The 55,902-nt window shown below is 72.1% G+C and carries 55 protein-coding genes and 1 tRNA gene (1 of these 56 only partly in view); 27 read left to right on the top strand and 29 right to left on the bottom strand.

Annotated features, from left to right (window positions below; genetic code table 11):
- Positions 1-1,947 carry the 5' portion of a copper-translocating P-type ATPase gene (locus tag ACR9ZG_RS02715; protein ID WP_481283284.1) on the bottom strand. It extends 171 nt beyond the left edge of the window, so 1,947 of the gene's 2,118 nt are visible here — the first part of the coding sequence; it begins with the start codon at positions 1,945-1,947; its stop codon lies beyond the left edge, outside the window.
- Between the two features lie 87 nt (positions 1,948-2,034).
- Here ACR9ZG_RS02715 and ACR9ZG_RS02710 point away from each other — a divergent pair, with 87 nt between their 5' ends.
- Entirely contained in the window at positions 2,035-2,673 is a 639-nt protein-coding gene (locus ACR9ZG_RS02710) for an MBL fold metallo-hydrolase (RefSeq protein WP_481283283.1), read from the top strand.
- Positions 2,674-2,683: 10 nt separating this feature from the next.
- Positions 2,684-4,060 carry a cryptochrome/photolyase family protein gene (locus ACR9ZG_RS02705; RefSeq protein ID WP_481283282.1) on the top strand — a complete coding sequence of 459 codons (1,377 nt, stop codon included), beginning with the start codon at positions 2,684-2,686 and terminating at the stop codon, positions 4,058-4,060.
- A gap of 37 nt (positions 4,061-4,097) precedes the next feature.
- On the opposite strand, the gene ACR9ZG_RS02700 is transcribed toward ACR9ZG_RS02705, so the two are convergent.
- The gene (locus tag ACR9ZG_RS02700; RefSeq protein ID WP_481283281.1) at positions 4,098-4,361 is read right to left on the bottom strand and encodes a hypothetical protein; all 264 of its coding nucleotides are present in this window, start codon (positions 4,359-4,361) and stop codon (positions 4,098-4,100) included.
- Between the two features lie 61 nt (positions 4,362-4,422).
- On the opposite strand from ACR9ZG_RS02700, the gene ACR9ZG_RS02695 reads away from it, so the two are divergent.
- Both ACR9ZG_RS02695 and ACR9ZG_RS02690 read left to right on the top strand, forming a co-directional pair.
- Complete coding sequence (locus ACR9ZG_RS02695; RefSeq protein ID WP_481283280.1) at positions 4,423-4,662, top strand: hypothetical protein; 240 nt, start codon at positions 4,423-4,425, stop codon at positions 4,660-4,662.
- A 79-nt stretch (positions 4,663-4,741) separates the two neighbouring features.
- On the top strand, positions 4,742-5,530 hold the full coding sequence (locus ACR9ZG_RS02690; RefSeq protein WP_481283279.1) for a nuclease-related domain-containing protein: 789 nt from the start codon (positions 4,742-4,744) through the stop codon (positions 5,528-5,530).
- Between the two features lie 7 nt (positions 5,531-5,537).
- Here ACR9ZG_RS02690 and ACR9ZG_RS02685 read toward each other — a convergent pair whose 3' ends face one another.
- Genes ACR9ZG_RS02685 through ACR9ZG_RS02675 form a run of 3 tightly spaced genes read right to left on the bottom strand, consistent with a single transcriptional unit; the run spans position 5,538 to position 9,491 of the window.
- Positions 5,538-6,425, bottom strand: coding sequence for an alanyl-tRNA editing protein (locus ACR9ZG_RS02685; RefSeq protein ID WP_481283278.1), 888 nt, complete (start codon positions 6,423-6,425; stop codon positions 5,538-5,540).
- Between the two features lie 22 nt (positions 6,426-6,447).
- Positions 6,448-8,175, bottom strand: a complete 1,728-nt coding sequence (locus ACR9ZG_RS02680; protein WP_481283277.1) for an ABC transporter permease/substrate binding protein — start codon at positions 8,173-8,175, stop codon at positions 6,448-6,450.
- Positions 8,175-9,491, bottom strand: a complete 1,317-nt coding sequence (locus tag ACR9ZG_RS02675) for a quaternary amine ABC transporter ATP-binding protein (protein ID WP_481283276.1) — start codon at positions 9,489-9,491, stop codon at positions 8,175-8,177. The genes ACR9ZG_RS02680 and ACR9ZG_RS02675 overlap by 1 nt, the downstream gene beginning before the upstream one ends.
- Positions 9,492-9,901: 410 nt before the next feature.
- Between ACR9ZG_RS02675 and ACR9ZG_RS02670 the strand changes: the two genes are divergently transcribed.
- A complete protein-coding gene (locus tag ACR9ZG_RS02670; protein WP_481283275.1) occupies positions 9,902-10,870 on the top strand; it encodes a Dyp-type peroxidase in 969 nt (322 codons plus the stop codon).
- On the opposite strand, the gene ACR9ZG_RS02665 is transcribed toward ACR9ZG_RS02670, so the two are convergent.
- Positions 10,780-11,721: a DMT family transporter gene (locus ACR9ZG_RS02665; protein WP_481283274.1), complete on the bottom strand. Its 942-nt coding sequence runs from the start codon at positions 11,719-11,721 to the stop codon at positions 10,780-10,782. The genes ACR9ZG_RS02670 and ACR9ZG_RS02665 overlap by 91 nt on opposite strands.
- 57 nt (positions 11,722-11,778) lie before the next feature.
- On the opposite strand from ACR9ZG_RS02665, the gene ACR9ZG_RS02660 reads away from it, so the two are divergent.
- The gene (locus tag ACR9ZG_RS02660) at positions 11,779-12,282 is read left to right on the top strand and encodes a MarR family winged helix-turn-helix transcriptional regulator (RefSeq protein ID WP_481283273.1); all 504 of its coding nucleotides are present in this window, start codon (positions 11,779-11,781) and stop codon (positions 12,280-12,282) included.
- 150 nt (positions 12,283-12,432) lie between these two features.
- Positions 12,433-12,714, top strand: coding sequence for a hypothetical protein (locus ACR9ZG_RS02655; protein WP_481283272.1), 282 nt, complete (start codon positions 12,433-12,435; stop codon positions 12,712-12,714).
- Positions 12,715-12,747: 33 nt separating this feature from the next.
- On the opposite strand, the gene sufU is transcribed toward ACR9ZG_RS02655, so the two are convergent.
- Both sufU and ACR9ZG_RS02645 read right to left on the bottom strand, forming a co-directional pair.
- Positions 12,748-13,194 (bottom strand): Fe-S cluster assembly sulfur transfer protein SufU, encoded by a 447-nt coding sequence (sufU, locus tag ACR9ZG_RS02650; RefSeq protein ID WP_481283271.1) that lies wholly within the window; start codon positions 13,192-13,194, stop codon positions 12,748-12,750.
- The gene (locus ACR9ZG_RS02645; RefSeq protein ID WP_481283270.1) at positions 13,191-14,468 is read right to left on the bottom strand and encodes a SufS family cysteine desulfurase; all 1,278 of its coding nucleotides are present in this window, start codon (positions 14,466-14,468) and stop codon (positions 13,191-13,193) included. Before ACR9ZG_RS02645 ends, sufU begins: the two co-directional genes overlap by 4 nt.
- 93 nt (positions 14,469-14,561) lie before the next feature.
- Here ACR9ZG_RS02645 and ACR9ZG_RS02640 point away from each other — a divergent pair, with 93 nt between their 5' ends.
- Complete coding sequence (locus ACR9ZG_RS02640; protein WP_481283269.1) at positions 14,562-14,759, top strand: hypothetical protein; 198 nt, start codon at positions 14,562-14,564, stop codon at positions 14,757-14,759.
- A 30-nt stretch (positions 14,760-14,789) separates the two neighbouring features.
- Here ACR9ZG_RS02640 and ACR9ZG_RS02635 read toward each other — a convergent pair whose 3' ends face one another.
- Positions 14,790-15,668 (bottom strand): oxidoreductase, encoded by an 879-nt coding sequence (locus ACR9ZG_RS02635; RefSeq protein ID WP_481283268.1) that lies wholly within the window; start codon positions 15,666-15,668, stop codon positions 14,790-14,792.
- Positions 15,669-15,785: 117 nt separating this feature from the next.
- Between ACR9ZG_RS02635 and ACR9ZG_RS02630 the strand changes: the two genes are divergently transcribed.
- A complete protein-coding gene (locus tag ACR9ZG_RS02630) occupies positions 15,786-16,688 on the top strand; it encodes a helix-turn-helix domain-containing protein (RefSeq protein ID WP_481283267.1) in 903 nt (300 codons plus the stop codon).
- Here ACR9ZG_RS02630 and ACR9ZG_RS02625 read toward each other — a convergent pair.
- A complete protein-coding gene (locus ACR9ZG_RS02625) occupies positions 16,642-17,040 on the bottom strand; it encodes a DUF7144 family membrane protein (RefSeq protein WP_481283266.1) in 399 nt (132 codons plus the stop codon). The genes ACR9ZG_RS02630 and ACR9ZG_RS02625 overlap by 47 nt on opposite strands.
- 151 nt (positions 17,041-17,191) lie before the next feature.
- Between ACR9ZG_RS02625 and ppk2 the strand changes: the two genes are divergently transcribed.
- The 8 genes from ppk2 to ACR9ZG_RS02585 all read left to right on the top strand — a co-directional run bounded on the left by ppk2 (position 17,192) and on the right by ACR9ZG_RS02585 (position 25,947).
- Positions 17,192-18,097: a polyphosphate kinase 2 gene (gene ppk2, locus ACR9ZG_RS02620; protein ID WP_481283265.1), complete on the top strand. Its 906-nt coding sequence runs from the start codon at positions 17,192-17,194 to the stop codon at positions 18,095-18,097.
- A gap of 99 nt (positions 18,098-18,196) precedes the next feature.
- Positions 18,197-19,219, top strand: coding sequence for a LacI family DNA-binding transcriptional regulator (locus ACR9ZG_RS02615; protein WP_481283264.1), 1,023 nt, complete (start codon positions 18,197-18,199; stop codon positions 19,217-19,219).
- A gap of 160 nt (positions 19,220-19,379) precedes the next feature.
- The gene (gene chvE / locus ACR9ZG_RS02610; RefSeq protein WP_481283263.1) at positions 19,380-20,501 is read left to right on the top strand and encodes a multiple monosaccharide ABC transporter substrate-binding protein; all 1,122 of its coding nucleotides are present in this window, start codon (positions 19,380-19,382) and stop codon (positions 20,499-20,501) included.
- Positions 20,502-20,562: 61 nt separating this feature from the next.
- Positions 20,563-22,092: a multiple monosaccharide ABC transporter ATP-binding protein gene (gene mmsA, locus ACR9ZG_RS02605; RefSeq protein WP_481283262.1), complete on the top strand. Its 1,530-nt coding sequence runs from the start codon at positions 20,563-20,565 to the stop codon at positions 22,090-22,092.
- Positions 22,089-23,324, top strand: coding sequence for a multiple monosaccharide ABC transporter permease (gene mmsB, locus ACR9ZG_RS02600; protein WP_481283261.1), 1,236 nt, complete (start codon positions 22,089-22,091; stop codon positions 23,322-23,324). Before mmsA ends, mmsB begins: the two co-directional genes overlap by 4 nt.
- A gap of 329 nt (positions 23,325-23,653) precedes the next feature.
- The gene (locus ACR9ZG_RS02595) at positions 23,654-24,097 is read left to right on the top strand and encodes a hypothetical protein (protein ID WP_481283260.1); all 444 of its coding nucleotides are present in this window, start codon (positions 23,654-23,656) and stop codon (positions 24,095-24,097) included.
- Positions 24,098-24,216: 119 nt separating this feature from the next.
- Positions 24,217-24,975 (top strand): hypothetical protein, encoded by a 759-nt coding sequence (locus ACR9ZG_RS02590; RefSeq protein ID WP_481283259.1) that lies wholly within the window; start codon positions 24,217-24,219, stop codon positions 24,973-24,975.
- 63 nt (positions 24,976-25,038) lie between these two features.
- Positions 25,039-25,947, top strand: coding sequence for an arginase family protein (locus ACR9ZG_RS02585; protein ID WP_481283258.1), 909 nt, complete (start codon positions 25,039-25,041; stop codon positions 25,945-25,947).
- A 13-nt stretch (positions 25,948-25,960) separates the two neighbouring features.
- Here the strand turns inward: ACR9ZG_RS02585 and ACR9ZG_RS02580 are convergent, their stop codons facing one another.
- The gene (locus ACR9ZG_RS02580) at positions 25,961-26,434 is read right to left on the bottom strand and encodes a hypothetical protein (protein ID WP_481283257.1); all 474 of its coding nucleotides are present in this window, start codon (positions 26,432-26,434) and stop codon (positions 25,961-25,963) included.
- Positions 26,431-26,775, bottom strand: coding sequence for a hypothetical protein (locus ACR9ZG_RS02575; RefSeq protein ID WP_481283256.1), 345 nt, complete (start codon positions 26,773-26,775; stop codon positions 26,431-26,433). Before ACR9ZG_RS02575 ends, ACR9ZG_RS02580 begins: the two co-directional genes overlap by 4 nt.
- Positions 26,776-26,870: 95 nt before the next feature.
- Here ACR9ZG_RS02575 and ACR9ZG_RS02570 point away from each other — a divergent pair, with 95 nt between their 5' ends.
- The 8 genes from ACR9ZG_RS02570 to ACR9ZG_RS02535 all read left to right on the top strand — a co-directional run bounded on the left by ACR9ZG_RS02570 (position 26,871) and on the right by ACR9ZG_RS02535 (position 36,127).
- Positions 26,871-27,422, top strand: a complete 552-nt coding sequence (locus ACR9ZG_RS02570) for an isochorismatase family protein (RefSeq protein WP_481283255.1) — start codon at positions 26,871-26,873, stop codon at positions 27,420-27,422.
- Between the two features lie 60 nt (positions 27,423-27,482).
- Positions 27,483-28,115, top strand: coding sequence for a DedA family protein (locus tag ACR9ZG_RS02565; protein ID WP_481283254.1), 633 nt, complete (start codon positions 27,483-27,485; stop codon positions 28,113-28,115).
- 30 nt (positions 28,116-28,145) lie between these two features.
- Positions 28,146-29,336 (top strand): CaiB/BaiF CoA transferase family protein, encoded by a 1,191-nt coding sequence (locus tag ACR9ZG_RS02560; RefSeq protein WP_481283253.1) that lies wholly within the window; start codon positions 28,146-28,148, stop codon positions 29,334-29,336.
- Positions 29,317-30,480 (top strand): acyl-CoA dehydrogenase family protein, encoded by a 1,164-nt coding sequence (locus ACR9ZG_RS02555; RefSeq protein WP_481283252.1) that lies wholly within the window; start codon positions 29,317-29,319, stop codon positions 30,478-30,480. Before ACR9ZG_RS02560 ends, ACR9ZG_RS02555 begins: the two co-directional genes overlap by 20 nt.
- 100 nt (positions 30,481-30,580) lie before the next feature.
- The gene (locus ACR9ZG_RS02550) at positions 30,581-30,838 is read left to right on the top strand and encodes a hypothetical protein (RefSeq protein ID WP_481283251.1); all 258 of its coding nucleotides are present in this window, start codon (positions 30,581-30,583) and stop codon (positions 30,836-30,838) included.
- A 187-nt stretch (positions 30,839-31,025) separates the two neighbouring features.
- Positions 31,026-32,477 carry a basic amino acid/polyamine antiporter gene (locus tag ACR9ZG_RS02545; protein WP_481283250.1) on the top strand — a complete coding sequence of 484 codons (1,452 nt, stop codon included), beginning with the start codon at positions 31,026-31,028 and terminating at the stop codon, positions 32,475-32,477.
- 21 nt (positions 32,478-32,498) lie between these two features.
- Positions 32,499-33,755: an arginine deiminase gene (locus ACR9ZG_RS02540; RefSeq protein WP_481283249.1), complete on the top strand. Its 1,257-nt coding sequence runs from the start codon at positions 32,499-32,501 to the stop codon at positions 33,753-33,755.
- A 185-nt stretch (positions 33,756-33,940) separates the two neighbouring features.
- Positions 33,941-36,127 carry a cell wall-binding repeat-containing protein gene (locus tag ACR9ZG_RS02535; RefSeq protein ID WP_481283248.1) on the top strand — a complete coding sequence of 729 codons (2,187 nt, stop codon included), beginning with the start codon at positions 33,941-33,943 and terminating at the stop codon, positions 36,125-36,127.
- 50 nt (positions 36,128-36,177) lie between these two features.
- Here ACR9ZG_RS02535 and ACR9ZG_RS02530 read toward each other — a convergent pair.
- The 8 genes from ACR9ZG_RS02530 to ACR9ZG_RS02495 form a co-directional block, all read right to left on the bottom strand.
- Positions 36,178-36,249: transfer RNA gene (locus ACR9ZG_RS02530), tRNA-Gln, on the bottom strand.
- A 58-nt stretch (positions 36,250-36,307) separates the two neighbouring features.
- The gene (locus tag ACR9ZG_RS02525; RefSeq protein WP_481283247.1) at positions 36,308-37,261 is read right to left on the bottom strand and encodes an NAD(P)/FAD-dependent oxidoreductase; all 954 of its coding nucleotides are present in this window, start codon (positions 37,259-37,261) and stop codon (positions 36,308-36,310) included.
- A gap of 10 nt (positions 37,262-37,271) precedes the next feature.
- Positions 37,272-38,789 carry a glutamate--tRNA ligase gene (gltX, locus tag ACR9ZG_RS02520; protein WP_481283246.1) on the bottom strand — a complete coding sequence of 506 codons (1,518 nt, stop codon included), beginning with the start codon at positions 38,787-38,789 and terminating at the stop codon, positions 37,272-37,274.
- Positions 38,790-38,801: 12 nt separating this feature from the next.
- Positions 38,802-39,569 (bottom strand): fumarylacetoacetate hydrolase family protein, encoded by a 768-nt coding sequence (locus ACR9ZG_RS02515; protein WP_481283245.1) that lies wholly within the window; start codon positions 39,567-39,569, stop codon positions 38,802-38,804.
- Positions 39,570-39,631: 62 nt separating this feature from the next.
- The gene (locus tag ACR9ZG_RS02510) at positions 39,632-40,531 is read right to left on the bottom strand and encodes a ketopantoate reductase family protein (protein ID WP_481283244.1); all 900 of its coding nucleotides are present in this window, start codon (positions 40,529-40,531) and stop codon (positions 39,632-39,634) included.
- Between the two features lie 35 nt (positions 40,532-40,566).
- Entirely contained in the window at positions 40,567-41,700 is a 1,134-nt protein-coding gene (locus ACR9ZG_RS02505; RefSeq protein ID WP_481283243.1) for a branched-chain amino acid aminotransferase, read from the bottom strand.
- 25 nt (positions 41,701-41,725) lie between these two features.
- Positions 41,726-42,808: a 3-isopropylmalate dehydrogenase gene (locus ACR9ZG_RS02500; RefSeq protein ID WP_481283242.1), complete on the bottom strand. Its 1,083-nt coding sequence runs from the start codon at positions 42,806-42,808 to the stop codon at positions 41,726-41,728.
- 71 nt (positions 42,809-42,879) lie between these two features.
- Positions 42,880-44,406 (bottom strand): MFS transporter, encoded by a 1,527-nt coding sequence (locus tag ACR9ZG_RS02495; protein WP_481283241.1) that lies wholly within the window; start codon positions 44,404-44,406, stop codon positions 42,880-42,882.
- 71 nt (positions 44,407-44,477) lie between these two features.
- Here ACR9ZG_RS02495 and ACR9ZG_RS02490 point away from each other — a divergent pair, with 71 nt between their 5' ends.
- On the top strand, positions 44,478-45,053 hold the full coding sequence (locus tag ACR9ZG_RS02490; protein ID WP_481283240.1) for a TetR/AcrR family transcriptional regulator: 576 nt from the start codon (positions 44,478-44,480) through the stop codon (positions 45,051-45,053).
- 13 nt (positions 45,054-45,066) lie between these two features.
- Here the strand turns inward: ACR9ZG_RS02490 and ACR9ZG_RS02485 are convergent, their stop codons facing one another.
- The 3 genes from ACR9ZG_RS02485 to serA all read right to left on the bottom strand — a co-directional run bounded on the left by ACR9ZG_RS02485 (position 45,067) and on the right by serA (position 48,419).
- Positions 45,067-46,329, bottom strand: a complete 1,263-nt coding sequence (locus ACR9ZG_RS02485) for an RNA polymerase sigma factor (protein ID WP_481283239.1) — start codon at positions 46,327-46,329, stop codon at positions 45,067-45,069.
- Positions 46,330-46,357: 28 nt separating this feature from the next.
- Positions 46,358-46,723 carry a YciI family protein gene (locus ACR9ZG_RS02480; protein ID WP_481283238.1) on the bottom strand — a complete coding sequence of 122 codons (366 nt, stop codon included), beginning with the start codon at positions 46,721-46,723 and terminating at the stop codon, positions 46,358-46,360.
- Positions 46,724-46,826: 103 nt separating this feature from the next.
- Positions 46,827-48,419: a phosphoglycerate dehydrogenase gene (gene serA, locus ACR9ZG_RS02475; RefSeq protein ID WP_481283237.1), complete on the bottom strand. Its 1,593-nt coding sequence runs from the start codon at positions 48,417-48,419 to the stop codon at positions 46,827-46,829.
- Between the two features lie 149 nt (positions 48,420-48,568).
- Here serA and ACR9ZG_RS02470 point away from each other — a divergent pair, with 149 nt between their 5' ends.
- Positions 48,569-48,967 (top strand): DoxX family protein, encoded by a 399-nt coding sequence (locus ACR9ZG_RS02470; RefSeq protein WP_481283236.1) that lies wholly within the window; start codon positions 48,569-48,571, stop codon positions 48,965-48,967.
- 43 nt (positions 48,968-49,010) lie between these two features.
- Here the strand turns inward: ACR9ZG_RS02470 and ACR9ZG_RS02465 are convergent, their stop codons facing one another.
- The 6 genes from ACR9ZG_RS02465 to otsB form a co-directional block, all read right to left on the bottom strand.
- Positions 49,011-49,748: a copper homeostasis protein CutC gene (locus ACR9ZG_RS02465; RefSeq protein ID WP_481283235.1), complete on the bottom strand. Its 738-nt coding sequence runs from the start codon at positions 49,746-49,748 to the stop codon at positions 49,011-49,013.
- 128 nt (positions 49,749-49,876) lie between these two features.
- Positions 49,877-50,905 (bottom strand): ketol-acid reductoisomerase, encoded by a 1,029-nt coding sequence (ilvC, locus tag ACR9ZG_RS02460; RefSeq protein ID WP_481283234.1) that lies wholly within the window; start codon positions 50,903-50,905, stop codon positions 49,877-49,879.
- Between the two features lie 52 nt (positions 50,906-50,957).
- Positions 50,958-51,467, bottom strand: a complete 510-nt coding sequence (ilvN, locus tag ACR9ZG_RS02455; protein WP_481283233.1) for an acetolactate synthase small subunit — start codon at positions 51,465-51,467, stop codon at positions 50,958-50,960.
- Between the two features lie 4 nt (positions 51,468-51,471).
- Complete coding sequence (locus ACR9ZG_RS02450) at positions 51,472-53,277, bottom strand: acetolactate synthase large subunit (protein ID WP_481283232.1); 1,806 nt, start codon at positions 53,275-53,277, stop codon at positions 51,472-51,474.
- A 55-nt stretch (positions 53,278-53,332) separates the two neighbouring features.
- Positions 53,333-55,027, bottom strand: coding sequence for a dihydroxy-acid dehydratase (gene ilvD / locus ACR9ZG_RS02445; RefSeq protein WP_301209209.1), 1,695 nt, complete (start codon positions 55,025-55,027; stop codon positions 53,333-53,335).
- 73 nt (positions 55,028-55,100) lie between these two features.
- Positions 55,101-55,853: a trehalose-phosphatase gene (otsB, locus tag ACR9ZG_RS02440; protein WP_481283285.1), complete on the bottom strand. Its 753-nt coding sequence runs from the start codon at positions 55,851-55,853 to the stop codon at positions 55,101-55,103.
- Positions 55,854-55,902: the final 49 nt, after the last annotated feature.

The following is a 55,902-nucleotide window of genomic DNA, read 5'->3' as shown; positions in this document are numbered from 1 at the left end:
CAACATCTTCCGGTACGTCGCGCGCGACAGCTCCACCGCCTTCGCGACCCCGCGCGGATCGCTCGACGCGAGCACGATGCCGGCGGACTCGATGGCCACGTCCGTTCCGGCCCCGATCGCGATGCCGACGTCGGCCTGCGCGAGCGCCGGGGCGTCGTTGACGCCGTCGCCGACCATCGCGACCCGTGAGCCGTCCTGCTGCAGGCGCGCGACCGCGCCCGCCTTGTCGCCGGGCAGCACCTCCGCGATCACCTCGCGGATGCCGAGCTGCGCGGCCACCGCGTCGGCGACGGCCCGCGAGTCGCCGGTGAGCATGGCGACGCGGATGCCGCGATCGCGCAGCGTGCGCACGGCCTCCACCGACTCCGGCCGGACGACGTCCGCGAGAGCGAGGATGCCCTCCACCCGGCCGCCGCGCAGCACGTAGACCACGGTCTGCCCTGCGCGGGCTGCGGCGGAGGCGGCGGTGGACACGGCTTCCCCCGCTTCCAGTCCGCTCTCGGCGAGGAGGCGGGGAGCCCCGACGACGACGCGCTCGCCGTCGACGACGGCCGCCGCCCCGCGCCCGCCGAGCGCCTCGAAGCCGGTCACCGGCGCGATCGTCAGCCCGCGCTCCCTGGCCGCTGCGACGATCGCGCGGCCGATCGGATGCTCCGCCGGCGCCTCCACAGCTGCGGCGAGCGCGAGGAGGGCGTCCGCGCCGGCGTCCGCCGGTCCGGCGCCGGCCGGGACGACCGCGGCGACGCCCTGGCGCCCCTCGGTGAGCGTGCCTGTCTTGTCGAAGAGGACCACGTCGACGGCGCGCGCATCCTCCATCGCGTGCCGGTCGCGGATGAGGAGGCCGTTGCGGGCGCCGAGCGCCGTCGAGATCTGGGCGACGAGCGGGATGGCGAGGCCGAGGGCGTGCGGGCAGGCGATCACGAGGACGGTGACGACGCGTTCGAGCACGAACCCGGGGTCGTCGGGGCGGAGCGCCAGCCACACCACCAGGGTCACGACGGCGACGGCGAGCGCGACGTAGAACAGCCAGGCGGCCGCGCGGTCGGCGAGGATCTGCGCTCCGGAACGGCTGGCATGCGCGTCGGCGACGAGCCGCATGATCCCCGCGAGGGCGGTGTCGCCGCCGGTCCGGCCGACGCGGACGACGAGGGACCCGCTGCCCGAGATGCTCCCGGCGACGACCTGCTCGCCCGGCCCGCGGGTGACGGGAGTGGACTCGCCGGTGAGCAGGGACTCGTCGAGGTCGCTGCGGCCGTCGACGATCTCCCCGTCGGCGGGCACGCTCGCGCCGGGGCGCACCCGCACCAGATCGCCGACGCGGAGGTCGGCGACGGGCAGCTGCTCTGGCGCGGCGTGCGGGTCGGCGACGCGCTCGGCCGTGTCGGGCAGGAGGGTGGCGAGCTGCCCGAGGGCGTCCTGCGCCCCCATCACGGCCGACATCTCGATCCAGTGGCCGAGCAGCATGATCAGGATGAGCGTGGCGAGCTCCCACCAGAAGTCCATGCCGGGCAGGCCCAGCGTGACGGCGAGGCTGTAGCCGAAGGCGACGGTGATGGCGAGGGAGATGAGCGTCATCATCCCCGGGCGCCTGCCCCGCAGCTCGTCGACGGCGCCGCGGAGGAAGACGAGTCCGCCGTAGAGGAAGATCGCGATGCCGAACACCGCGGGGATGTATTGGCTGCCGGGGAACCGCGGGCCGGAGAGGCCGAGGATCTCCTGCAGCCCGGGCGAGAACACCAGGGTCGGGATGGTGAGGACCAGCGTCAGCCAGAACTTGCGGCGGAAGACGGCGGGGTCGTGGCCGGCATGGCCGCCGTGGGCGTGCGCGCCGTGCGCGTCGTGACCGGCGTGCGCGTCGTGCGCGTCGTGCGCGTCGTGACCGGCGTGCGCAGCCTGCGTCTGCTGCGTCTCGTGCGTGTGGTGGAGGTGCTCGTGCGTCTCGTCCATGACCATCCGAACCATACCCCCACCGGGTATATTCCGCAACGGCCCGGCGCGGTTGCGCGCGGCTGCGGTTCGGTATTTCCTGGAGCCATGAGACTCACGAAGTTCGAACACGCCGCCCTGCTCCTCGAGGAGTCGGGAAGGAAGCTGTTCGTCGACCCGGGCAGCTTCACCTCGCCGCTCACCGACACCGCGAACACCGCCGCGGTCGTCATCACCCACGAGCACGCCGACCACTGGACGCCCGAGCAGCTGAACCGCATCCTCGACCGCAACCCCGAGGTGCCCATCTACGCTCCGGAGGGCGTGGCGAAGGCGGCGGCGGACTTCGACGTGACCGTCGTGCACGCGGGCGACACCGTGCAGGCGGAGCCGTTCACCCTCCGCTTCTTCGGGGGCCGGCACGCGGTCATCCACGAGAGCATCCCGGTGGTCGACAACCTGGGCGTGCTGATCAACGACGAGCTGTACTACGCGGGCGACTCCTTCGTCATTCCGGAGGGCGTGGAGGTCGACGTGCTCGCCGCACCCGCCGGCGCCCCGTGGATGAAGGTCGCCGAGACCATCGACTACGTGCTCGCGGTGAAGCCCCGCCGGAGCTTCCCCGTGCACGAGATGGTGCTCTCGCGGGCCGGCAAGGACCTCTCCAACAGCCGTCTCGCCTGGGCGACCGAGCAGGGCGGCGGCGAGTTCTTCCCGCTGGAGCCCGGCGACACGCTGGACCTGTGAGCAGCGCCCGGTGAGCACGAGCGCGGGCGACGGGCCCGTCGTCGTCTGGTTCCGCGACGACCTGCGCGTCGCGGACAACCCGGCGCTGCGCGCCGCCGCCGACTCCGGCCGCGCGGTGCTGTGCGTCTACGTCTGGGACGACGAGTCGCCGGAGGTGCGCGCGCCGGGCGGCGCCGCGCGCTGGTGGCTGCACCACAGCCTCCACGCGCTCGCGGAGCGGCTGGACGACATGGGCGGCGCCCTCACGATCCGCCGTGGCCCCGCCGAGCAGGTGATCGCCGGGCTGCTGGAGGAGACCGGCGCGGCGGCCATCCACTGGAACCGGCGCTACGGCTCGGAGCGGCGCCTCGACGAGCGCATCAAGTCGGCCGCCCGCGAGCGCGGGGTGGAGGCGTCGAGCTTCGGCGCGAACCTCCTGTTCGAGCCGTGGACGATCCGCACCGGGCAGGGCGGGCCGTTCTCGGTCTACACCCCGTTCTGGCGGGCGTGCCTGGCCGCACCGGCGCCGCGCAAGCCGGTGGCCGCGCCCGCCCGGCTGACCGCGGCCTCCCCCGTCGACGGCGACGAGCTGGAGACGCTGGGCCTGCTGCCGACGCATCCCGACTGGGCGGGCGGCCTGCGCGAGACCTGGCAGCCGGGCGAGCGGGCGGCGCACGAGCAGCTGCGGCGCTTCCTCGCGGATGACGTCGCGAGCTACGCCGACGAGCGCGACGTCCCCGGCGTCGACGCGACCTCCCGGCTGTCACCGCGGCTGCGCTGGGGCGAGCTCAGCCCGCACCAGGTGTGGCACGCGGCGGCGACGGCCCGCGACCGCTCGACGGCGAAGGGCGTCAGCACGTTCCAGAGCGAGCTGGGCTGGCGGGAGTTCGCGTACCACACGCTCTACGAGCACCCCGACCTGGCGACCGTGAACATCCACCGCCAGTACGACGCGTTCCCGTGGCCGCGCCTCCACCCCGCCGCGCTGCACGCCTGGCAGCGCGGGCGCACGGGCATCCCCCTGGTGGATGCCGGGATGCGCGAGCTGTGGCATTCCGGTGTCATGCACAACCGGGTGCGGATGGTGACGGCGTCGTTCCTGATCAAGAACCTTCTGATCGACTGGCGGCACGGCGAGCAGTGGTTCTGGGACACGCTGGTGGATGCGGACCCGGCGAACAACCCGTTCAACTGGCAGTGGGTCGCGGGCAGCGGCGCGGACGCGGCGCCGTACTTCCGCGTCTTCAACCCGGAGCTGCAGCGGGAGAAGTTCGACAAGCACGGCGACTACGTGCGCCGGTGGGTGCCCGAGTGGGACACCCCGGACTACCCGGAGCCCATCGTCGACCTGGCCGAGACGCGCCGGGCCGCGCTGGCGGCCTTCGACGTGGTGAAGAACGCGCGCTGAGCGCCGGCCCGTCCCCTCGTGGCGGCGGGGCGGGCGGTCAGCGGGCGTGGTCGGCGAGGATCTGGTCGACGTCGATGCTGCCGAGGATGGCGTCCCAGTCGAGGTCGCGCGCCTCCTGCGCCTTGTCCTCGTCGGCGAACACGCGGCCGCTCCGCTCGACGACGATGCCGTCGGGGAGGCGCCGGTTCACCTCGGCGAGGATGGCGTCGTCCACCGCCTCGGTGTCGAAGTCGGCGCCGACGCGCGCGAAGTAGTCGCCGGAGACGGTGTACGAGACGATTCCTGCTTCGATACGGGCCATGCGTCGCACCATACCCGCCGTAGGTGACGACACCACTCCCGCCGCGCGTACAGTGCGCGGCATGACCGATCGACACGACGAGTCCAGCGCCCCGGCGACCCACCACGGCGACGATCGCGACACCGATGCGCGCCCCGGCGGCCCCCGCGACGCGGACGAGCTGACCCGCCAGGTCGCCGAGCTGGGCGACACCGACGAGGACCGCCTGGACGCGGTGACCGAGCACAACGAGTCGCTGGAGGAGCGCCTCCCCGGCGACGACGAGCTCCCGCGCACGAAGGGGGCGCCCGAGCAGGGGTAGTCCGTTCCGGCGCGGCCCGTTGTGGGGACTGGGAGCCTCGGCCGCGCCCGGTTACGGTCGTGCGGTGGGAACCGAGCGGATGAGCGATCGCGCACCGGGCGCCGCGGTGATGGAGCAGGTGGTCCGGCTGCGGGCGGCGGCTCCGCCGCGCGGTCCGCTCGCCCGCCTGGTCGGCGCGCACCCGCTTCCGCCCGATGCTCGCCCGTGGTTCGACGGCGCACAGGGCGAGCGCGAGGTCGGCGCGCTGCTGCGGCGGCTGCCGGAGGGGTGGCGCACCCTGCACGCCCTGCCGGTCGGCTCCGGCGACGCCGACCTGGACCACCTGGTGGTCGGGCCGGGCGGCGTCTTCGTGCTCAACACCAAGCACCATCCAGGCGCGCGGGTCTGGGTCCGTGACCGGGCGGTCATGGTGGCCGGCCAGCGCCGGCCGTACGTCCGCAACTCCGATCTGGAGACGTCGCGCGTCCGCGGGATCCTCACCCGGGCGGGCATCGACGCGCCGGTGCGGGCCGTCGTCGTCATCGTCGGAGCGAAGGAGGTCGACGTCCGTCGGCAGCCGCGGCTGGTCGATGTGCTTCCCGCCGGCCGGCTGCTGCGCTGGCTGACCCGTCGCCCCGCCGTGATCGACGCCGACGTGGTGGAGCGGATCGTGCGGCTCGTGGACGACCCGGCGACCTGGGCCCGCGCCCCGCGACCGGAGACCGCGACAGCCGACGACACCGCCGCCCGCTTCCGGGCGATCGAGCGCGAGATCCGGAGCGCCCAACGGGTGCGGGTCGGCTGGATGCTCGCCGCGGCGCTCGGCCTGGTCGCCGTCATGCTGCCGGCGCTCTCGACCCTCTCGGCCCTGCCGATCCTGCCGCGCTGACGAGCGGCTACCGCACCTGCGCGGTCGTCTCCATCCGCAGCTCCAGCGCCCCGTCACCCTCGGTGAGCCGCAGCTCCACCGTGACCGCCGCCAGCTCGCCGAGCGCCGTGAGGTGCGTCCCTCCGCACGCGATCTCGACCGTGCCCTCCGGCAGCTCGCAGTGCCAGAAGCGGCGGTGCGAGAGGCCGTCGCCGTCGCGCGTGATCGAGACAGGGGCGCCGCTCGCGAGCCACTCCGCGAGGTCGGCGTTCACCGCGTCCTGCACCTCGGCGATCCGGCCGGGGAGCTCGGGGGCGGCGAAGCCCTTCTTGCGGAGGCTCTTGCCGATGCGGTACTCGTCCACCGATCCGCCCTCCACGATCCGGGAGGACGTGATGGCCAGCCGGTCGAAGTCGGGGCGGCCGCGGCCGTCGCCGGGCACGTCCTTCGTCCACAGCCCGGCGAGCGCGTCGTTCAGCGCGAGCGATGCGAGGTGGCACGCGGTGTGGCCCGCCGAGAGCGCCCGGCGGTACTCCGCGTCGACCGACACGGTCGCGGGCGCGCCCGGCTCCAGGCCGGCCGCGTCCTCCACCAGGTGGCAGACGACGAAGGTCCAGCCCTCGGTGCCCGTGCGCACGGGAGCGTCGCCCACGTGCAGCACGGAGCCGTCGGTCGCGCCCACCACGGCGTCCACGATCGGGCGCTCGACGCCGCCTGCGGTCAGCGTGCCGCGGTCGGCCGGCTGGTCGGGCCACACCGGGTCCAGCGCGTGGAACGCGGTGCGGTCGAGCAGCACGGCCGACCGGCCGTCGGCGAGCGCCGTCACGCCGACCACCGTCCCCTCCGAGACGAGGTCGCCGTCGGGGTAGGTGACGACGGTGTCGGCGGACGGGAGCGGCGTGGTCGGGAGGCTCATCCCTCCAGGCTAAGCGACGGCGTCAGTCCGCCGCGGTCAGCGACGCCACGTACTCCTCGTGCTTCGCCATCCACGTGGACACGGCCTTGTCGTAGTCCTTCGTCCCGCTGTTGAACATCGCGTTCTCGAGCGAGTAGAGGAGGTCGGAGTCCATCCGGAAGCCCTTCGCCCAGCCGGCCACCTCCGGCAGCTTCGTGGCGAGCTGCTTCGAGCCGATCGAGTGGAGGGACTCGGCCGCGCCGAGGGTGCCCTTCGGGTCCTTCAGGTCCTTCAGGTCGAACTCGTCGTAGGCCCAGTGCGGCCGCCAGAGCGTCACGGCGATGTCGTCGCCGCTCTTCATCGCGCTGGTCAGCTCGGCGAGCATGGCCGGGGTGGAGGAGGTGACGAAGTCCATCCCGTCGAGCCCGTACTCCGGGATGACCTTGTTCTGCGTCGCGTCGGTGAGCCCGGCGCCCGGCTCGATGCCGACCAGGCGGTCGCCGAAGTCGTCGGCGTGGGCGGCGAGCTGGTCGAGCGAGTCGATGGGCGCGTCCTTGTTGACCGCGATGGTCAGCTTCGCCTCCTCGTTCCATGCGCCGAGGTCGGTGAGCGCGTCGCCGTACTTCTTCAGGTACGCGGCGTGCGTGGTCGGCAGCCAGCCGTCGTAGGCGATGTCGTAGTCGCCCGTGCTGAGGCCGGCGAAGGCCGGCCCGGCGTCGGCGTACTCGAACTCGACGTCGTAGCCCTTCTGCTCCAGGACGTGCTTCCACAGGTACGAGACGGCCTCGCCCTCCGGCCAGCCGTTGAAGACGGCGATCTTCACCTCGCCCTTGTCGCCGCCGGCGCTGGAGGCCGCGGTGACGGCGGTGCCGCCGACCACGACGAGCACGGCAGCGCCGAGCGCGGCGAGCGCCCGCTTCGGCATCCGGAACCGGGCCCGGCCGACCGCGGCGGTCATCCGGTCGAGCACGATGGCGAGGATGACGACGGCGACGCCCGCCTCGAAGCCGAGCCCGACATCCACCCGGCTGAGCGCCTGCACGATGTCGCGGCCGAGCCCTCCTGCGCCGACCATGCCCGCGATGACGACCATCGAGAGCGACAGCATGATGACCTGGTTCACCCCGGCGAGGATCGACGGCATCGCCAGCGGCAGCTGGATCTGGCGCAGGATGCGGCGCGGCGCGGAGCCGAACGCGCGGCCCGCCTCCACCAGCTCCTGGTCGACGCCGCGGATGCCGAGCTCGGTCAGCCGCACGCCGGGCGCCATCGCGAAGACGATGGTCGCGACCATGCCGGGCACGACGCCCACGCGGAACAGGATGAGCGCCGGGATCAGGTAGACGAACGCCGGCATGGTCTGCATCAGGTCGAGCACCGGCCGGATGATCGCCGACGCCGCCCGCGATCGCGCCGCCAGGATGCCGAGCGGCACGCTGAGCGCGATGGCGATGGCGGCGGAGACCAGCACGAGCGCCAGCGTGTCCATGGCGTTGCTCCACTGGTCGATGGAGGCGATCAGCAGGAATCCGATCACGGTCCCCGCGCCGAACACCCAGCCGCGCAGCCAGACGGCGAGCACGGCGACGATGAGGATCACGCCCCAGAACGGCGGCGTCTGGAGCAGCCAGTCCATCCCCGTGTAGAGGGCGGTGAAGACGGCGCGGATCACGTCGAAGACCGGGCCGAGGGTCGTCGTCACCCAATCGACGACGTGGTCGGCCCACTCGCCGAGGGGCAGCCGGAAGGCGTCGGAGAGCGAGAAGGCCATCAGCGCGTCACCTCCAGCTCGGCGGCCGGCGCATCGGGCGCATCGTGGGCGGTCTCCCGCAGCACCGTCGTCATGGTGTCGACGGGCACGGTCGCCGGAGGCTCCACCACGACCGGGATCTCCATCGTGTCGCTCGACACGTTGCCGAGCGCGGCCAGCAGCGTCACGCGCGGGATCACCCCGAGCAGCCGCTGCTGCGCGTCGACCACCGCGAGCGGCAGGGCGCTGCCGACCGACGGCTCCACGAGCTCGCTCAGCACATCGTCGCGCGACACCACGGCCACGTCGTCGCGGATCACCTCGGAGAGGTCGCCGCGGCCCTCCCGCACCTGGCGCATCACGTCGCGGTCGCGCACGGCGCCGAGCAGCCGCCTGCCCTGCCCGACGACGAGGGCGGCGGAGGTCTGGAGGTCGCGCATCGTCCGCATGGCGGCGCGCGGTCCGCCCGCCACGGTCACGAGCGCCCTGGCCGGCTCCATCACGCTCGCGGCGGTGAGCACGCGGGCGCGGTCGACGTCTTGCACGAAGCTCGCGACGTAGTCGGTCGCCGGGTCGGTGAGGATCTCCTCCGGCGTGCCGGTCTGCACGATCCTGCCGTCGCGCATGACGGCGATCCTGTCGCCGAGGAACATGGCCTCGTTGAGGTCGTGCGTGATGAACACGATGGTCTTGCCGAGGGTCGCCTGCAGCTCGATCAGCTGCTCCTGCATCTCGCGCCGGATCAGCGGGTCGAGGGCCGAGAACGCCTCGTCCATCAGCAGCACGTCGGTGTCGGCGGCCAGCGCGCGGGCGATGCCGACGCGCTGCTGCATCCCGCCGGAGAGCTCGGACGGCAGCTTGTCGCCCCAGCCGGAGAGGCCGACCAGCTCCAGCACCTCGGCGGCGCGGGCGCGACGCTCGGCGGCCGGCGTGCCCTGCACCTCCAGGCCGTACGCGATGTTGTCGAGCACCGTGCGGTGCGGCAACAGGGCGAAGTGCTGGAACACCATCGAGATGTGGCGGCGCCGCACCTCCCGCAGCCGCTTGGGCGGCACGCCGGTGATCGGCTCGCCCATCACGCGCACCTCGCCCGCAGTGGGCTCGAGCAGCCCGTTCAGGAGGCGGATGAGCGTCGACTTGCCCGAGCCGGACAGGCCCATGACGACGAAGATCTCGCCGCGCCGGACGCTCAGGCTCGCGTCGATGACGGCGGCCGTCCCGAGCCCGGTCAGCTCGGTGCGGGCGGCGCCGTCGCGGAGCCGGCGGACGGCCTCCTGCGGCTTGCGCCCGAAGACCTTGAAGATGTTCCTCGCTTCGACAGCCAAGGGTTCTGACACGTGTTTCTCACTCCACAGTGCGCGCCTGCTCGGCGCGGGCGCGCTCGATGGTCGCGCCCGGGTCGTCGGCGTGCTGCGGCACAGGCGACTCCAGCGCGGACTCTCCGCACGAATCGCACCGCCGGCGCGACCATCGGGGTGCGCCCACGCCAGCCGACCGTACGGTCGGAAGCGGGCCGCTCAGCGGCCACGCGCCCCCTTCCGCGGGCTGGGTTCACGGCCCGCGCAGCGCTGTCGGAGCGCCGCGGGGGCGTCTTCGACCGTATCAGCCCCGCCACGGCCGATGCCAAATCGGGCCGGGTCGTGAGCACATGTCACGTCTCGCCGCCGCAACCCGCAACGCCTCACGACTCGGCGCCGTGACGCGGGTCTCGCGCGGGTCTCGGCGCGGGATGCGGCAGACTCGTCCCATGGCGAACCCGACCGGCGATCACTCCTGGCAGCGCGTCCCGATCGAGCCGCAGAGCATCGATGCCCCGCTCTCGCGCGCGGCGGTCTTCCTCGTCGTCACCGTCGGGAAGACCCCGGAGGCGCTGGCGACGGTGAAGGACGTGCTCGGCGACCTCTCCGGACTGGTGAAGACCGTCGGCTTCCGCGACCTCAACGCCCACCTGTCGTGCAACGTCGCGATCGGTGCGGAGTTCTGGCCGCGGCTCACGATCGCGCTGCCGCCGAAGGAGCTGCACCCGTTCCGGGAGGTGCGCGGGCCTGTCCACACCGCGCCATCGACCCCGGGCGACCTGCTGTTCCACATCCGGGCCGAGCGTGACGATTTCACGTTCGAGTTCGAGCGGCTGCTGCTGGCCGCGCTCGGCGACGCGGTGACCGTGGTGGACGAGGTGGTCGGATTCCGGTACTTCGACTCCCGCGACCTCCTCGGCTTCGTCGACGGCACCGCCAACCCGATGGGCCTCGACCTCGGCGCCTCCGCCATCGTCGGCGACGAGGACCAGGAGCATGCGGGCGGCAGCTACGTCGTGGTGCAGAAGTACCTGCACGACCTCGACCGCTGGAACAGCCTCCCCGTGCCCGCCCAGGAGGGCATCATCGGCCGCACGAAGCTCGAGAACATCGAGCTGGACGACGTCGAGCACGGCCAGAAGGCGCACAAGACCCTCGCGACGATCACCGACGAGGACGGCGTCGAGCACGACATCCTGCGCGACAACATGCCGTTCGGCCGGCCGGGCCAGGGCGAGTACGGCACCTACTTCATCGGCTACTCGAAGGCGCTGTGGGTCATCGAGCGGATGCTGGAGCGCATGTTCGTCGGGGAGCCGGCCGGCAGCTACGACCGGATGCTCGACTTCTCGACCGCGGTCACCGGCACCACGTTCTTCGCCCCGACCCGCGGCTTCCTCGACACCCTCGCGGACTGACCGCCGGCGCTGAGCCGACCCAGCGAGATGGCCGCCAGCACGATCGCGAGGCCGAGGAGCTGGCGCACGGTCAGCGCCTCCCCCGCCACCAGCACCCCGAGCAGCACGCCCGTCACCGGGTTGAGCAGGCCGACCAGTCCCGCGGTCGCCGGACCCAGCCTCCGCAGCCCGGCGAACCAGGCGAGGAACGCGAGCGCCGTCGCGACGACGGTCACGTACGCGAAGCCGAGCGCCGCCGGGATGTCGAGAGCGGGAGGCGCGCCCTCGACCGCGAGCGCGACGGGGAGCATGAGCAGGCCGCCGGCGACGAGCTGCCACGCGGTCGACGCCACCACGTCGATCCCGCCGGCCCAGCGGGTGGCGAGCACGTAGCCGAGCGACGACAGCAGCATCGCCAGCACGGCCGCCGCCACGCCGAGCGGGTCGACGACGAGCCTTCCGCCGAGGAGCATCAGCGCCACTCCCCCGACGCCGGCCACCCCGCCGACGAGGGCGAGCAGCCGCGGCCGCTGGCCCAGCAGCACCCACGCGAACACCGTCATCGCGAGCGGCGCCGCGGCCATGAGCGTCGCCGCGACGCCCGACGGCAGCAGCTGCGCCACGGCGTAGACCAGCGCGAAGAAGCCGCCGGTGTTGAGCACCCCGAGCACCGCCGACCGCCACCACCAGGCACCCCGCGGCAGCCTCCGTGCGACGAGGAGCAGCAGGAGGCCGGCCGGCAGCGCCCGGAGCACCGCGCCCCACAGCGGCTCGGGCGGCAGCACCGCCCTGGTGACCACGTAGGTGGAGCCCCAGGCGATCGGGGCGAGCGCGGTGACGGCGACCCAGCGCCAGCGGAAAGTAGCTTCCATGGAAGCTATCGTAGCGCCGCAGCGCCGCAAAGCTTCCCCGGAAGGTAAACTGGGCGCATGACCAGCGCCACCGGCCCCGACCGCGTCGCCCGCATCCAGGAGGAGTGGCGGCGCGAGCGGCCCGACCTCGACGTCTCGCCGCAGGGCGTGATCGGGAGGCTGCACCGCGTGGGCGCACGGCTCACGGAGGAGCTCGTGGCCGTCTACGCCGAGCACGGGCTCGCGGAGGGCGACTTCGACGTGCTGGCGACGCTGCGGCGGGCGGGCGAGCCGTACGAGCGCACGCCGGGCGAGCTGGCCGAGCACACCATGATCACCACCGGCGGCATGACGAAACGCCTCGACCGCCTGGAGCGCGCCGGCCTCGTCACCCGCCGCGCCGCCGAGGGGGACGGCCGCGGGAGGGTCGTCGCGCTCACCCCGCGCGGCCGCGAGACGATCGACGCCGCGGTCACCGACCACCTCGCGAACGAGCGCCGGCTGGTCGACCTGCTCGGCGCGCGCGACGCCGCCCGGCTGGAGGGCATCCTGACGCGCTGGCTGGCGCGGCTGGAGGACTGAGGCCACGGACCGGCTGGCTGAGATTTGGCGCACATCGTGGCGGCCCGCTTGGGCGCCGCGTCAAGCGCCCATGACGCTCCGTGACGCGGGCGCAACAGGCCGTCATGTTCGTGGCGGCGGCCGCACGCCGCGCGGTAGAAACGGTCGATCATGTCGCGCATCTTCACGAGCAAGCACAACCCGGGACGCGCCCGCTGGGAGCTGGTCGTCAGCCCCCAGGGCGACGTGTACGCGTTCCCGCTGACGCTGCCGATCGCGCAGCGCCAGGTGCTCGGCGGACACCGCAGGTATCTCGTCGGGAAGGTTTCTCGCGGCGGTCAGGCGTGGACCGCGGCGGGTCCGTCCGGCCTGATCTACGGGACGACCTTCCCGTCCCTCCCCGCAGCACTGGTCTGCATCGCCGACGAGGTCGACCTCGCACCGGTGCCGTGAAGACGGAGGAGCGCCGGCTCGGCCCGCAGGCCGCTACGCCGACGCCTTCGCCAGCGCGTCCTCCAGGGCGACCCACGGAAGCATCGCGCACTTCACGCGGGTGACGTACTTGGAGACGCCGGCCAGCGCGACCGCGTCGCCCAGCACCTCCTCGTCGCCCTCCAGCGCACCCTTGGAGTGCATCAGCTCGCGGAAGGCGGCCACCGCCTCCGTCACCCGAGCGGCCTCGACGTCGTGCACGAGGTCGCTGAGCAGCGACGCCGACGCGGTCGAGATCGAGCAGCCGTGGCCCTCCCAGCTGATCGCGGCGACGCGGCCGTCCGCGGCGGGATGGACGGCGACGGTCACCTCATCGCCGCAGGTCGGGTTGTACTGGTGCGAGCTTGCGGCGGCGTCGGGCTGCAGGCCGTAGCCGTGCTTCTCGCGCGCGTGGTCGAGGATGACCTGCTGGTAGAGGTTCTGGAGGTCCGCCGAGCTCATGCCGCCACCCCGAAGAAGGCGCGGGCGTCGGCGATGGCGGCGACGGCCGCATCCACCTCGTCCGCGGTGTTGTACAGGTAGGTGCTGATGCGCGTGCTCGCGGTCGCACCGAAGCGGCGGTGCACGGGCTGTGCGCAGTGGTGCCCGACGCGCACGGCGATGCCGCGGTCGTCGAGGAACTGGCCGACATCGTGCGCGTGGATGCCGTCCACGACGATGCTGGCGAGCCCCACCCGGGCAGAGCCCGCGCCGGGGCCGAGGACGCGGACGCCGGGGATCTCGGCGAGCCCGGCCAGCATGCGCGCGCCCAGCGCCTCCTCGTGCTCCTGGATGGCGTCCATGCCGACCGCGTCGAGGTAGTCGACCGCCGCCGCGAGCGCCACCGCCTGAGAGACCCGCTGCGTGCCGGCCTCGAACCGCTGCGGCGCCGGGAGGTACTCGGCGCCCTCCAGCGTGACCGTCGTGATCATCGACCCACCGGTGAGGAAGGGAGGCAGGGCGTCGAGCAGCTCCGAGCGGCCGTAGAGAGCGCCGACGCCGGTCGGGCCGAGCATCTTGTGACCGGAGAAGACGGCGAAGTCGACGTCGAGCGCCGGGAGGTCGACGGGCAGGTGCGGGACCGACTGGCACGCGTCGAGCACGACCAGGGCGCCGTGCTCGTGCGCGAGCGCGACGAGCTCGGAGACCGGAGCGACCGCCCCGAGCACGTTGGAGACGTGGGCGAACGCGACGACCTTCGTCCGCGGGCCGATCAGCTCGGCCGCCTGGTCGAGCCGCAGCGCGCCGTCGTCGGTGAGGCCGATCACGCGGAGGGTCGCGCCGGTGCGCGCCGCGAGCTCCTGCCACGGGATGAGATTGGCGTGGTGCTCCGCCTCGGTGACGACGAGCTCGTCGCCCGGGCCGAGCCGGAACCGCTCGGCGGCGGCGCCTCCGCGGCCGAGCGAGGCGTTGGACATGCCGTAGGCGAGGAGGTTGACGCCCTCGGTCGCGTTGCTGGTCCAGACCAGCTCGCCGGGGCGGGCGCCGACGAACCCGGCGACGCGCTCGCGCGCCTGCTCGAACAGCTCGGTCGCTTCGCCGGCGACGGTGTGCGCGCCGCGGTGCACGGCGGAGGTGTACCGCTCGGCGAAGGCGCGTTCGGCGTCCAGGACCTGGCGCGGCTTCTGCGAGGTGGCGCCGGAGTCGAGGTAGACGAAGGGATGCCCGTTCACCTCCCGGTCGAGGATCGGGAAGTCCGCACGAAGGCGGGCCGGGTCCAGAGTGTCGGTGCGCATACGGTTGTCAACGATACAAGCGCCGCCTGCAATCCCGCCGTGCGTTACGTCGCCGCTCCGGGTCGATATGAGCGCCGCCGCTAGGCTCGGAACATGGTCGAACGCACGAACGGGTCCCCCTGGTTCTTCATCGTGGGCGTCGCACTCGTGGTCGTCGGCCTCGCCGCTCCGCTGGTCTTCGACGCGGTGACGGGGCAGGTGCAGTGGCTCGTCCGCGGGCTCGGCGTGCTCGTCGCCATCGGCGGCGGCGTGCTGATCGGCTTCGGGCTGCGCCGGCGACGCGGACGCTGAACCCCGCCGCACGCCACCGGCGCGCCCTCCTCACGCCGCCGCGCGCGCCCCGATCGCGTCGAGCTCGGCGACAGCATCCTCCGGCAGCTCCAGCCCGGCGCCCGCGATGTTCTCGCGCAGGTGCGCCACCGACGAGGTGCCGGGGATGAGCAGGAGGTTCGGCGAGCGCTGCAGCAGCCAGGCCAGGGCCACGGCCATCGTCGATGCGCCCAGGCGAGCGGCGACGCCGCTCAGCGCGTCCGACTGCAGCGGCGAGAACCCGCCGAGCGGGAAGTACGGCACGTAGGCGATGCCCGCGGCCGCCAGCTCGTCGATGAAGGCGTCGTCCTCGCGGTTGGCGAGGTTGTAGAAGTTCTGCACGCAGACCACCGGCGCGATGGCCTGGGCCTCGGCGAGCTGGGCGCGGTCGACGGTGCTGAGTCCCAGGTGGCGGATGAGCCCCTCCCGCTGCAGCTCGGCGAGCGCACCGAACTGGTCGGCGAGCGAGCCGGGCTCCGGCCGCTCCAGGCCGCCGACGCGCAGGTTGACCACGTCGAGGCGCTCCAGGCCGAGGGAGCGGAGGTTCTGGTGCACCTGGTCGCGCAGCTGCTGCGGCGAGCGCGCGTGCGGCCAGCCGCCGTCGGCGTCGCGCTCGGCGCCGACCTTGGTGACGATGTGCAGCTCGTCCGGGTAGGGCGCGAGCGCCTCGCGGATGAGCTCGTTGGTGACGTGCGGGCCGTAGAACTCGGCGGTGTCGATATGGGTGATGCCCGCCTCCACCGCCGCACGGAGCACGGCGATGGCGCCGTCGCGGTCGGCGGGAGGGCCGAAGACGCCGGGGCCGGCGAGCTGCATGGCGCCGTAGCCGACGCGGGTGAGGTCGAGATCGCCGGTGCGGTAAGAGCCGCCCGGCAGGGTGTTCGCTGTCATGCCTCCAGCGTGCGCGCCGCCCGCCGCCGCAGGGAGTGCCCCGCGCATCCTGGTCGTGGCGAGCCTGGGGGTGCCGGGACCTGGCTGGCCGCCGGACACCGACCTAGACTCGGCCGGGTGAGCCCCTCCAGTCCCCTCGGCGAGTACCTCCGCGCGCGGCGCGAGCAGGTGGACCCCGCGACGGTCGGCCTCCGCGTCACCGGCATCCGCCGGACGCCCGGGCTCCGCCGCGAGGAGGTGGCGACGCTCGCCGGGATCAGCGCCGACTACTACCTGCGGCTGGAGCAGGGCCGCGACCGTCACCCCTCCCCGCAGGTGCTGGAGGCGCTGGCACGGGTCTACGGGCTCGACGCGGCGGCGACCCAGTACCTCCTCGGCCTCGGCGCGGCGTCCCCCGTGCGGACCAGGCCGGCGCAGCGCAAGCCGGTGCCCGCGGGCATCCGCCAGCTGCTGGAGGTGATCGGCCTCCCCGCGTTCGTGGAGGACCGGATGTACGACGTGCTCGCCGCGAACGCCCTCGCGACCGCGCTCTCCCCCGCGCTCCGGCCGGGCGAGAACCGCCTGCGCTCGGTGTTCCTCGACCCCGCCGAGCGCGAGCTGTACCCGGACTGGGAGCAGGCGACGGCCGGGCTGATCGCGAGCTTCCGCGCCTCCATCGGCACCGGCGCCGCCGAGGACCCGCGCATCGCGCAGCTGGTCGGCGAGCTGTCGCTCGCGAGCGATCACTTCCGGAGGCTGTGGGCGCGTCACGACGTGCGCGGGCTCGGCGGCGGCACGGCGCGGCTGCTCCATCCCCGGGTCGGGATGCTCGAGCTCAGCCGTGAGAAGCTGCCGGTCGGCGGCTCGGACGGCCAGCTGCTCGTGATCTACCACGCCGCCGCCGGCTCGGCGAGCGAGCGCGCCCTGCGCCGGCTGGGCGAGGACGCGACCCGCGCGGCGGAGCACGAGGAGGCGACGGACGCCTCCTCGTCCGCTACGCCGCCTTCAGCTCCCTCCCGTGCACGGTCACCGCGTAGATGACGAGCACGTCGATGGCGACCATCACGATCGACCACCACGGCTGCGCCGGCAGCGACATGAGCTGCGTGACCGCGTTGACCGCCGCCACCACGACGGCGAAGATGCGCGCCCACATCGCCCCGCGGAGCAGGAAGATGCCGGCCAGCAGGAGGCCGACGCCGATGATCAGCGCCCACCATCCCCACGCGGCCACGTTGAAGCTCGCGGTCCCGTTCTCGCCCACGAAGTAGGCGGTGTTCGGCCCGATGATCGCCATGATCCCGTAGAAGATGTCGATCGCCGCGCCGATGAACAGCATGACGGCTGCGAAGTAGGCCCAGCTGACCCATCCGGTCGCCTTGATGTCGGTCATGGTGCTCCCCTCTCTCAGCCGCATGATGCCTCCCCCGCGCACGCGTCGGCTATAGGCCATTTCCGGTCGCCTGCCGTGCACCTGCCGGTGGTACGCTCCCGGCCATCCGCGACCCCCGCGGCACCGCTGACCGACCCAGGAGGCCCCTCCCGTGCCCGACATCCCCGCCACCGACCTCCGCGAGTACATCGAGGATCTGCGGGCCCGCGGGTACACCGTGCAGGGCGGCCACACGCCAGACCCCGACCTCATCGACCCGCAGGGCAACCCCGTCTACACCTGGCAGGAGGGGTACCCGTACGAGGAGCGGATGAGCCGCGAGGCGTACGAGGTCGAGAAGTACAGGCTGCAGGTGGAGCTGCTGAAGTTCCAGTACTGGCTCGAGGACAACGACCGCCGCGCCGTCATCGTCTTCGAGGGCAGGGACGCCGCCGGCAAGGGCGGGACCATCAAGCGGTTCACCGAGCACCTCAATCCGCGCACCTCCCGGGTCGTCGCGCTCTCGAAGCCGAGCGACCGCGAGCGGGGGCAGTGGTACTTCCAGCGCTACATCCAGCACCTGCCGACGGCCGGCGAGATCGTCATGTTCGACCGCTCCTGGTACAACCGGGCCGGGGTGGAGCGGGTGATGGGCTTCTGCACGGACGACGAGTACGAGCAGTTCATGGCCCAGGCGCCGGCGTTCGAGAAGATGCTGGTGGATTCGGGAATCCACCTCACCAAGTTCTGGTTCTCGGTCTCGCGCACCGAGCAGCGCACCCGCTTCGCCATCCGCCAGCTCGACCCGGTGCGCCGCTGGAAGCTGTCGCCGATGGACCTCGCCTCCCTCGACCGCTGGGACGACTACACCGCGGCCAAGGAGGAGATGTTCCGCCGCACGGACCGCCGCCACGCGCCCTGGACCATCATCCGCTCCAACGACAAGAAGCGCGCCCGCATCAACGCGATGCGCTACTTCCTCAACCAGTTCGACTACGACGGCAAGGACACCAAGGTCGTCAAGCGCCCGGATCCGCTGCTCGTGATGCGCGGCAAGCGGGAGGGCGCGGACGAGTAAGGGGGCGATGAGCGCGTGTCGCCCGGCCCGCGTTAGCGCTCACACCCCCGCATCCTCTAGGGTGATCGCACCAGTAGCTTCAGCAGAGAGTTGCCGTGCATGTCCGAGTCGCCGCCGACGGACCGGGCCCCGACGATCTACGACGTCGCGCGGGCCGCGGGTGTGTCGCACCAGACGGTGTCGCGCGTCCTCAACGACCATCCGAGCCTCCGCGCCGAGACCAGGGACCGCGTGCTCGCCGCGATGGACGAGCTCGACTACCGCCCCAGCTCCGCCGCGCGGGCCCTCGTCACGAGCCGCACGCGCACGGTCGGCATCCTGACCTCCGAGAGCGTGCTGTGGGGCCCGGCCTCGAGCATCAAGGCGATCGAGGTGGAGGCGCGCGCGGCCGGGTACCTCTCGGTCACCGTGAACATCGACGGCCACGACGAGGACTCGATCCGCGCCGGGCTCGGCTACCTGCTGCAGCAGGGCGTCGAGGGGCTCGTCGTCATCGCGCCGCAGATCCGCGTCACGCGGGTCATCGAGGCCGCGGGGCTGCGCATCCCGCACTTCACCCTCCAGGCCTCCCCCGCGCTCTCGCCGACCGCGCTCGGCGCCGACCAGATCGCCGGCGCCCGGCGCGCGGTGCGCCACCTCATCGACCTCGGCCACACCGAGATCGTGCATCTCGCCGGCCCGCAGGACTGGATCGAGGCGGAGGCGCGGATGACCGGGTATCTGCGCGAGATGTCCGACGCCGATCTCGAGACGCGCCCGCCCCTCCTCGGCGACTGGAGCGCGGCCCGCGGCTACCGCGTCGGCCGCGACCTGATCAGCGCCCGGTCGTTCACCGCGATCTTCGCCGGGAACGACCACATGGCGCTGGGCCTCATCCGCGCGCTGTACGAGGCGGGGATCCGCGTGCCGGAGGAGGTCAGCGTCATCGGCTTCGACGACGTTCCGGAGGCCGAGTATTACGTTCCGGCGCTCACGACCGTCCGCCAGGACTTCGGCGAGGTCGGGAGGCGCACGATCGCGGCCCTGCTCGCCGCGATCGAGGGGCGCCCGGCGCCCGACGAGCCGTTCGCCGCGCCCGAGCTGATCGTGCGCGCCTCCACGGGGCCCGCGCGGCAGCTCTGAGGGCCCGTCTCCGAGCCCCGGAAGCGCGCGCACGCGAGGCCGCGCCGAAGAGAACAGTTGACACGATCGGGTCGGATAGGCGAACATCGTCCGCATGTGAGCGCTCATGTGACCGCTCACACGGCATGACACCACTGCATTCAATGGAGAAGGACACACAGTGCGCAAGCTCACCCGCCTCATCACAGCCGGCCTGGCCACCGGCGCCATCGCCCTGTCGCTCGCGGCATGCTCCTCCTCGTCGGGATCCTCCGGCGGAGGCGACGGCGGACTCATCGGCGTCGCGATGCCGACCAAGTCGTCCGAGCGCTGGATCGCCGACGGCAACAACGTCAAGAAGCAGCTCGAGGACGCCGGCTACCAGGTCGACCTCCAGTACGCGGAGGACGACATCCCCACCCAGGTCTCGCAGCTGGAGAACATGATCACCAAGGGTGCGAAGGCCCTGATCATCGCCTCCATCGACGGCACGACCCTGACCAACGTGCTGCAGGAGGCCGCCGACAGCGACATCAAGGTCATCGCCTACGACCGCCTCATCCGCGACTCCGAGAACGTCGACTACTACGCCACCTTCGACAACTACAAGGTCGGCGTGCAGCAGGCGAACTCGCTCCTCGCGGGCCTCGGCCTCACCGACCTGGAGGGCAAGGCCGCGGCCGACGCGCCGAAGGGCCCGTTCAACGTCGAGCTGTTCGCCGGCTCGCCCGACGACAACAACGCGACGTTCTTCTACAACGGCGCGATGGACACGCTGAAGCCGTACCTCGACGACGGCACGATCGTCGTCAAGAGCAAGCAGACCGACTTCAACACCGTCGCCACGCTGCGCTGGGACGGCGAGGTCGCGCAGAGCCGCATGGAGGACATCCTCACCAAGACGTACTCCGACGGCTCCAAGGTCAACGGCGTGCTCTCGCCCTACGACGGCCTCTCCCGCGGCATCATCTCGGCCCTCACCGACGCCGGCTACTCGGTCGGCGACTCCTTCCCGATCATCACCGGCCAGGACGCCGAGCTCGACTCGGTGAAGGCGATCGAGTCCGGCGAGCAGTACGCGACCATCTACAAGGACACCCGCGAGCTCGCCAAGGAGGCCGTGTCGATGGCGAAGGCCGTGCTCGGCGGCGACAAGCCGGAGGTCAACGACACCAAGACGTACGACAACGGCAAGAAGGTCGTCCCGTCGTACCTGCTCGACCCGGTCATCGTCACCAAGGATCAGATCCAGTCGGTCCTCGTCGACGGCGGCTACTACACCGAAGACCAGATCAAGGGTTGACGGACCGCGGGCGGGGCGTCCGGTCGCCCCGCCCGCCTTTCACCGGAGAAAGGCGCACAACGTGACCACGGACATTCTTCAGATGCGCGGCATCACCAAGACGTTCCCCGGCGTGAAGGCGCTGCAGGACGTCACCCTCTCCGTCGCCCGCGGCGAGGTGCACGCGATCTGCGGCGAGAACGGCGCCGGCAAGTCGACGCTGATGAAGGTGCTGTCGGGCGTGTACCCGTACGGCACCTACGAGGGCGACATCGTCTTCGAGGACCGCGTGATGCAGTTCGGCTCCATCCGCGACAGCGAGGCCGAGGGCATCGTCATCATCCATCAGGAGCTGGCGCTCAGCCCCTACCTGTCGATCGCCGAGAACATCTTCCTCGGCAACGAAGTGCTGGGCTTCGCCGGCCTGATCGACTGGAACAAGACCAACGCGGCCGCGGCCGAGCTGCTGGCCAGGGTCGGGCTCAAGGAGAACCCGACCACCAAGATCCTCGACCTCGGCGTCGGCAAGCAGCAGCTCGTGGAGATCGCGAAGGCGCTGTCGAAGCGGGTGAAGCTCCTCATCCTCGACGAGCCCACCGCCGCGCTCAACGACGAGGACTCGGCGCACCTGCTGGGGCTGATCCTGCAGCTCAAGGAGCAGGGCATCACCTCCATCATCATCAGCCACAAGCTCAACGAGATCCGCAAGGTGGCCGACTCGGTCACGGTCATCCGCGACGGTCGCATCATCGAGACCATCTCGAAGGGCGACGTGACCGAGGGCAGGATCATCAAGGACATGGTGGGCCGCGACCTCGAGCACCGGTACCCCGACCACACGCCGGAGATCGGCGAGGAGATCCTCCGCGTCGAGAACTGGACCGCGCACCACCCGCAGGACCCGTCCCGCGTGGTGGTCGACAACGTCAGCCTGAACGTGCGCCGCGGCGAGATCGTCGGCATCGCCGGGCTGATGGGCGCAGGGCGGACCGAGTTCGCGATGAGCCTGTTCGGGCGCTCCTACGGCACCCGCATCTCCGGCACCGTGTACAAGGCGGGCAAGGAGATCCGGATCAGGAACGTCTCGGACGCCATCCGGCACGGCATCGCCTACGCCACCGAGGACCGCAAACACTACGGCCTCAACCTCATCGAGGACATCAAGCGGAACATCTCGCTCGCCTCCCTCGACAAGCTGTCCACCGGCGGGCTGGTCGACGACAACCGTGAGTACGAGGTCGCCAACCGGTACCGCACGAGCATGAACATCAAGTCGCCGACCGTGCTGTCGAAGGTGGGCAAGCTCTCCGGCGGCAACCAGCAGAAGGTCGTGCTGTCCAAGTGGATCTACGCCGACCCCGACGTGCTCATCCTCGACGAGCCGACGCGCGGCATCGACGTCGGCGCCAAGTACGAGATCTACAACATCATCAACGAGCTCGCGGCGCAGGGGAAGGGGATCATCGTCATCTCCTCCGAGCTGCCGGAGCTCCTCGGCATCTCCGACCGCGTGTACGCGCTGTCGGAGGGCCGCATCACGGGCGAACTGCCCATCGAACAGGCGACCCCCGAGGCGGTCCTCACCCTCATGACCCAGGAGAAGCAGCGATGACCAAGGTCGACAACACCAGCGAGACGGCGGCGGGAGCTGCCGTCAACCCGCCCGACAACGCGTTCACCCGCCGCATCCAGCACGTGATCTCGGATCTCGGGCGCAACGGCATCTTCCTCGCCCTGCTGGTCGTGGTGGTGCTGTTCGAGTTCCTGACCGGCGGCATCCTGCTCCGGCCGCAGAACGTGTCGAACCTGATCGTGCAGAACGGCTACATCCTCATCCTCGCCATCGGCATGGTGATGGTCATCGTGGCCGGCCACATCGACCTGTCGGTCGGCTCGATCGCCGCCTTCGTCGGAGCCATCTCGGGCGTCTTCGCGGTCAACCTCGGCCTGCCGTGGTGGCTGTCGATCATCCTCTCGCTCGCCATCGGGGCGGTGGTCGGCGCGTGGCAGGGCTTCTGGATCGCCTACGTCGGCATACCGGCGTTCATCGTGACGCTGGCGGGCATGCTGATCTTCCGCGGGCTGGCGCTCGTGGTGCTCGGCAACGCGAACATCGGCTCCTTCCCGTCGGAGTACCGCGCGCTCGGCAACGGCTTCCTGACCGACCTGTTCGGCGACATGGACCTCGACCCGCTGTCGCTCGGCGTCGGCGTGCTCGCGATCGTCGCCTTCGTCGTGCAGCAGGTGCGGGTGCGCAAGGGCCGGCAGAGCTACAACCAGGACGTGGAGCCGCTGGCCTGGTTCGTCACCAAGCTGGTGCTGGTCTCGGCCGGCATCGCGCTCTTCGCCTACGCGCTCGCCACCTTCAAGGGCATCCCGGTCACCCTCATCGTGCTCGCCGTGCTGGTGCTGATCTACGGCATCGTCATGAACCGCTCGGTGTTCGGCCGGCACGTCTACGCGATCGGCGGCAACCTCCACGCGGCCGAGCTGTCCGGCATCAAGACGCGCAACGTCACCTTCTGGCTGTTCGTCAACATGGGCTTCCTCGCGGCGCTCGCCGGGCTGGTGTTCACCGCGCGGCTCAACCTGGCGGGTCCGAAGGCCGGCGACGGCTTCGAGCTGGAGGCGATCTCGGCGGCCTTCATCGGCGGTGCGGCGGTGCAGGGCGGCGTCGGCACCATCGGCGGCGCGATCATCGGTGGTCTCATCATCGGCGTGCTCAACAACGGCATGTCGATCATGGGCATCGGCATCGAGTGGCAGCAGGCGGTCAAGGGCTTCGTGCTGCTGCTCGCGGTCGCGTTCGACGTCTACAACAAGCGCCGCTCGGGCGGCCGCTGAGCGCGTAGGCTCGCTCCCGACATGGCCGACTTCTCCCGCTACCTGCCGCTCAGCCAGCGTCCACCGGTGGACGAGTCCGGCGTGAGCAACGACTGGCGGGCGCTGACGGCCGGGCGGCGGGCGGGGGGGGGGGGCCCCCCCCCCCCCCCCCCCCCCCCCCCCCCCGCGGGGCCGGGGGGCGCCCCCCGCCCCCGCCCCCCCCCCCCCCCGCGCCCCCCCCCCGCCCCCCGGGGGGGCCGGCCGGGGGGTCCCCCCCGGGGGGGGGGGGGGGCGGGGGGGGGGGGGGGGGGGGCCCGGCCCCCGCCGCCCCCCCCCCCTCCCCCGCCGACGTGCTGCTGCTGGAGCAGCTCGCGGACCGGCTCTCCGCCACCCGGCTGGAGCGGCTGGCCCGCCGGGTCGGGATCGGCGACGGCCCCGCGGAGGCCGGCGCCGACCTCCCGGTCACGCTCGGACGCCTCTCCGCGCTGGCGGCGGCGCGTCGTGACGGCGGCGGCCCCAACGGCATCGCGGAGCTGGTGGAGGTGGTGCGCACCGAGGCGCGCTGCCACTCCCTCGGCGCGGTCCCCGCGCTCGACCCGATGGTCGCCGGCAGCATCGCGCTGTACGCCCTCACCCGCTCGCCCGTGAGCCTGCGCGCCGCCGTCGCGGGCCGTACCCTCGCGCCGGTCGACGCGCCCTGGCGGCTCGGGCACGGCAGCGAGCTGCGCACGGACACGGCGGCCGTGCTCGACTTCCTGCTCGACGACGGGCCGGTGCCGCCCGAGGTGCCGTAGCCGATACTCCCGAACGCCGACGCCGTCCACCTCCTGTTCCGGTCGCCCTCGCCCGCCTACGCTGCCCGCAGACCGACGACCACCCCGCCATGAGCGGGCGAACGGGAAGAGGCACGACGATGAGCGATCGAACCCCCGCCGAGGACCGGCGCATTCCGGAGGACCGGCGGCCGGCCGGCGAGACGCGGCCCGTGGGCGAGACGCGGCCGGTCGACGCGACGCGGCCGGTCACGGAGACGCGGCCCGCCGCCGAGGACCGGGCCGCCGACGCCGTCGCTGCTCCGACGTCGGGACGCGCCCTGCGCGACGACGTGGTGGCGCGCGAGCGGAGCGAGTTCGGCGGCATGAAGTTCGGATCCGCCTTCTTCGGCTGGCTGACCGCGACCGGCATGGCGGTCGTGCTGACGGCGATCGTCGCCGCGGCGGGCGCCGCCGTCGGGCTCGGCGTCACCGGCGACCCCGACGAGGCCGTCGACGAGGCGAACCGCAATGCGGCGACCATCGGCGTCGTCGGCGCGATCGCGGTGATCGTGATCCTGTTCGTCGCGTACTTCTGCGGCGGCTACGTGGCCGGCCGGATGGCGCGCTTCGACGGCGCGAAGCAGGGGCTCGCGGTGTGGCTGTGGGCCGTGATCATCGCGGTGGTCGTCGCGGTGCTGAGCCTCGTGCTGGGGAGCCAGTACGACATCCTCGCGAACATCAACAGCTTCCCGCGCATCCCGCTCGCCGAGGGCGACGTGACCCTGACCGGCATCATCACCGCGGTCGCGGTGGCGATCGTGAGCCTGGTCGGCGCCATCCTCGGAGGCCTGGCGGGGATGCGCTACCACCGCCGCGTCGACCGGGCCGGGCTCGACGGAGTCGAGGTCGCTCGGTAGCGACGGCCCGCGGCCTGGTCTGTACCGGTTCCGACGCCCGCCGGCCCGGGCCATGCTGGACGCATGACGGTCACCTGGTCGCTCCTCGGCGTCCCGTCGAGCGCGGGCGGTCACACGCCCGGCATGGACCTCGCGCCCGCCGCGATCCGGGAGGCCGGGCTCGCCGACCGGCTCCGCGCACGCGGGCACGTCGTCGCCGACGCGGGCGACGTGCGCGGCTTCCGGCGCCGGCCCGACCCCGAGCACCTCGACCGGCAGAACATCGCGGAGGTGGGCCGGGTCGCGGAGGACACGGCGGCGGCCGTCGCGGGCCTCCTCGCCGCCGGCACCGTGCCGCTCGTCGTCGGAGGCGACTGCATCGTGACCGTGGGCGTGGTCGCCGGGTTCCGCCGGGCGGAGCTGCGCACGGCGCTCCTCTACCTGGACGGCGGTCCCGACCTCTACACGCCCGGCACGATCGAGTACGGCAACGTGGATGCGATGGGCGTCGCCCACCTGCTCGGCCTGCCCGGCAGCGACCCGGTGCTGGCGGGCCTCGGGGGCGCGTCTCCGCTGCTCCTGCCCGACGAGCTCGTGTCGTTCGGCGACGCGCTCCCGGACGACCGCGACGACCTCGAGCGCGAGCGGCTCGCACGGCTCGGCATCGCGCGGTTCCCGGCGGCGCTCGTCCACGAGGACGCGTCGGCCGCCGCTCTGGCCGCCCGCTCGGCGGTGGAGGCGGCGGGCGACCGGTTCGTCGTGCACTTCGATGTGGACGTGCTCGGCCACGCGCACCTGCCGCTCGCCAACATGCCGAACGCCGACGCGCCGCCGTGGGGGCTCACGGTCGCCGAGGTGGAGGTCGCACTGCGGACCTTCACGGCGAGCGACCGGTTCGCCGGGATCGTCCTCACGGAGGTCAACCCCGGGAACGCGCCCGACGCCTCCACGCTCCGCGACTACGTCGAGCTGGTGGTCGCAGGGCTCGGCTGAGCCGCACGACGCCTCACATGCAGAGCCGGGTCGCCTCGGCCGCGTAGCCGCCGGCCGCACCGGCCAGGTCGCCGCCGGCCGCGGCGGCGTCGGCGACGGACGCCCAGGCGGCACGCAGCGCCGCCGCGTCCTCGCCCGAGAGCCGCGGCACGCAGCGGGCCTCGATGGCGGCGGCGAAGTCGCGGAGGTCCTGCGGCACGGCCGCTCCCGGCGCGGCATCGGCGTAGCCGCCGTCGCGCAGGCTCGAGTCGACCAGTGCCCACAGCTGCGAGAGAGGCGCGTCCTCCGCCGCGACGGGCCCCTGCTGCGCGGCGGGCGCGCTCGGCGCCGGATCGGGCGCCCGGCTGGTGGAGGTCGGGATCGGGTGGAACGTCCCGTCCGATGAAGACCCTCCCGCCGCCGGCCCTCCCGCCGCCGTCACCGCGGTGCACGCCGTCAGCGCGGCACCGACGATCACCAGCCCCACCAGTGCGACGACCCGTCTCATGCGCTCCTCCGTGCTCCGTCGCCGGGCAGCGCCCGGAACCGTCCTTCCGCCGCCCGGGCGGCGGCGTCCAGCTGCCGCAGCGCCGCACGTCCGGCGAGCGTGATGCCCGCGATGACGGCGGCCGCCGCCCCCAGCACGAGCAGCCAATAGAGCGCGTTCGCGGCCATCATCCCGAGTCGCGGATCGCCCGCGAGCGTGGCTGCGTCGAGCCACGTCCCCGGCTCGGGGACCAGCGCAGGGCACAGCAGCACGGCCGCCAGACAGGCGGCGTACCCGGCGGCGACGAGAACGAGCACCACCGACGACAGGGCGCGGCGCACGGCTGCGGCGTCATCCCCCATCGCGCCTCCCCCCGGTGCGTGTCATCGGAACCCTAGCAGCGACCCCGCGCCACCGCATCCGCCCCGGAGTAGCATGCCGCACGGGAGGGATGACGATGACGACGCTCCAGGGACGCGAGGGCAGCGCGCTGCTCGTGATCGACGTGCAGAACGGCGTGATCGGCGGCGCGTACCGCCGGGACGAGGTGGTCGAGACGATCCGCGGTCTCGTCGACCGCGCCCGGGCCGAGGGGGCGCCGGTGGTGTGGATCCAGCACTCCGACGACGGCATCGCGTACGGCAGCGACGAGTGGCGCATCGTGGACGCGCTCTCCCCCGCCGACGGCGAGCCGGTCGTGCACAAGCATTACGCCGACGCCTTCGAGGAGACCTCGCTCGAGGAGGTGCTCGCCGCCGGGCGCATCGGCCGGACCATCCTCACGGGCTCGCAGACCGACGAGTGCATCCGCTCCACCCTCCACGGCGGCATGGTGCGCGGCTACGACGTGACCCTGGTCGGCGATGCGCACACGACGGAGGATCTGAGCGAGTGGGGCGCCCCGGCTCCCGACCTCGTGATCGCCCACACCAACCTGTACTGGTCGAACCACCGCGCGCCCGGCCGCACCGCCGAGGTGGCCGATGCGGCGGAGGTCGTGCTCGGCTGAGCCGAGCGGCGCACCCGGCCCGCCGACCGCACGCCCAGCCGCGCCCGATACGCTCGGAGCATGGCCGACGACCTCGCGAACCTCCTGGGCGACGTCGGACCCCTGGTCTTCTATCTCGCCGTCTGGGGCCTGGTGTTCGCCGGGACCGCGCTGTTCGTCGGAGTGTTCATCCCGTTCATCACCGGCGACTCCCTGCTCTTCGGCGCGGGCCTGCTCACCGGCGTGAACCCGGAGCTCTCGATCTGGGTGCTCGCGATCGGCGTCGGCGTCGCGGCCGTGCTCGGCGACCAGGTCGGCTTCTGGCTCGGCCGCCGGCTGGGGCGCCCCTATCTGACGCGGCGCGGCGGGCGCTGGGTGCAGGCCGGCGTGCGCCGCGCGGAGCGCTTCTACGAGCTGTTCGGCTGGTGGTCCGTCGTGATCAGCCGCTACATCCCGTGGGGCCGGGTCTTCATCCCGCCGATCGCCGGCATCAGCGCGATGAAGTACTGGAGGTTCTTCACGGCCAACGTCGTCGGCGCACTCAGCTGGGGCGTGCTCATCACGGTGATCGGGTACGCCGCCGCGGTGAACCCGAGCGTGCGGCCGGTGGCCTACATCGTGGCCGGCGTCGTCATCCTCGCCTCGATCGTGGCCGGCGTGCGGGCGTGGGTGCTCGACCGGAGGTCCCGGCGGGAGGCCGAGCAGCCCCGCTAGGCTGGAGCCGCAGCGAGCGAAGGAGCATGCATGGCCGACGGCGTCCTGACGGGCATCCGCGTCGCCGACTTCTCCCGGGTGCTGGCCGGCCCGTACTGCACCATGATGCTGGCCGACTTCGGCGCCGACGTGGTCAAGATCGAGAGCCCGTCCGGCGACGACACGCGCTCCTGGCGCCCGCCGGTGGACGACGCGGGCGAGTCCACCTACTTCGCCGCCGTCAACCGCAACAAGCGGTCGGTCGTCTGCGACCTCGGCTCCCCCGACGGCCTCGCCGCCGCTCGCCGTCTGGCGGAGTCGGCGGACGTCGTCGTCGAGAACTTCCGGCCCGGCGTGATGGAGCGCTTCGGGCTCGACGAGACCACGCTGCGCTCCGCGAACCCGGGCGTGGTCTACTGCTCGATCACCGGGTTCGGGCGCGAGGCGGGCGCCGGACTGCCCGGCTACGACCTCCTCGTGCAGGCCGTCGGCGGACTGATGAGCATCACCGGAGCGCCGGACGGCGAGCCGAGCAAGGTCGGCGTCGCGCTCGTCGACGTGCTCACCGGCCTCAACGCGTTCTCCGGCATCCTGCTGGCCCTGCGGGAGCGCGACCGCACCGGCCGCGGCTCCCGGGTCGACGTCGACCTGCTCGGCTCGCTGCTCGCCGCGCTCACGAACCAGGCGTCGAGCACCCTGGCGACGGGTCGCGCACCCGGCCGGCTCGGCAACGCCCACCCGAGCATCGCGCCGTACGAGCTGTTCGCCGCGGCCGACCGCGAGCTGGTCGTCGCCGTGGGCAACGACCGCCAGTTCGCCGCCTTCGCCGCCGCCCTGGGGCTGCCCGCGCTGGCCACGGACGCCCGGTTCGCGACCAACGAGGCCCGGGTGCGCGAGCGGGAGGCGCTGCGCGCGGCGCTCGCGCCCGTCCTGGCGACGCGCGGGGCGGCCGAGTGGGTCGCGCTGCTCTCGGCCGCGCGCGTCCCGGCGGGGCTCGTCAACAGCGTCGCGGAGGCGTTCGACTTCGCGTCGTCGCTGGGCCTCGACGCCGTCGCGACGACGCTCGACCCGCAGACGGGCCGCACCTCCCGTCAGCCTGCGACACCCATCCACCTCGACGCGGCCCCGGCCGTGCACCGCACGCCTCCCCCGCTGCTCGGCGCCCACGACGCCCGGTGGGCGGATGAGCCCAGCGACCACCGCCCCGCCGAAAGGACCGCCCGTGACCACGACGCTCGATGAGGCGTTCAGCATCGACCATCTCCTCACCGACGAGGAGCGCGCCTGGCGCGACCGGGCCCGGGCGTTCGCGACCGACCGCATCCGCCCGGTCATCGAGCAGGACTTCGAGGACAAGCACTTCCGCCGCGAGCTCGTCGCCGAGCTGGGCGCGCTGGGCGTCCTCGGCATGCACCTCAAGGACGACGGCTGCGCGGGTGCCGGGGCCGTCAGCTACGGGCTGGTGTGCCAGGAGCTGGAGGCGGCCGACAGCGGGTGGCGCACCTTCGTCTCGGTGCAGGGCTCGCTCGCCATGAGCGCCATCTCGAAGTTCGGCTCGGCCGAGCAGAAGGCGGAGTGGCTGCCGCCGATGGCCCGCGGCGAACGCATCGGCTGCTTCGCCCTCACGGAGCCGGACGGCGGCAGCGACCCCGCCGCCATGCGCACACGGGCGCGCCGCGAGGGCGGCGACTGGGTGATCACGGGCACCAAGCGCTGGATCGGCCTGGCAGCGCTCGCGGACGTCGCCGTGGTCTGGGCGGCGACCGACGACGGCGTCCGCGGCTTCCTGGTGCCGACCTCCACTCCCGGCTTCTCGGCCACGGCCATCGACGGCAAGCTGTCGATGCGCGCGTCCGTGCAGTGCGATGTCGTGCTCGACGGGGTGCGCGTGCCGGAGGAGGCGATGCTTCCGGGCGCGCGCGGCCTCTCCGGGCCGTTCTCGTGCCTCAACGAGGCGCGCTACGGCATCGTCTGGGGCGCGATGGGCGCTGCTCGCGACTGTCTGGAGGTGGCGATCGAGCGCAGCGTCACGCGCGAGGTCTTCGGCCGCCCCATCGGAGCGACCCAGCTCATCCAGGAGAAGCTCGCGAACATGCTGGTCGAGTACGAGAAGGGCATCCTCCTCGCGCTCCACCTCGGCCGGCTCAAGGAGGCGGGCCGGCTCACCCCGACCCAGATCAGCGTCGGCAAGCTCAACAGCGTACGGGAGGCGCTCGCCATCGCGCGCGAGGCCCGAACCATCCTCGGCGGCGACGGCATCACGAACGCCTTCCCGGTGATGCGGCACATGGCCAACCTGGAGTCGGTCCGCACCTACGAGGGCACCGACGAGATCCACACGCTCGTGCTCGGCCGGGCGCTGACGGGGCTGGCGGCGTTCGGCTGAGGCCGGCCGCGGGCCGTTCCCGCGGGCACCCCATCGGTGGTAGCTTCCGACCAACCGGCCCGGCGCGGCCGCATCGATGCCGGGGCATGAGGGGGTCGTCATGAGCGGTGACGTGCAGGGGAACGAGCGCACGGGGACGTCGTCCGGGCGCGGGTTCGCGATCACGGGGCTCGTCTTCGCGTTCATCATCCCGATCGTGGGCCTGATCCTCGGGCTGGTCGCGCGGCAGCGGGCGCAGCGGTCCGGATCGACGAGCGTGCTGCCGACGGTCACCATCGCGGTGTCCGCGGTGCTGATCGTCGTCGAGCTGGTGATCGGCGCCATCGTGTGGGGCCAGCTGTTCGCCACGAGCCGCTAACACCGCGGGGCCTCCCACGCAGCGGCCGGTGGCTGCTCACGCAACACGCGGCCCCGACCCTCAATTCCGCAGATCGGTCCTTGCGAGCCCGCCGCCGCGGCGAGTTGAATGTGCCCGTCGTACGGTTGCCGGCGCGATCCCTCCGATCCGCGTCGGCATCCGCGGAGCACACCCCTGGGGAGGGTCAGTGACGAAGACGGACCAGACACCGCAGCAGGCCGCCGCGCCCGCGGTCAAGCTGTCGATGCTCACGATGACCGGGATGGTCGTCGGCTCGATGGTCGGCGCGGGCGTGTTCTCCCTCCCGCGCCGGTTCGCGCAGGAGACGGGCGTCGCCGGGTCGCTGATCGCGTGGTCGATCGCCGGCGTCGGGATGCTGATGCTGGCGTTCGTCTTCCAGCTGCTGGCCAACCGGAAACCCGAGCTCGACGCGGGGGTGTACGCCTACGCGAAGGCGGGCTTCGGGCAGTTCCTCGGCTTCTTCTCGGCGATCGGGTACTGGGCGAGCGCCGGAATGGGGCTGGTCTTCTACTGGGTCTTCATCATGTCGACCATCGGCGCGGTCGTGCCGGCGCTCGGCGATGGCGACACCCTCCTCGCGATCGGCATCTCGTCGCTGGGGCTGTGGGGGTTCTTCTTCCTGATCCGCCGCGGGATCAAGGAGGCCGCCGTCATCAACCGCATCGTGACGGTCGCCAAGATCGTCCCGATCCTCGTCTTCGTGCTGCTGTGTCTGTTCGTGCTCAAGCCGGAGGTGTTCGCCGAGAACTGGGGCGGCGCCGACTACGCCGGGTCGCTGTTCGATCAGGTGACCGGCACCATGCTCGTGACCGTCTTCGTCTTCCTGGGCGTGGAGGGGGCGAGCGTGTACTCCCGGCATGCCAAGCGCCGCTCGGACGTCGGCAAGGCGACCATCCTGGGCTTCCTCAGCGTGTTCGCGATCTTCGCGTCGGTGACCATCGTGTCGTACGGGGTGCTGCCGATGGGCGAGATCGCGGAGCTCCGGCAGCCGTCGATGGGAGGCGTCCTCGCCGCGGCCGTCGGGCCGTGGGGCGCCTGGTTCGTCAGCATCGGCCTGGTCGTCTCGGTGCTGGGCGCGTACCTGGCCTGGTCGCTGATGGCGGCGGAGGTGCTCTTCGTCGCCGCCAAGGACGACGACATGCCCCGCTTCCTCGCCCGCTCGAATGCGGCCGACGTGCCGGTCCCCGCCCTGCTGATGACGGCGCTGTTCGTGCAGGTGGTCCTGGTGATCACCTACTTCTCCCACGACGCGTTCAACCTGGCGCTCGACCTGACCAGCGCGCTGACCCTCATCCCGTTCTTCCTCGTCGCCTGCTACGCGATGAAGCTCATCATCACGAGGGAGACCTATCGCGACGCGCCGCGCGGGTGGGGCCGGGAGGCGGTGATCGCGGTCCTCGCGACGCTCTACACGGCGTACCTGATCTTCGCCGCCGGGGTGACGTTCGTGCTGCTGTCGTTCATCATCTACGCCCCGGCGACCGTGCTGTTCGTGATGGCGCGGCGCGAGCAGGGCAGGCGCGTCTTCAGCGGCCGGGAGCTGATCATCCTGGCCGTCGCGATCATCGGGGCCGTCACGGGCGTCGTCGCCCTGGCCACCGGCTGGATCACTCTCTGACGAACGGACGAAGGAGCAACGATGACGGATTCACCCACCGCGCCGGCGTACGGCGTCCACTCGGAGGTCGGGCAGCTGCGGAAGGTGCTGGTGTGCTCGCCGGGGCTCGCCCACCGCCGGCTGACCCCCACCAACGCCGACGACCTGCTGTTCGACGACGTCATGTGGGTGGACAACGCCATCCAGGATCACGCCGCGTTCGTGGCCGACCTGCGCTCGAACGGCGTCGACGTGGTGGAGCTGCACGACCTCCTGGCCGAGACCGTGAGCGAGCCGGACGCCAAGTCGTGGCTGCTCGACCGCAAGATCGTCGCCGGAGAGGTCGGACTCGGCCTCATCGAGGGCACGCGCGCCTACCTCGACTCGCTCCCTCCGGCCGAGCTCGCGCGGTACCTCATCGGCGGCCTCGCGACCTCGGACCTGCCGGAGGACTACCGCACCGACTACGTGGCGCTCGCCCGCGAATCCACCGGTGTGCGCGAGTACCTGATGCCGCCGCTGCCGAACACGCTGTACACACGCGACACCACCTGCTGGATCTACGGCGGCGTCACCCTCAATCCGCTGTACTGGCCCGCCCGTCACGACGAGACGCTGCTCATGAAGGCCGTCTACGGCTTCCACCCCGACTTCCGCGACGCCACCGTCTGGTGGGGCGACCCCGAGGCCGACTGGGGGCAGGCGACCCTCGAGGGCGGCGACGTCATGCCCGTCGGTAACGGCGTCGTCCTCATCGGGATGAGCGAGCGCACCTCCCGGCACGCCATCACGCAGGTCGCGGCCGCGCTCTTCGAGCGGAACGCCGCCACGCAGGTGATCGTCGCCGGGATGCCGAAGCTCCGCGCCGCCATGCACCTCGACACCGTCTTCACCTTCGCCGACCGCGACATCGTCACCCTCTACCCGAAGATCATGGACGCGGTGCACACGTTCACGCTGGTCCCGGAGGACGTCAACCCCGGCCTCCGCGTCATCGACCACGGCAGCCGCGCCTTCGTGGACGTGGTCGCGGAGGCACTCGGCCTCCCCCGCCTCTACGTGGTGGAGACCGCCGGCGACAACTACGAGTCGGAGCGCCAGCAGTGGGACAGCGGCAACAACGCCGTCGCCCTCCGCCCCGGCGTCGTCTACGCCTACGACCGGAACACCGCGACGAACGCCCTCCTCCGGAAGGCCGGCGTGGAGGTCATCCCGATCGTCGGAGCGGAGCTCGGGCGAGGCCGGGGCGGCGGGCACTGCATGACGTGCCCGATCGTGCGGGATGCGGTGGAGTTCTGACGCGCTGGTGGTGCCGCCGGTGGTGGCGCTGGTCGTCTGAGCCCGCGACAGCGACCTGAACGGGGGGGCATCGATTGCGCCCCGCGACCGCTAGCCTCGCAAGGCGGGCCGCTGGGCCGGCGCCGCACAAGGGGGAATCCATGCACCGCCACGCCGTCCGCCGGACACTTGCACGCCTCGCTATCGTGGGGCTGATCGCCACGGGGATCGCCGTTCCGGCGGGGCTGCACGCGGCGGCACCGGCGGCGGCCGCGGCGACACCGACCGGCACGCCGGGCGGCGGGCTCTTCCATGCCCTCTCGGACCCGCGCGCCACCCTCTCGTCGCCATATGAGAATGAACTCGTGGTCGGGCCGGACGGGCGTCCGTGGTTCACGCACGGAGACAGCCTGTACTCCATCACCGCCGACGAGGTGCTGGTGCCGCACGCCCTCCCGGGTCCCGGGGGTTACGAATACGGTCCGCGGAAGCTCGTGACCGCTCCCGACGGAGCACTGTGGACGACCGGCCCCACAGGTCTGCTTCGGGTCACCGCTGACGACGTGGTCAGGCAGGTGGCCACATTCCCCGGCAACGTCGTCCAGTCCTGGGGACTCACCTCCTCCGGTACGGCCGTCGTGTCGGGCTTCGACCCAACGGCGAAGACACATACGCTCTACTGGGTCGCAGCCGACGGCACGATGACGAGTCGCCCGGACACCGCGCCCGGGGGCCAGATCATCGACCTGCAACCCGGTCCGGGAGGGAGCGTCTGGGGCTACCGGATGTTCGACCCCATGCCGTCCCTTTTCTCCTCCGACGGACGCACTCTACGACTGACCATGCCGGCCGCCGGCTGGACCCTTCGATCGTCCGGCGGGGAGGTTTTCGTCGTCTCGACCGACCACGGAGTGACCACGGTCGGCAAGCTCGAGCCGACAGGAACCTGGACAACAGTGACCTCCGATCCCGCCTTCTACGCGATCACCGACGGGGATGTCGTCTGGGGCGCCAAGGCGGCCCCCGGAGCTCCCGCCTCGCTTCACCGCCTTAAGGACCCGACCTGGCACCCGGCGCTCCCGCCGTCGTATCGCCGTCTCTCGTCCGCGTGCTGGCAACCACAGACGGCGACGCTATGGCTGGCGGCAGGGCCGGACCCGGACGACCCCTACACCACCGAGACGCTCCTGCAGGTCACGACGAAGGCGGTGACACCGCGGGCCACCGGTCACTTCACGCTCGACGGGTGTCAGACCGCGCCCGACGGCACCCTGTGGGCGAGCCAGGGGATGGCCCACGAGTTCTCACAATTCTTCCGCGTGAGCGCCGACGCGCGCCAGGTGACGTACAGCAATTACGGCGGGGCAACGGCGGCGCCCTGGATCGCCACGAACGACGGCGTCTGGACTCCCGCGGCGCCACGCCCGTCCTCGGGCCCCTCCGGAAACATCGGCCATCTCACGTTCGCGGCGACCTCGCGTATCGCCGGGTCGGACCGCTTCGAGACGGCGGCGAAGGTCTCGCAGAAGGCGTTCCCGACCGGTGCGCGGACGGTGTACCTCGCCTCCGGTCTCGACTTCCCCGACGCCCTGTCGGCCGGCCCCGCAGCGGCGAAAGCGGGAGGCCCGCTGCTGCTGACCACCGCGTGGGCGCTCCCGGCTCCTACCACCGCCGAGCTGAGACGCCTGGCACCGACGAAGGTCGTTCTGGTCGGAGGAACGACCGCGCTCAGCGCAGCCGTTGAGAAGCAGGTCCACTCGACCCTCCCCCATGCGACCGTCCAACGCCGAGCAGGCGCCGACCGTTACGCCACCGCACGCTCGATCGTCTCCACCGCGTTCGCGACGGCGCCGACCGTCTACATCGCCACCGGTGCCGCGTTCCCGGACGCGCTCAGCGCCTCCGCCGCCGCCGGCGCCGGCGGCGCACCGGTCGTCCTCGTCGACGGCCACGCGTCCACGCTGCCGGCCGAGACCACCCGCCTGATCACCGGACTGCACCCCGCGAAGATCACGGTCGTCGGCGGCCCCGCCGTCGTCTCCGCCGCCCTCCTGACCCAACTCAACCGCATCGCCCCCGCGACGCGACTGGCCGGAGCCGACCGGTTCACCACCGCGGCGAACGTCGCACGAGCGGTCTTCCCGAACGCCCACACCGCCTACCTCGCCAACGGCACCCTGTTCCCCGACGCGCTCTCCGGCGCCGTCCTCGCCGCCACGAACAAGGCACCCCTGCTCACCGTGCAGCCAGATTGCCTAGCCGACTCGACCGTCGATGCGCTCATGAAGGCCAAAGCCGCCGCGATCACGCTGGTCGGCGGCGCGAACGTGCTCAGCGGGTCAGCGTACCGGCTCACCCCGTGCACTCAGCAGAGCTGGACGTACGAGGGCTGACGATCGGGATGAACGAGAAAACCCCCGGCTGACCGGGGGTTTTCTTAAAGCTGGGGTACCTGGACTCGAACCAAGAACAACTGAACCAGAATCAGCCGTGTTGCCAATTACACCATACCCCAAGGGCTTCGGGCCAAGGCCCGGGCACGAGAAACAACTCTATCCTACGCGGCCGCAGGACTACAAAACGGCGGTCTCGTCCAGCGCCAGGCCGATCAGGTCGCGGTTGACCGCGGCCGCCACCACGGCGCCCGATCCCGCCGCCACGACGAGCTGCTGCGGGCCGGGGGCCGTCGTCTCGCCCGCCGCGTAGACGCCGGGCAGCGACGTGCGGCCGTGGCGGTCGGTGACGAGGTAGCCGTCGGCGTCGGCCTCCAGGTCGAGGGAGGAGGCGAAGGCGAGGGAGGGCGTCCACACCGGGCGCAGGAAGCCCCCCGCCCGCTCGATCACCTCGCCGTCCGCCAGCCGGATGCCGGTCATGACGCCCTTCTCCCCCACGACGTCGTCGATCGCGCGGCGCTCGACGCGCACGCCGAGCCGGGCGAGGGAGCGCTCCTCGTCGTCAGAGAGGGGGGCGACGCCGTTCGTGAAGACGATGAGGTCGTCCGTCCACTGGGTGAGCAGGAGCGCGCGCTCGGCCAGGTCGGCCGTCTCGCCGATCAGGGCCAGCGGCTCCCCCGCCTTCTCGTAGCCGTCGCACTCGACGCAGCTGTGCAGCTGGGTGCCGTAGTAGGCGCGGAGGCTCGGGATGGCCGGCATGGCCTCCGCCACCCCGGTCGCGACGACGACCGCGTCGGCCAGCACGTCGATGTCGGCGCCGCCGCGCACGCCGCGGCCGGTGACCGCGAAGCCGCTCGACTCCACGGTGACCGATCCGACCTGCGCGAACACCACCGACGCGTTGTCGTACGCTGCGACCTCCTCGCGGCCCATCCGGCGCAGCTCCAGCGGAGGGATGCCGTCGCGGGTGATGAAGCCGTGCGCCATCAGCGTGGCCGCGTGCCGCGGGCGGTTGCCGTCGACCAGCAGCACCCGGCGGCGCGCCCTCGCGAGGTTGAGCGCCGCCGACAGGCCAGCGGGGCCGCCGCCGACGACGACGACCTCGTAGCGTTCGGCCCGCTCCGCACCGGTCACCGCGGCCGCCTTACGCCAGCGCCGCCGACAGCCGGTCGAGCCGGGCGATGGTCTCGGCCTTGCCGAGGATCTCCATCGACTCGAACAGCGGGGGCGACACCCGGCGACCCGAGACGGCGACACGCAGCGGGCCGAAGGCCACGCGCGGCTTCAGGCCCAGCGCCTCCACCAGCGCGTCGCGCAGCGCGGACTCGATGGCGTCGTGCGTCCAGTCGGCCTCCGGCACGAGCTCGAGGGCGTTGAGGGAGGCGGCGAGCACCTCGCCGGCGTTCGCGGGCAGGGAGGCGCGGGCGTCCTCCTCCACGACGAGCGCGTCGGCGGTGGTGAACAGGAAGCCGAGCATGCCCGGCGTCTCGCCCAGCAGCTGCACGCGCTCCTGCACGAGCGGCGCGGCGGCGGCCAGGATCTCGCGCTGCGCGGCCGTCAGCGGCTCGCTGACGACCCCGGCGGCCACGAGGTACGGGATGGTCCGCTCGGCGAAGTCCGCGACCTCCAGCAGCCGGATGTGGTCGCCGTTGATCGACTCGGCCTTCTTCTGGTCGAAGCGGGCCGGGTTCGGGTTCACGTCGGCGACGTCGAAGGCGGCGACCAGCTCGTCGATCGAGAACACGTCGCGGTCGTGGCTGAGCGACCAGCCGAGCAGGGCGAGGTAGTTGACCAGCCCCTCCGGGATGAAGCCGCGGTCGCGGTGGTGGAACAGGTTCGACTCGGGGTCGCGCTTCGACAGCTTCTTGTTGCCCTCGCCCATCACGTAGGGCAGGTGACCGAAGCGCGGCACGAACGTCGTGATCCCCGCGTCGATGAGCGCGTGGTACAGCGCGATCTGACGCGGGGTGGACGAGAGGAGGTCCTCGCCGCGCAGCACGTGGGTCACGCCCATGAGGGCGTCGTCGACCGGGTTCACGAACGGGTACAGCGGGTGCCCGTTCGGCCGCACGACGACGAAGTCGCTGAACGACCCGGCCGGGAAGGTGATCTCGCCGCGCACCAGGTCGTCGAAGCTCAGGTCGTCGTCCGGCACGCGGAGGCGCAGCGCCGGCTGACGGCCCTCGGCCCGGTAGGCGGCCTTCTGCTCCTCGGTGAGGTCGCGCTCGAAGTTGTCGTAGCCCAGCTTGGGGTCGCGGCCGAGCGAGATGTTGCGCGCCTCGATCTCCTCGCCGGTGGCGAAGCTCTCGTAGATGTGACCGGAGGCCTTGAGGGTCTCGATGACCTCGCCGTAGATCTCGTAGCGCTGCGACTGCCGGTACGGGCCGTGCGGGCCGCCGACGTTCACGCCCTCGTCCCAGTCGAGCTTCAGCCAGTTGAGCGCGTCGATGATCTGCGCGTAGCTCTCCTCGCTGTCGCGGGCCGCGTCGGTGTCCTCGATGCGGAAGATGAGCTTGCCGCCGGTGTGCCGCGCGTACGCCCAGTTGAACAGGGCCGTGCGGATGAGCCCGACGTGCGGGGTGCCGGTGGGCGACGGGCAGAACCGGACGCGCACGTCGGCGCCGGTCGCGGTCGAGAAGGGGTGCGATGCGATGTCAGACATACCGCTTCGATCCTACTTGGCGGCCCGCACCGGGTTCACCAGCGAGCCGACGCCGTCCACCTCCACCTCGACGGTGTCGCCGGCGAGGATCGGCCCGACGCCCGACGGGGTGCCGGTCAGGATGACGTCGCCCGGCAGCAGCGTGAAGACGCTGGACGCGTACGCGATGATCTCGGGGATGGAGTGCACCATGTCGCTGATCGGCGCCTCCTGCTTGAGCTCGCCGTTCACGCGCGTGCGGAGCACGGCGGCCGGGTCGAGCTCGGTCTCGATGACCGGGCCGAGCGGGCAGAAGGTGTCGAAGCCCTTGGCGCGCGTCCACTGGCCGTCCTTCTTCTGCAGGTCGCGGGCCGTGACGTCGTTGGCGGCGGTGTAGCCGAAGATGTGCTCGGCGGCGTTCTCGGCCTTCACGTGGCGGGCGATCTTGCCGATGACGACCGCCAGCTCGCCCTCGTAGTCCACCTGCTGCGACTGCGGCGGCAGGAGGATCGGGTCGCCCAGGCCGATGACCGACGTGTTGGGCTTGAGGAACAGCAGCGGCTCCTCCGGCGCCTCCCCGCCCATCTCGGCGGCGTGCTCGCGGTAGTTCTTACCCACCGCGACGACCTTGGAGCGCGGGATGACCGGCGCGAGCAGCGAGCCGACCTTGCCGAGCGGCACCCGCTCACCGGTGGTGTCGAACCCGGTGAACAGCGGGTCGCCCGCGAGGACGACGAGCGCGTCCTCGTCGACGATGCCGTAGTCGATGGAGCCTTCGTGACTGAACCGTGCGATCTTCACGGATTCGAGCCTAGTGCGGCGGTCGAGCCGGTGCGGCTGCTCAGCTCAGCCGGTGCGGCTGCTCAGCTCAGAGCGGCGACGATCCTCGCCACCCCCGGCAGCGGGAGGCCGTGCCGCTCCCCCACGCGCAGCAGCGCTCCGCCGATCGCGTCGAGCTCGCTGGGCGCCCCGGCGGCGAGGTCCTCCTGCAGGGAGGTGCGCATCCCGCCGGGCACGCTGTGGAGCGTACGCACCAGGTCGAGCTCGGAGGCGGCGACGCCCTCGGCGGCGGAGCAGGCGACGATCTCGGCGACGACCGCCTCCGTCAGCTCCGGGTCCTCGCTGAGCGCCGGACCGGCGGGCTGCCGCCAGTACGACGTGAGCAGGGCGAGCGCCGCGAGCAGGCGGAACTTGCCCCACAGCACCTCGGCCTCGGAGCCGCGCACGCGGACGCGCGGACCGGCGCCCTCCAGCGCACGGATGACGGCGGACTCCGCCGCGGCCTCCGGCGCCTCGATGTTCACGAACGGACTGCGGTGGTCGATCACCGCGGGCGAGAGCCGCAGGGCCGAGACGGCGATGGAGGCGCCGGCGACCGGGGTGCCGGGCAGCGCCTCCCGCAGCACGGGCATGTGCTCGACGCCGTTGAGGACCGAGACGACCTCGGCGGGCCGCGCCCGCGCGATCGCCGGGAGGACGTCCTCCAGCCCGTACGCCTTGGTCGCGACGATCACGTGTGCGCCGTCGGGGACGGCCGTGTCGGCCGCCACCCGCTGCACCCCGTCGCCGAACGACGCGCTGCGCAGCTCGATCCCGTGCTCGCGGATCGCGTCGACCGCGCGCGGCCGCCCGACCGCGACGACCTCGTGACCGGAGCGGGCGAGGAGCCACGCGAGCAGCCCGCCGACCGCACCCGGTCCGACGACGGCGACGACGCCGTCGAGGGGCGCCGATGTGCCGGAATCAGGCCTGCTTTCCGACATATCGACGCCCCTCGTGGGATGGCTGGACGCGGGGGTTACGCGTCGAGGCGGTACATCCAGTTGTGGCGGTCGCGCACGCGGCCGTACTGGATGCCGGTCAGCTCCTCGCGCAGCGACATGGTCAGCTCGCCGGGAGGCGCGGTGATGTCCCCGACCGTGAACGTGTCGGACTTGAGCTCGCCGATGGGCGTGATCACGGCGGCGGTGCCGCAGGCGAACACCTCGACGATGTCGCCGGACTCCACGCCGTCGCGCCACTCGTCGATCGTCACCCGGCGGCGCTCCACCGTGTGACCGCGGTCGCGGGCGAGCTGCAGCACGGAGTCGAGGGTGATGCCCTCGAGGATGCTGGGCGAGTCGGGGGTCACCAGGGTGCCGTCCTTGTAGACGAGCACCACGTTCATGCCGCCGAGCTCTTCGAGGTACTTGCCCTCGACCGAGTCGAGGAAGAGCACCTGAGCGCAGCCGTGCTCGTACGCCTCGGACTGCGGCAGGAGGCTGGAGGCGTAGTTGCCGCCGGTCTTCGCCGCTCCGGTGCCGCCCTGACCGGCGCGCGACCAGTGGTCGGACAGCCAGATGGAGACCGGGGCGACGCCGCTCGGGAAGTACGCGCCCGCGGGGCTCGCGATCAGGTAGTACGCCACCTTGTTGGCGGGACGCACACCGAGGAAGGCCTCCTTGGCGAACATGAAGGGGCGGAAGTAGAGGCTCGTCTCGGGCGCCGACGGCACCCAGTCGCCGTCCACAGCGACGAGCTGCTTGAGCGAGTCGAGGAAGTGCTCGACCGGCAGCTCGGGCAGGGCGAGGCGGTAGGCCGAGCGCTGCATGCGGGCGGCGTTGGCCTCGGGGCGGAACGTCCAGATCGAGCCGTCCTCGTGGCGGTACGCCTTCAGACCCTCGAAGATCTCCTGCGCGTAGTGCAGCACGGCGGCCGCCGGGTCGAGCTGGATGGGGCCGTACGGCGAGACGCGCGGCCGGTGCCAGCCTCCCTTGGCCGACCAGCACAGGTCGACCATGTGGTCGGTGAAGTGGTTGCCGAAGCCAGGGTCGGCCAGGATCGCGGCGCGCTCTGCGGCGTCGCGGGCCGCCTCGTTGCGCGTGACGTTCCAGAGCAGCCCGCTGGTCTCGGTGGGTCCGCTGGTGAGGTTGATGCTGGTGGAGGCGTTCATGGGTGTCCTTCGACGAGACGGTCTACTAATTCTGCGCCACCCGGGCGGCGATCGCGTCGCCGATCTCGGCGGTGGTACGCGTCGCTCCGGTTCGGGCGGCCAGGTCGGCGGTCACCGCGGACTCGACCCGCTCGGCGAGCTCCCGGGCGCCGAGATGGCGGAGCAGGAGCGCGACCGACAGGATCGCGGCGGTGGGGTCGGCCTTCTGCTGGCCGGCGATGTCGGGGGCCGATCCGTGAACCGGCTCGAACATGCTGGGGAACTCGCCCGAGGGGTTGATGTTGCCCGAAGCGGCCAGTCCGATGCCGCCGCTGATCGCGGCCGCGAGGTCGGTGAGGATGTCGCCGAAGAGGTTGTCCGTGACGATCACATCAAATCTAGCAGGGTCGGTGACGAGGAAGATCGTGGCAGCGTCGACGTGCAGGTAGTCGACCGCGACCTCCGGGTGCTCGGCGGCGACCGCGTCCACGACCCGCTTCCAGAGGCCGCCCGCGAAGGTCAGCACGTTGGTCTTGTGCACGAGCGTGAGCCGCTTGCGGCGCTGCTCGGCCTGCTGGAACGCGTAGCGGACGACGCGCTCGACGCCGAAGGCCGTGTTCACCGACACCTCGTTGGCGATCTCGTGCGGGGTGCCCTGGCGGATCGCGCCGCCGTTGCCGACGTACGGGCCCTCCGTGCCCTCGCGCACGACGACGAAGTCGACCTCGCCCGGGTTCGCGAGCGGGCTGGCGATGCCGGGGAACAGCGTGGTCGGGCGCAGGTTCACGTAGTGGTCCAGCGAGAAGCGCAGCTTGAGGAGGAGGCCGCGCTCGATGTTGGCGCCCACGAGCCGCGGGTCGCCCGGCGTGCCGCCGACCGCGCCCAGCAGGATGGCGTCGTGGGAGGCGATCGCGGCCAGGTCGTCGTCGGTCAGCACGTCGCCGGTCGCCAGGTAGCGGTCGGCGCCGAGCGAGAACGCGGTCTTCTCGAAGGCCGGGCCGCCGCCGGCCGTGACCGCGTCGAGCACCTTCACGGCCTCCGCGATGACCTCCGGACCGATGCCGTCGCCGGGGATGACGGCGAGGCGGACGGTCTGCGCGGTGGTGGGCGAGGTGACGTTCTGCGGCATGGCGCTCCTGCACGGATCGGTGGGCGGGACTCTCCCGCTACCCTATCGCCGCGCCAGCAGGCGGGCGGTGCTCAGGCGCGGATGCGGCGGAGTGCGACCAGCGCGAGCACGCCGGCGGCGGCGACCAGGGCGATCCCGATCGTCGCGGTCACGCCCACCCCGCTGTCGAACGCCGCCCGCGCGGAGGCGAGCAGCTCGTCGGCGAGCCCGGTGGGCAGCGAGCCGGCCACCGAGGTCGCGCCTCCCAGCGTCTCCCTGGCGGCGTCGGACTGCGCGGCGGTGAGCCCGTCCGGCAGCCGGAGGTTCGCCCGGTACGACGCCGTGATGATGGTGCCGAGGGTCGCGGTGCCCAGCACCGCGCCCAGCTCGTAGGCGGTCTCGGAGACGGCGGAGGCCGCTCCCGCCTTCGCCGCCGGCGCGGTCGCGAGCACCAGCTCGTTCGAGACCGTCTCCGCGGCGCCGATCCCCGCGCCCAGGAGCACGAAGGCGGTGAGCAGGAGGCCCCACGACACCGCTCCCCCGGTCAGCGCGATGAGCAGGTACCCGACGGCGGAGAGCGCGAGGCCGCTCGCGATCACGATGCCGGGCCGCACCCGGCGCGCGATCGGGACCACCACCAGCCCGGCCACGATCATCGTCACGAGGCCCGGCAGCAGCACGAGTCCCGACTGCAGCGGCGTCAGGCCGATGACCAGCTGGAGGTGCTGCGAGACGAAGAAGAGGAAGCCGACCAGCGAGACGACGCTGAGCAGGTTGATGAGCACCGCGCCGCTGAACGCCGGGGCGCGGAACAGCCGCACGTCGAGCATCGGCACAGGGCGCCGCAGCTGCCGCCGCACGAACAGCGCGCCGGCGGCGACGCCGACCACGATGGCGAGCACGGCGAGCACCGACAGGCCGTCGACCGCGAGCGACTTGATCCCGTAGACGATCGGCGCCATGGTGACCAACGACAGCAGGATGCTGACCGGGTCGACCGGTCCGGGCTGCGGGTCGCGCGACTCGGCCACCAGCAGCGGCGCGAGCACCAGCAGCGGCACGAGGACCGGCACGGCGAGGAGGAACACCGACCCCCACGCGAAGTGCTCCAGCAGCACCCCGCCCACGATCGGGCCGAGCGCCGAACCGGCCGCGAAGCCGGACGCCCAGATCGCGACCGCGAGCCTCCGCTGGTCGCGGTCGAGGAAGGTGCTGCGCAGCAGCGACAGTGTGGACGGCATCAGCATCGCGCCGAAGAAGCCGAGCACCGCGCGGGCGCCGATCAGCACCTCCGCGGTCGGGGCGAACGCGGCGGCGACCGAGACCGCGGCGAAGCCCGTCGCGCCGATCAGCAGCAGGCGGCGGCGGCCGATGCGGTCTCCCAGGCTGCCCATGGCGACCAGGAGGCCGGCCAGCACGAGCGGGTACACGTCGACGATCCAGAGCATCCCGGTCGCGCTGGGCTCGAGCGCCTCGGAGATGGACGGGAGGGCGAAGCTCAGGACCGTGTTGTCGACCGACACGAGCAGGGTCGGCAGCATGAGCACCGCGAGCGCTGCCCAGCCGCGCGCGCCCGCCCGGGGGCTGGAGACGGCGGGCAGGGAGGCGGTGGTGGTCATGCAGCTACTGTACCGTCTGGACGGTACAGTAGGCAATCGGCGGCGCGCCGCAGCCGGGCTAGCATGACTGCATGCCGTCGAGCGCCGCCTCCCCCGCCCAGCCTCCCGCCCGCGACCGCATCCTGGACGCGTTCGCGGAGCTGCTGGGCGAGCAGAGCGAGCGTGCGGCGACCCTCGACGCCGTCGCCGCCCGCGCCGGCGTCTCCAAGGGCGGCCTGCTCTACCACTTCGCGTCCAAGGACGCCCTGGTCGACGGCCTCCTCGAACGCCTGCGGGCGAGCGTCGCCGATGACGTCGAGCGGATGCGCGCGGCGCCGGAGGGCCCGGTCGACTACTTCATCCGCACCTCGATCGCGAGCGGGTCGCCCGAATCGCAGGAGTTCGAGCGCAGCATCGTCGCCGTCGCCCGCCTCGCGCAGGGCGCAGACCAGCGCGCCCGCGACGCCCTCGCGGCCATGCAGCAGGACTGGCTGGGGGTGCTGGAGGAGGCGGTCGGCGACCCGATCGTCGCCCGCACGATCATGCTGCTCGGCGACGGCATCTACTACAACACCGCCCTGCTCCCCTCGGGCGCCGGCGTGCTCAGCGAACCCGCCGACCTGGAGCGGCTGCTGGAGCTGGTCCACCGCCTCGCCGCACGCGACTGAGCGAGACCCCGCCTCAGGCGAGCGCGGTCAGCAGCCGGCGGAGCGAGTGCCTGGTCCGATCGTCCGCCGCCGTCTCGATCGCGCGACGCAGCTCCACCGCCGCATCGTCCTGGCGCCCCGCGAGGCGCAGCAGCTCCGCCCTCGCGGCGTGCACCTGCGACGCCAGCACCCCGCCGGCCAGCCCGGGATCGCGGGCGAGTTCGTCCAGCGCGACCTCCGGCCCGGCGTCCGGGCTGTGCGCGAGGGCGACGATCCGGCCCAGCCGCGCGGACGGACTGGGCCAGCGCCGCACCAGCCCGTCGTACAGCCGCACGATCGCCGGCCAGTCGGTGGCCGCCCAGCTCGGCGCGATGGCGTGCAGTCCCGCGATCCCGGCCTGCAGCCCGAACCGGCCGTCGCCCGCCAGCCCGGCCGTCGCATACCGCTCCCCCTCGGCGACGAGCGTCGCGTCCCAGCGCGACCGGTCCGCCTCCCGGAGCGTCGCGAAGTCGCCCTCGGCCGTGAGCCGGGTCGCCTGGCGCGCCTCGGTCAGCAGCAGGAGTCCCAGGAGGCCGGCACTCTCGGGTCCCGGTGCCACCCGGTGGGCGTCCCGCGCGAGGGCGACGGCGTCCGCGCGCAGGCGGTCGTCCTCCCGGGGGTCGTCGGCCACCCCGGTGTGCGCGGCGGAGTACAGGAGGTGGATCGTGGTGAGCGCGTCGGGCATCCGCTCCGCCACGGCAGCGGGGTCGTCGAGGGTGAAGCGGATGCCGGAGGCGTGGATGCGCTTCTTCGCCCGCGTGAGCCGGGCCGCCATCGTCGACTCGGGAACGAGGAAGGCGTCGGCGATCCGCGCGGTCGGCACGCCGCACACGAACCGCAGGGCGAGCGCCACCCGCGCCTCGGGGGCGAGGTCCGGGTGCGCGACGAGGAGGATCAGCTCCAGCCGCTCGTCACCCGTGAACACGTCGACCCCTCCCGCCGTCTCGGCGGCCTCCCGCGCGTCGGCCTCCCGCGCGTCGGTCTCCCTGGTGGCCTCGGCGGCGATCGACGGCGCCGCGCGCGCCGCCGTCCGCTCACGCCGCAGCGCGTCCAGCGCGACCCGCCTGGCCACGGTCGTGATCCAGGCGGCGGCGTTGGCCGGTTCGCGGCCGCGCGCCGCTTCGGCCACCGCGCGCGCGAACGCCTCCTGCACCGCCTCCTCGGCGAGCAGGAGGTCGCCCGTCGTCCGCGCCACCGCGCCCAGGATGCGCGGGGCGTCGTCGCGATATGCGCGCTCGATCCCGGTGGCCGCCCTCACGCGGCTCCCGGCGAAAGCCCGGCCGGCGTCATCCGACCGTGTCGAGCACCAGGACCGGGTACAGCTCGATCCAGCCGCCCGTCGGGACCAGCGCGGCGAGCTCCCGCGCCTGCCCAGGGCTCGCGGCGGTGAAGCTGTAGAAGCCGGTGATCACCTCGCGCGTCTCCCCGAACGGCCCGTCCGTGTAGAGCGGGGCGCCATCGGCACCGGGCGTGATCCGCGTCGCGCGGTCGGCGGCCTGCAGCGCACTGCTGGCCACGATGCGCTCCCCGGCCGCGGCCACCGCGTCCTGGAAGGCCTTGTGCCCGGCCATGCCGGCCTGCCACTGCTCGGGCGTCATGGTGTCCGGGTTCCACTCGGGCTCCCGGATCAGCAGAACGTACTCGTCGGACATCGTGTCTCCTCACGTCGTATGAACAGCGATATCCCTACGACGTCAGTCAACCGCCGGAATCGACAGCCGGCGAGAAATATCTTCCCGCCGGCCGCCGCCCGGCTCAGGCCTCGGTGATGTCGATCTCCTGCATGAGGTCGGCATCGATCGCGACGCGCACCTTCTCGAGCAGGCCCTCCGGCACGCGCGAGTCGACGGTGAGGACGCTGAGCGCCTTGCCGCCGGCCGAGGTGCGGGCGATCTGCATGCCGGCGATGTTGATCTTCGCCTCGCCGAACTCGCGGCCGTAGACCGCGACGATGCCGGGGCGGTCGTCGTAGACCATGACGACGAGGTGCTCGGCGACCGGCACCTCCACGTCGTAGCCGTTGATGCCGACGATCTTCTCGATCTGCTTCGGGCCGGTCAGGGTGCCGGAGACCGAGATCTGCGAGCCGTCGCTGAGCGCGCCGCGCAGCGTGATGAGGTTGCGGTACTCCTCGCTCACCGAGTCGGTGATCAGGCGCACCTCGATGCCGCGCTGCTCGGCAAGCAGCGGCGCGTTGACGTACGAGACCGTCTCGCTGACGATGTTCGTGAAGATGCCCTTGAGCGCCGCGAGCTTGAGCACGCTGACGTCGTAGTCGACGAGCTCGCCGCGGACCTCCACGTCGACGCTCGTGAGCGGGCTATGGGCGAGGCCCGAGAAGACCTGGCCGAGCTTCTCCACGAGCGGGATGCCCGGGCGCACGTACGGGTCGATGACGCCGCCGGCGACGTTGACCGCGTCGGGCACCAGCTCGCCCGAGAGCGCGAGGCGCACCGAGCGCGCGACCGAGACGCCGGCCTTCTCCTGCGCCTCGTCGGTGGAGGCGCCGAGGTGCGGCGTGACGATCACGTTCTCGAGGGCGAGCAGCGGCGAGTCCGCGGGAGGCTCCGTGACGAACACGTCGAGGCCGGCGCCGGCGATGCTGTGCGTGGTGAGGGCGCGGTACAGCGCGTCCTCGTCGATGAGGCCGCCGCGGGCCACGTTCACGATGAAGGCGGTCGGCTTCATCAGCGCGAGCTGGTCGTCGCTGATCATGCCGGTCGTCTCCGGCGTCTTCGGCATGTGGATGGTGATGAAGTCGGCCTGGGCGAGCAGCTCGTCGAGGGTGACGAGCTGCACGCCGAGCTGCTGCGCCCGCGCCGAGGTCACGTACGGGTCGTACGCGATCACGTTCGTGCCGAACGCCTGCAGGCGGGCGGCGATGAGCGCGCCGATGCGGCCGAGGCCGATGATGCCGATGGTCTTCTCGTACAGCTCGACGCCGGTGTACTTCGAGCGCTTCCACTGCCCCTGCGCGAGCGCGCTGTGCGCGGCCGGGATGTGGCGGGCGAGGCTCAGGATGTGGCCGACGGTCAGCTCCGCCGCCGAGATGATGTTGGAGGTCGGGGCGTTGACGACCATGACGCCCGCGGTGGTCGCGGTCTTGATGTCGACGTTGTCGAGGCCGACGCCCGCACGGGCGACCACCTTGAGCTGCTTGGCGGCGCCGATGACCTCGGCGTCGACCTTCGTCGCGGAGCGCACCAGGATGGCGTCGGCGTCGGCGACGGCGGAGAGCAGCGCCGGCCGGTCGGTGCCGTCCACGTTCCGGATCTCGAAGTCGGGCCCCAGGGCGTCGACGGTGGCGGGCGAGAGTTCTTCGGCGATCAGGACGACCGGCTTTGTCACGTGGCAGTTCCTAACAGTGGTGCGAGGGCTGGCTTGGGAGAAGTGCGCCACGGGCGTTGGGGCGCGGTCGGGTTAACTCTAGCGGGAGGCGTATGCCTGCTTTCGCCGCGTTACGGGCGCTCTGGGCGGCCGGCGGGCAGGATGGTACGGTGACCGCCCTCGAGATCGCCCAGCTCTCCGTCCGCATCGCGCTGGCGGCGGTCTTCGTCGTCATGGGCGCGCTGCACTTCGTGCCGGGGCCGTCGCGGGCGATGGCGGCGATGATCCCGCCGGCGCTGCGCCGGCTGCGCGCGATGTCGCCGCGGATGCTCGTCGCCGTCACCGGAGTGTGCGAGCTGGCGGGAGGGGTCGGGCTGCTCCTCCCCGCGACCCGCGTCGCCGCCGCGCTCTGCCTTGCGGTGTTCCTGGTCGCGGTGTTCCCGGCGAACGCCTACGCCGCGCGCTTCCCCGACCGCTTCGGCGTCTTCGCGACGCCGGTGCTGCCGCGGGCGGCGCTGCAGCTGGTGCTGATCGCGCTGTGCGTGTTCTGCGCGCTGCCGGTGGGGTGATCGGGGTCGGAGTCTCTCGGGACTCGGCCCCGACGATCCGGACCTAACGTGCCCGGCGCACCGCCGCGACCGCGGCCCCGACCACGACGGGATCGGTGATGTCGTACTCGAGGGCGCCTCCGCCCGGGCCGCTGGGCGCGCTGCGGACGCTGCCGCGCGCAGAGAGGTGCACCGCGTCCACTCCGGCGGCGACGAGGGCCGGGATGTCCTCCACGCGCACTCCTCCGCCCGCCATGAGCTGCACCCGCCCGGCCGACCGCTCGGCGAACGCGCGGAGCGAGCGGACGCCGTCGATGCTGCGCTCGGCGCCGCCGGACGTGAGCACGCGGGTCACACCGGCCTCCGCCAGCTGCTCGATCGCCTCGCCCGGGTCGGTGACGATGTCGAACGCGCGGTGGAACGTGACCGCGAGGCCGTCCGCCGCCGCGACGAACCGGTCGACGGCGCGGCGGTCGACGCGGCCGTTCTCATCGAGGGCGCCTACGACGACGCCGGCCGCGCCCTCCTCGTGGGCGAAGCGGATGTCGGCGACGGTCGTCGCGATCTCGTCGTCGCCGTAGACGAAGCCGCCGCCGCGCGGCCGGATCAGCACGTGCACGTAGGCCGGCCGCTGGGCCGCTGCGGCGGCCGCCACGGCGGCGCGCAGCAGGCCTGCCGACGGCGTGAGGCCGCCCAGGCCGAGCGCGGAGCAGAGCTCCACCCGATCGGCGCCCTGGGCGAGGGCGACACGCACGCCCGCCACGTCCTGCGCCGCGATCTCGACGGCGACCGGTCCGGTCATGGCAGCTCCTCGGTCGATCTGATGGCGGCGGAAACGCCGGAGGGTGCCGCCTCCGTGCGGAGGCGACACCCTCAGGGTAGCGTCGCGGTTCGCGGCCGGGGCCGCGGACCGTGGTCAGTGCCGCTGGATCAGCGGGCGACCTCGCCGTCGACGTAGTCGTCGTCGTTCGAGGCGTTCCAGGCGAACAGCTTGCGCAGCTCGCGGCCGGTGGCCTCGATCGGGTGCTGCTCGCCCTTCTTGCGCAGGGCGAGGAACTCCGGCGCGCCGGCGTCCTGGTCGGCGATGAAGCGCTTGGCGAAGGTGCCGTCCTGGATGTCGGAGAGGACCGCCTTCATGTTCTCCTTGACGTGCGGGTCGATGACGCGCGGGCCAGAGACGTAGTCGCCGTACTCGGCCGTGTCGGAGACGCTCCAGCGCTGCTTGGCGATGCCGCCCTCCCACATCAGGTCCACGATGAGCTTGAGCTCGTGCAGCACCTCGAAGTACGCGACCTGCGGCTGGTAGCCGGCCTCGGTCAGCGTCTCGAAGCCGTACTGGACGAGCTGCGAGACACCACCGCACAGGACGGCCTGCTCGCCGAAGAGGTCTGTCTCGGTCTCCTCGGTGAAGGTGGTCTTGATGCCGCCGGCACGGAGGCCGCCGATGCCCTTGGCGTACGAGAGGACGAGCGGCCAGGCGTTGCCGGTCGCATCCTTCTCGACGGCGACGATCACGGGAACGCCGCGGCCGGCCTCGTACTCGCGACGGACGGTGTGGCCGGGGCCCTTGGGGGCGACCATGATCACGTCGACGCCCTCAGGGGCCTCGATGTAGCCGAAGCGGATGTTGAAGCCGTGCCCGAAGACGAGCGCGTTGCCCTCCTCCAGGTTGCCCTGGATGTCCTCCGCGTACAGGTGACGCTGCACCTGGTCGGGCGCGAGGATGACGATGACGTCGGCCCACTTGGCGGCGTCGGCGGCGGAGAGGACGCGGAAGCCCGCCTCCTCGGCCTTGGGCTTCGACTTCGAGCCCTCCTTGAGGCCGATGACGACCTCGACGCCAGAGTCGCGGAGGTTCTGCGCGTGCGCGTGGCCCTGCGAGCCGTAGCCGATGACGGCGACCTTCTTGTTCTGGATGATCGAGAGGTCGGCGTCGTTGTCGTAATAGATCTCAGCCACTGGGGGTTTCTCCTTCTTGTGTGGTTCTCGTTCGTCGCCGCCCGGAGGCGGTTCAGTTCTTGAAGACGCGCTCGGTGATGGACTTCGAGCCGCGGCCGATCGCGAGCAGGCCCGACTGGGCCATCTCCTTGATGCCGTATGGCTCGAGCACCTTGAGCAGCGCCTGGGTCTTGCCGCTGTCGCCGGTCACCTCGATCACGAGCGCGTCGGTCGCCACGTCGACGACCCGCGCCCGGAAGAGGTTGACCGCCTCCAGGACCTGGGACCGGGTGGAGTTGTCCACCCGCACCTTGATCAGCAGGTGCTCGCGCTGCACCGACTGGGACGGGTCGAGCTCGACGATCTTGATCACGTTGATCAGCTTGTTGAGCTGCTTGGTGACCTGCTCCAGCGGGAGGTCCTCGACATCGACGACGACGGTGATGCGCGAGAGGCCGTCGACCTCGCTCGTTCCCACCGCCAGCGAGTGGATGTTGAAGCCGCGGCGGGCGAACAGCCCCGCCACGCGGGTCAGCAGACCGGGCTTGTCCTCGACGAGGAGGCTCAGAACATGCGTGCTCATGGGGTCACTCCTCTCCGAAGGCCGGGCTGTGGTCGCGGGCGTACTGCACGTAGCTGTTGCTGACGCCCTGCGGGACCATCGGCCACACCATGGCGTCGGCGCTGACGACGAAGTCGATCACGACCGGGCGGTCGTTGGTCTCCAGCGCCAGCTTGATGGCCGCGTCGACCTCCTCCTCCTTGGTCACACGGATGCCGAGGGCGCCGTACGCCTCCGCCATCGTGACGAAGTCCGGGATGCGGACGGTGTCGTGACCGGTGTTGAGGTCGGTGTTGGAGTAGCGGCCGTCGTAGAACAGCGTCTGCCACTGGCGCACCATCCCGAGCGACGAGTTGTTGATGATCGCCACCTTGATCGGGATGTTGTTGATCGTGCAGGTGGCGAGCTCCTGGTTCGTCATCTGGAAGCAGCCGTCGCCGTCGATCGCCCACACGACGCGGTCGGGCTGGGCGACCTTCGCGCCCATCGCGGCCGGGACCGAGTAGCCCATCGTCCCGGCGCCGCCCGAGTTGAGCCACGAGTTCGGCCGGTCGTAGGTGATGAACTGCGCCGCCCACATCTGGTGCTGGCCGACGCCCGCGGTGTACACCGCCTCCGGGCCGGTCAGCTCGCCGATCCGCTGGATGACGTGCTGCGGAGCCAGCAGGCCGTCACTCGTCGGGGTGTACCCGAGCGGGAACTCCTCACGGAGCCCGTCGAGGTAGGTCCACCACTCGGAGAGGTCCGGCTTGGCGGACCGGGACGCGTCCTGGAACGCGGCGGTCAGATCGACGATGACGTCCTTGGCATCGCCGACGATGGGGACGTCGGCCATGCGGATCTTGGAGATCTCGGCCGGGTCGACGTCGACGTGCACGATCTTGGCGTTGGGCGCGAACAGGGAGGTGTTCCCCGTCACGCGGTCGTCGAAGCGGGCTCCGAGCGACACGATGAGGTCGGACTCCTGCAGCGACAGCACGGCCGGGACCGTGCCGTGCATGCCGGGCATGCCGAGGTGCTGCTTGTGCGAGTCCGGGAAGGCGCCGCGCGCCATGAGCGTCGTCACGACCGGCGCGCCGGTCGCCTCGGCGAGCGCGATCAGCTCCTGGGAGGCCCGGGAGCGGATCACGCCGCCGCCGACGTAGAGCACCGGCTTCTTGGCCTCGGTGAGCAGCTGGGCCGCCGCGAGGATCTGCTTGCCGTGCGCCTTGGTGATCGGCCGGTAGCCCGGCAGGTCGACCTTGGGCGGCCAGACGAACGGCGCGGTGTTCTGCTGCGCGTCCTTGGTGATGTCGACGAGCACGGGGCCGGGGCGGCCGGTGCCGGCGATGTGGTACGCCGCCGCGATCGTGGCCGGGATCTCCTCCACGCTCTTCACGAGGAACGAGTGCTTCGTGATCGGCATGGTGATGCCGACGATGTCGGCCTCCTGGAAGGCGTCCGTGCCCATGAGGGTCGAGAACACCTGCCCGGTGATGAACACCACGGGGACGGAGTCCATGTGCGCGTCCATGATCGAGGTGACGAGGTTCGTCGCGCCGGGGCCGGAGGTCGCCATCGCGACCCCGACCTTGTTGCCGGCGACCGCGTAGCCCTCGGCCGCGTGCCCGCCGCCCTGCTCGTGGCGGACGAGAATGTGGCGGATCTTCTCCGAGTCGACGATGGCGTCGTAGATCGGGAGGATCGCGCCGCCGGGCAGGCCGAACACGTCGGTGACGCCGAGGAGCTCGAGCGTGCGGACGACGGCCTGCGAGCCGGTCAGTTGTTCGGGCGACGCCTTGCCGGGCGTCGCGGACGGCAACACAGTGCTGGGGGTTGCATCCGAGGACATGCCTTATCGGTCCCTTACGTACGAAACGGGTGAACAGCTGGCTGGAGGCGAAGGACTACCCCGTGACCGCGCCCTCTGCTGCAGAGCGCACGAGCTTGGAGTACTTCGCGAGAACGCCACGGGTATAGCGCGGAGGGAGAGGCGCCCAGCCTTCTCGGCGGGCGGTCAGCTCTGACTCGTCGACCAGTAGGTCGAGGGAGCGAGCCGCGATATCGACCCGTATCAGATCACCATCGCGCACGAAGGCGATGGGACCAGCGTCCACCGCTTCGGGTGCTATGTGGCCGATGCACAGGCCGGTTGTGCCGCCTGAGAATCGTCCGTCCGTCAATAGTAGTACATCCTTTCCGAGCCCCGCGCCCTTGATGGCGGCGGTGATGGCGAGCATCTCGCGCATGCCTGGGCCGCCCTTGGGCCCCTCGTAGCGGATGATGACCACGTCGCCGGCGTAGATGCGGCCCTCGGTCAGGGCGTCCATGGCCTCGCGCTCACGCTCGAACACGCGCGCGGGGCCCTCGAACACATCGGCGTCGAAGCCGGCGGTCTTGACGACCGCACCCTCGGGGGCGAGCGAGCCCTTGAGGATGGTCAGGCCGCCGGTGGGGTGGATCGGGTCGTCGAGCTTTCGCATGACCTTGCCGTCGGGCGCGGGCGGGTTGATCTCGGCGAGGTTCTCGGCGACGGTCTTGCCGGTCACCGTGAGGCAGTCGCCGTGTAGCAGGCCCGCGTCGAGCAGCGCCTTCATGACGACCGGGACGCCGCCGTGGCGGTCGACGTCGTTCATGACGTACTTGCCGAAGGGCTTGAGGTCGCCGATGTGCGGGACCTTCGAGCCGATCCGGTTGAAGTCGTCGATGGTGAGGTCGACGTCGGCCTCGTGCGCGATGGCGAGCAGGTGCAGCACGACGTTGGTCGAGCCGCCGAACGCCATGGCGACGGCGATGGCGTTCTCGAAGGCCTTCTTGGTCAGGATGTCGCGCGCGGTGATCCCCTGCTTGAGCAGGTTGACAACGGCCTCGCCCGAGCGGTGGGCGTAGTAGTCGCGGCGGCGGTCGGCCGAGGGCGGAGCGGCCGAGCCGGGGAGGCTCATACCCAGCGCCTCGGCGACGGAGGCCATCGTGTTGGCGGTGTACATGCCGCCGCAGGCGCCCTCGCCCGGGGCGATGGCGCACTCGATGCGCTTGAGGTCCTCTTCGCTCATCTTGCCCGCCTTGCAGGCGCCGACGGCCTCGAAGGAGTCGATGATGGTGACGTCTTTCTCGGTGCCGTCGGAGAGCTTCACCCAGCCCGGGGCGATGGAGCCCGCGTAGAGGAAGACCGCCGAGAGATCGAGCCGGGCCGCTGCCATCAGCATGCCGGGGAGGGACTTGTCGCAGCCGGCGAGCAGGACCGTGCCGTCGAGGCGCTCGGCCATCATGACGGTCTCGACGGAGTCGGCGATGACCTCGCGCGAGACGAGCGAGAAGTGCATGCCCTCGTGGCCCATCGAGATGCCGTCGGAGACGGAGATGGTGCCGAACTGCAGGGGGTAGCCGCCACCCGAGTGGACGCCCTCCTTGGCGCCCTGCGCGAGGCGGTCGAGCGAGAGGTTGCAGGGCGTGATCTCGTTCCACGAGCTCGCGATGCCGATCTGGGGCTTCTCCCAGTCCTCGTCGCCCATGCCGACCGCGCGGAGCATGCCGCGGCTGGTGGTGGCTTCGATTCCGTCCGTGACCACGCGCGAGCGCGGCTTCCAATCGATCTCAGGCATGGATCAACTCTAGGACGTCTCGGATGCCGCTCCGTTCACACGTTGTGAACCGGTGGAGAACCCGCTGGACGGCTCAGGCTGTGGAGGCCGCGCGCGCCTCCGCGAGCAGGGTCAGCAGCGTCGCGATCGCCCGCTCGTCGGCCACGCGGTACTGCGCAGCGGTCTCGCCGCGCCCGACCTTGATGCCGACGTCCTCCCCCGGGCGCAGCACGCGGAAGCCGTCCTCGTCTGTCACGTCGTCGCCGGCGAAGATGACCGCGGTGGCGCCGGTGTACTCGCGCAGCCGCTCCACGCCGTCGCCCTTGTCAGCACCGCGCACGGAGAACTCGATGATGTCCTTGCCGTCGCGGATGGTGAGCGCGTCGCTCACGCTCGCGGCGGCCTCCCGCGCCCGGCGCACGACGTCGGGCCCGTGCTCGTCGGCGACCAGCCGGTAGTGCACGCCGAAGCCGACCGGCTTCACCTCCAGCTTGAGGCCGGGCAGGGAGTCGACGACCTCCTGCAGCACCTCCCCGAGCCGCTCCAGCGTGCGGCGCTCGTCGTCGCTGAGGTCGAGGGAGACGCCGTCGCGGCCGAACCGGATCTCGACGCCGTGCGAGCCGATCAGCAGCGCGTCCTCGTCGGCCTCGGTGACCGCCTGGAGGCTGTCGAGCGGCCGGCCGGAGACGTACGCCACCCAGGTCCGCGGCAGCTTCTCGAGCCGGTCGAGCGCCGCCTTCGACTCTGGCAGCGCCCGTGCGCCGCGCGGCACGTCGACGAAGGGCGCGAGCGTTCCGTCGAAGTCCATCGCGACCAGCAGTCGGTCGGTCTCGGCGAGCCGCCGCACCGCCGGGGGGCGGGGGGCGGGGGCGGGGGGGGGGGGGGGGGGGGGGGGG

It is taken from the genome of Leifsonia sp. KNZ12-8B (genome assembly GCF_056755495.1).
This window is presented reverse-complemented; position numbering and strand designations above follow the sequence as displayed.

Coding starts and splice junctions, on each gene's coding strand:
- ACR9ZG_RS02710 (WP_481283283.1), top strand. CDS start 2,035: ATGAGACTCACGAAGTTCGAACACGCCGCCCTGCTCCTCGAGGAGTCG.
- ACR9ZG_RS02700 (WP_481283281.1), bottom strand. CDS start 4,361: ATGGCCCGTATCGAAGCAGGAATCGTCTCGTACACCGTCTCCGGCGAC.
- ACR9ZG_RS02695 (WP_481283280.1), top strand. CDS start 4,423: ATGACCGATCGACACGACGAGTCCAGCGCCCCGGCGACCCACCACGGC.
- ACR9ZG_RS02690 (WP_481283279.1), top strand. CDS start 4,742: ATGAGCGATCGCGCACCGGGCGCCGCGGTGATGGAGCAGGTGGTCCGG.
- ACR9ZG_RS02685 (WP_481283278.1), bottom strand. CDS start 6,425: ATGAGCCTCCCGACCACGCCGCTCCCGTCCGCCGACACCGTCGTCACC.
- ACR9ZG_RS02680 (WP_481283277.1), bottom strand. CDS start 8,175: ATGGCCTTCTCGCTCTCCGACGCCTTCCGGCTGCCCCTCGGCGAGTGG.
- ACR9ZG_RS02670 (WP_481283275.1), top strand. CDS start 9,902: ATGGCGAACCCGACCGGCGATCACTCCTGGCAGCGCGTCCCGATCGAG.
- ACR9ZG_RS02665 (WP_481283274.1), bottom strand. CDS start 11,721: ATGGAAGCTACTTTCCGCTGGCGCTGGGTCGCCGTCACCGCGCTCGCC.
- ACR9ZG_RS02660 (WP_481283273.1), top strand. CDS start 11,779: ATGACCAGCGCCACCGGCCCCGACCGCGTCGCCCGCATCCAGGAGGAG.
- ACR9ZG_RS02655 (WP_481283272.1), top strand. CDS start 12,433: ATGTCGCGCATCTTCACGAGCAAGCACAACCCGGGACGCGCCCGCTGG.
- sufU (WP_481283271.1), bottom strand. CDS start 13,194: ATGAGCTCGGCGGACCTCCAGAACCTCTACCAGCAGGTCATCCTCGAC.
- ACR9ZG_RS02645 (WP_481283270.1), bottom strand. CDS start 14,468: ATGCGCACCGACACTCTGGACCCGGCCCGCCTTCGTGCGGACTTCCCG.
- ACR9ZG_RS02640 (WP_481283269.1), top strand. CDS start 14,562: ATGGTCGAACGCACGAACGGGTCCCCCTGGTTCTTCATCGTGGGCGTC.
- ACR9ZG_RS02635 (WP_481283268.1), bottom strand. CDS start 15,668: ATGACAGCGAACACCCTGCCGGGCGGCTCTTACCGCACCGGCGATCTC.
- ACR9ZG_RS02625 (WP_481283266.1), bottom strand. CDS start 17,040: ATGACCGACATCAAGGCGACCGGATGGGTCAGCTGGGCCTACTTCGCA.
- ACR9ZG_RS02615 (WP_481283264.1), top strand. CDS start 18,197: ATGTCCGAGTCGCCGCCGACGGACCGGGCCCCGACGATCTACGACGTC.
- mmsB (WP_481283261.1), top strand. CDS start 22,089: ATGACCAAGGTCGACAACACCAGCGAGACGGCGGCGGGAGCTGCCGTC.
- ACR9ZG_RS02590 (WP_481283259.1), top strand. CDS start 24,217: ATGAGCGATCGAACCCCCGCCGAGGACCGGCGCATTCCGGAGGACCGG.
- ACR9ZG_RS02585 (WP_481283258.1), top strand. CDS start 25,039: ATGACGGTCACCTGGTCGCTCCTCGGCGTCCCGTCGAGCGCGGGCGGT.
- ACR9ZG_RS02580 (WP_481283257.1), bottom strand. CDS start 26,434: ATGAGACGGGTCGTCGCACTGGTGGGGCTGGTGATCGTCGGTGCCGCG.
- ACR9ZG_RS02575 (WP_481283256.1), bottom strand. CDS start 26,775: ATGGGGGATGACGCCGCAGCCGTGCGCCGCGCCCTGTCGTCGGTGGTG.
- ACR9ZG_RS02570 (WP_481283255.1), top strand. CDS start 26,871: ATGACGACGCTCCAGGGACGCGAGGGCAGCGCGCTGCTCGTGATCGAC.
- ACR9ZG_RS02565 (WP_481283254.1), top strand. CDS start 27,483: ATGGCCGACGACCTCGCGAACCTCCTGGGCGACGTCGGACCCCTGGTC.
- ACR9ZG_RS02560 (WP_481283253.1), top strand. CDS start 28,146: ATGGCCGACGGCGTCCTGACGGGCATCCGCGTCGCCGACTTCTCCCGG.
- ACR9ZG_RS02550 (WP_481283251.1), top strand. CDS start 30,581: ATGAGCGGTGACGTGCAGGGGAACGAGCGCACGGGGACGTCGTCCGGG.
- ACR9ZG_RS02540 (WP_481283249.1), top strand. CDS start 32,499: ATGACGGATTCACCCACCGCGCCGGCGTACGGCGTCCACTCGGAGGTC.
- gltX (WP_481283246.1), bottom strand. CDS start 38,789: ATGTCTGACATCGCATCGCACCCCTTCTCGACCGCGACCGGCGCCGAC.
- ACR9ZG_RS02510 (WP_481283244.1), bottom strand. CDS start 40,531: ATGTCGGAAAGCAGGCCTGATTCCGGCACATCGGCGCCCCTCGACGGC.
- ACR9ZG_RS02505 (WP_481283243.1), bottom strand. CDS start 41,700: ATGAACGCCTCCACCAGCATCAACCTCACCAGCGGACCCACCGAGACC.
- ACR9ZG_RS02500 (WP_481283242.1), bottom strand. CDS start 42,808: ATGCCGCAGAACGTCACCTCGCCCACCACCGCGCAGACCGTCCGCCTC.
- ACR9ZG_RS02495 (WP_481283241.1), bottom strand. CDS start 44,406: ATGACCACCACCGCCTCCCTGCCCGCCGTCTCCAGCCCCCGGGCGGGC.
- ACR9ZG_RS02490 (WP_481283240.1), top strand. CDS start 44,478: ATGCCGTCGAGCGCCGCCTCCCCCGCCCAGCCTCCCGCCCGCGACCGC.
- ACR9ZG_RS02480 (WP_481283238.1), bottom strand. CDS start 46,723: ATGTCCGACGAGTACGTTCTGCTGATCCGGGAGCCCGAGTGGAACCCG.
- ACR9ZG_RS02465 (WP_481283235.1), bottom strand. CDS start 49,748: ATGACCGGACCGGTCGCCGTCGAGATCGCGGCGCAGGACGTGGCGGGC.
- ilvN (WP_481283233.1), bottom strand. CDS start 51,467: ATGAGCACGCATGTTCTGAGCCTCCTCGTCGAGGACAAGCCCGGTCTG.
- ACR9ZG_RS02450 (WP_481283232.1), bottom strand. CDS start 53,277: ATGTCCTCGGATGCAACCCCCAGCACTGTGTTGCCGTCCGCGACGCCC.
- ilvD (WP_301209209.1), bottom strand. CDS start 55,027: ATGCCTGAGATCGATTGGAAGCCGCGCTCGCGCGTGGTCACGGACGGA.